The organism is Streptomyces sp. NPDC037389, from assembly GCF_040636475.1.
In the GTDB taxonomy this organism is placed as follows: Bacteria; Actinomycetota; Actinomycetes; order Streptomycetales; family Streptomycetaceae; genus Streptomyces; species Streptomyces hesseae.
Genome location: NZ_JBEZUS010000008.1, coordinates 291,486 through 345,945, shown reverse-complemented (window position 1 = coordinate 345,945; position 54,460 = coordinate 291,486). Strand labels below are relative to the sequence as shown.

Below are 54,460 nucleotides of genomic sequence, written 5' to 3'. Positions count from 1 at the left end.
CCGGAACGCCCGTGGGCGTACGTCCGTGCCCCCGCGGGCGGCCGGGCGGCGCGGGCCAGGCCGGGCCCGTACGTCCCGGCCGCCCGGGCGGGCCGCGTCAGCCCGCCCGGCCGCCGGCCGCCGGGGCAGGAGCCTCGACCACCGCCGCCGCGGCCCCGGCCGGAGCCGGGGACAGCCCGGCCCGCCGGGCCGCGCGCAGGGCGCGTCGGCGCCGCAGCCCCGTGAGGTGGTCGAGGTACAGCCCGCCGTCGAGGTGGTCGCACTCGTGCTGGAGGCACCGCGCGAAGAAGCCGGTGCCCCTTACCGTGACCGGGGAGCCGTCCAGGCGGACGCCCTCGACGACGGCCTCGTCGAAGCGCGGGGTGCCCGCCTCGATCCCCGGGACGGACAGACAGCCCTCGGGGCCGCGGATCACGGGGCCGTCGGTGGCGACGAGCCGGGGGTTGACGACATGGCCCAGGTGGCGGCGGTCCTCGTCGTCGGGGCAGTCGTAGACGAAGAGGCGCAGCGGCACGCCTATCTGGTTGGCGGCGAGGCCGACGCCGCCCGCCTCGTACATGGTGGCGAACATGTCCTCGACGAGCCGGGCGAGGTCGTCGTCAAACGCCGTGACCTCCTCGCAGGGTGCCGCGAGACCCCGGTCTCCGAGCAGCCTCATGGGCCGCACACGTCCTGAACTGCCGGGAATGGTGCCTCGTCGCATGGGCTCCAGCGTACGTTCCCCGGGCCGCGGGTTCGGGCCCGCGGCCGGATCTCGATAGGCTGATCCCCGACCGGAGTCTCCTGGCCGGCCCTCGGCACTGGAGGGGCGTTCCACCGGCTGACCAGGATTTACGGCCCGGCGCCGAACAAGGAGGATCTAGGACGATGGCAGGCAACTCGGGGCCGCTGTCGCCGCGGGCCAAGCTCGCCGTGACGGCGGGCAAGGCGGCTGCGGCGGTGTCGCGCGCAGCGGGCCGCGGCAGTGGGTCGGTGATCGGCGGCAAGGTCGCGCTCAAGCTCGACCCCGACCTGCTGGCCCGGCTGGCAACCCACCTGGACGTGGTCCTGGTGTCGGCCACCAACGGCAAGACGACCACGACCCGGCTGATCGCCGAGGCGCTGCGGGCCAGCGGTCCGGTGGTGTCCAACGCGCTGGGCGCGAACATGCCCGCGGGCATCACCTCCGCCCTGGCGGGCGGCTCGGACGCCCGCTACGGCGTGATCGAGGTGGACGAGAAGTACCTCGCGGGTGTCGCCCGCGACACCTCGCCCAAGGCCATAGCGCTGCTGAACCTCTCGCGCGACCAGCTGGACCGCGCCGCGGAGACCCGCATGCTGGCCGAGAAGTGGCGTGAGGGCCTGGCCGGCACCAAGGCCGTGGTGATCGCCAACGCGGACGACCCGCTGATCGTGTGGGCGGCGTCCTCGTCGCAGAACGTGGTGTGGGTCGCGGCCGGCCAGGAGTGGAAGGACGACGCCTGGTCGTGCCCCTCCTGCGGTGGTGTGATGCAGCGCCCGGGTGACGACTGGTTCTGCGGCGAGTGCGGCTTCAGGCGGCCGACGCCGAGCTGGGCACTGTCGGGGGACTACGTCCTCGACCCGCACGGCTCCGCGTGGCCCATCCACCTCCAGCTGCCGGGCCGGGCCAACAAGGCCAACGCCACCACCTCGGCCGCCGTGGCCGCGACCTTCGGCGTGCCGCCGCAGGTGGCGCTGGAGCGGATGTACCAGGTGCAGGCGGTGGCCGGCCGGTACGACGTGGTGAACTACCTCGACCGTGAGGTACGGCTGCTGCTGGCGAAGAACCCGGCCGGCTGGCTGGAGACGTTCTCGCTGATCGACGGCCCGCCGGCACCGGTGATCCTGTCGGTGAACGCCCGTGGCGCGGACGGCACCGACACCTCGTGGCTGTGGGACGTCGACTACACCCGGCTCGCCGGGCACCCGATCATGGTCATCGGCGACCGCAAGCTGGACCTGGCCGTGCGCCTGGAGGTCGCGGGCGTGGACTTCCGGGTCTGCGAGACGTTCGACGAGGCGGTGCAGATGGCCCCGCCCGGCAAGGTCGAGGTCATCGCGAACTACACCGCTTTCCAGGACATCCGCCGCGTCGTCGGCAACTGACCCACGGGCAGCACTCAAAGGATTGTGAGCATGAGCCAGAACAGTCTGCGTGTGGTGTGGGTCTACCCCGACCTGCTCAGCACCTACGGCGACCAGGGCAACGTCCTGGTCCTGGAGCGCCGCGCCCACCAGCGCCGCCTGGACGTCCAGCGTGTGGACGTCCGCTCCGACCAGCAGATCCCCACCTCCGGTGACATCTACCTGATCGGTGGCGGCGAGGACCGGCCGCAGCGGCTGGCCGCCGAGCGGCTGCGCCGCGACGGCGGTCTCAACCGGGCCGTCGCCAATGGCGCGATCGTCTTCTCGGTCTGCGCCGGCTACCAGATCCTGGGCCACGAGTTCGTCAACGACCTGGGCCGGCGCGAGCAGGGCCTCGGTCTGCTGGACGTCATCAGCACCCGGGGCGAGGGCGAGCGCTGCGTCGGCGACGTCCTCGGCGACATCGACCCCCAGCTCGGCCTGCCGCCGCTGACCGGGTTCGAGAACCACCAGGGCGTCACCCACCTGGGCCCGACGGCCCGCCCGTTCGCCCGGGTCCGTTTCGGCAAGGGCAACGGCACCGGCGACGGCACCGAGGGCGCGTTCAACGAGACCGTCTTCGGTACGTACATGCACGGCCCGGTCATGGCCCGCAACCCGCATATCGCGGACATGCTGATCAAGCTGGCGCTGGACGTCAACGCCCTGCCGCCGGTCGACGACCGCTGGTACGAGGCGCTGCGCGCCGAGCGGATCGCCGCGGCGACACAGCCCGCATAGCGGACGGTCGTGATCCCCGCCGCCCCGACGGTTTAGGGTGGCGGGGATTCCCACCGGACGACGGGGTCCGGTCCTTAAGCGGCCCCGCGGGGCCCCGATCCAAAAGGTCCCCCTGTCATGCGCATCGGTGTGCTCACCTCCGGCGGCGACTGCCCCGGGCTCAACGCCGTCATCCGTTCCGTCGTCCACCGCGCCGTCGTCGACCACGGCGACACGGTCATCGGTTTCCACGACGGCTGGCGCGGTCTGCTGGAGGGCGACCACCGGCCGCTGGACCTGGAGTCCGTGGCCGGCATCCTCGCCACCGGCGGCACCGTGCTCGGCTCCTCCCGGGTACGGCCCGAGGATCTGCGCGGCGGCGTGGAGCGCGCTCGCGACCACATGGCCGCGCTCGGCCTGGACGCCGTCATCCCCATCGGCGGCGAGGGCACCCTCAAGGCGGCCCGGCTGCTCTCGGACGCGGGGCTGCCGATCGTCGGCGTCCCCAAGACCATCGACAACGACATCGCCTCGACCGACGTCACCTTCGGCTTCGACACGGCCGTGGGCGTGGCCACGGAGGCCCTGGACCGGCTGAAGACGACCGCCGAGTCCCATCAGCGGGTACTGATCGTGGAGGTGATGGGCCGCCACACCGGCTGGATCGCCCTCCAGTCGGGCATGGCCGCCGGCGCCCACGCGATCGTGGTGCCGGAACGGCCCTTCGACATCGACGAGCTGACGGCCGTCGTCGGCAAGCGCTTCGAGGCGGGGAAACGATTCGCCATCGTGGTCGTCGCGGAGGGCGCCAAGCCGCGCCCCGGCTCGATGGACTTCGAGACCGGCGGTACGGACGTCTACGGGCACGAGCGATTCGCCGGTGTCGCCCGGCAGCTGGCCGGGGAGCTGGAGCGCCGCCTGGACAAGGAGGCCCGGCCCGTCATCCTCGGCCATGTGCAGCGCGGCGGCACCCCCACCGCGTACGACCGGGTGCTCGCCACCCGCTTCGGCTGGCACGCGGTGGAGGCCGTGCACCGGGGCGCGTTCGGGATGATGACGGCGCTGCGCGGCACGGACATCACGCTGGTGCCGCTGGCCGAGGCCACCGAACGGCTGAAGACGGTCCCGGCGGAGCGCTACTCCGAGGCCGAGAACGTGCTGTGATCCGCTGTGCCTCCCCGGGGGACGGCCCCAGGGGCCCTGGCCGGACCCGCGGGCCAGCCCGCTCCCCCGCCCCGGCGTCGTGCCGAGGACACCGACCGCACCGGTAGCGCCGCGCACGCGGGCGAGGCGCCCCGGCCGTGGGCCCGCCCCGGGTCGCCTCTACTCTGGTCCCGGCGCATCGGTGCGAAATGGGAGAGACTGGATGGATCACGGCGGACACGGCATGCACGGCATGATGCACATGGACATGCCGCCGTTCACGCTGGGCCGGGGTCTGCAATTCAGCGGCGAGCCGTTCTTTATGATCGGCTGCCTGCTGGGGCTGGGCCTCTACGGCTGGGGCGTGGTGCGGCTGCGGAGACGCGGCGACGCCTGGCCGTGGGGCCGGGTGGTGGCGTTCACGCTGGGCGTGCTGAGCGTGGCGCTGGTGATGTGCACCAAGCTCAACGACTACGGCATGGTCATGTTTAGCGTGCACATGGTGCAGCACATGGTGATCAGCATGCTCTCCCCGATCCTGCTCCTCCTGGGCGCCCCGGTGACGCTGACGCTGCGGGCGCTGCCCGCCGCGGGGCGCGGTCGCAAGGGGCCGCGCGAGTGGCTGGTGGCCCTGCTGCACAGCCGCTACATGCGGATCATCACCCACCCGGCGTTCACGATCCCGATGTTCATCGCGAGCCTGTACGCGCTGTACTTCACGCCGCTCTTCGACTTCCTCATGGAGACGAGGACCGGGCACATCGCGATGATGGTGCACTTCCTCGCGGTGGGCCTGGTGTTCTTCTGGCCGATCATGGGTGTGGACCCGGGCCCGCACCGGCCGGGCTATGTGATGCGGATGCTGGAGCTGTTCGCGGGCATGCCCTTCCACGCCTTCTTCGGCATCGCGCTGATGATGGCCTCGGAGCCGATGATCGGCACGTATATGCATCCGCCGGCCTCGCTGGGCATCGACGCGCTGGACGACCAGAAGGCGGGCGGCGGCATCGCCTGGGCGTTCAGCGAGATCCCGTCGGTCCTGGTGCTGCTGGCGCTGGTGTACCAGTGGTACCGCTCCGAGCAGCGGCAGGCCAAGCGGTCCGACCGCGCGGAGGAGCGCAGCGGCGACAAGGAGCTCCAGGCCTACAACGCCTATCTGGCCTCGCTCCACGCCAAGGGCCGGCAGGGCTAGGCCGGGCTGGGCCGGGCCGGTTCCGGACCGGGCCCGGCGGCGGTATGGCGGTACGGACCGCGGTGGGGAGACGATGGTCTCCTGACCGCGGTCCGCGCGTATGTACGGCCGTACGGCGGGACCGCCGTGGAGGAGGTGCGGGATGCCCGGATCGACGAAGGCCATGGCGGGGCTCACGGTCGCGGGGCTGGTCCTGGTGACCGCCTACTCGGTGACGATCGGCAGCGACGGCTGGCTGTGGTTCGCCTGGGTGGTGCTGGGCGTGGCGACGATCGGGGCGATGGCGACGCGCGGGGCCTGAGCGCCGCGCCCCGGGCGGGCGCTCGGAAGCGTCGGAAGGCGTCAGGAAGTCAGAAAGCGTCAGAAGCGGAAGACCGCTCCCGTGGCGGCCTCCAGGAGGCAGAGGTTGGGGTAGGTCCTCCGCCAGGCCACCGTGGTGCCGTGCCACGCCCCGTCGGCGGTGGCGGAGACCGGGTCGTCCTCCCGGGTGCACACCCGGCCGGTGTCGCCGGGGAGGGCGTCGGGCCGGCCGCCCGCCCGTTCCAGGTCCGCGCACGCCTCGGCCGCGTGGGGGTGGTGGCCGCCCGCGCCGGGACAGACGAGCCGGAGGCCGCGGATCCAGGTGTTCCGCGCGCCGGAGATCGTCAGGAGGAGCCGCCCCGTCTCCTTGGTGTCAGCGCTCGCCGGAGCGGGGGGTAGCGCGAACAGCGCGGTGACGGTCGCTGCCGCTGCCGCGGTGGTGCGTACGGACATGGGTGCCTCCCGGGCGCGGTCGTGCCGGTCAGGGCACCGTGTGGGGCCGCCGTACGGCAAGCGACCGCACCGGACCCTCACCTGTGTGGGGGATTGCGGCCACCCGGGCGGCCGCCGGGCCGGAGCGGAAATTCCCTCGCCGCGGACGGCCGTCGTCCGTACGCTCCCGTCCGTACCAGAGGCTTCTGACAAGGGGGAACGTAGTGAGCGCACGGCTGCGCGAGATCGCGCGGGTGACGGAGTCGATCGTCGCCGACGGGGGCTATACGACACCGGGCGGCCGGTGGGCGGACATCGCCGAGGCGGTCGGGGCGGCCCGCCGGGGGACGCGGCTGTACGGGCCGGAGCCGGTGGCGGTGCCCTCGGGGAAGCCGGTGGCGGCGACGGTCTTCGAGGTGACGGCCGAGGGCAGTCTGGGAGCATCGCGCCGGCTGGCGGCGGACGGCGGAGTGTCAGCGAACGGCGGGGTGTCAGCGGACGGCGGGGTGTCAGCGGACGGCGGGGTCGCGGTGCTCAACTTCGCCTCCGCCCGCAACCCCGGCGGCGGCTACCTCAACGGCGCCCAGGCGCAGGAGGAGGCGCTGTGCCGGGGCTCGGCCCTGTACACCTGCCTGCGCGAGGCCCCGGAGTACTACGCCGCCCATCGCGCGGACCCCAGCCCCTTCTACAGCGACCGGGTCGTCCACTCCCCCGGCGTCCCGGTCTTCCGCGACGACCGTGACGGGCTCCTGGAGACCCCGTACACGGTGGGCTTCCTGACCTCCCCGGCCCCCAACGCCGGGGTGATCGCCCAGCGCACCCCGGAGCTCACCGCCCGGGTCCCGGCGGCGCTGGCGGAGCGCGCGGACCGGGTGCTGGAGGTGGCGGCCGCGCACGGCTACCGCCGGCTGGTGCTCGGGGCGTGGGGGTGCGGGGTCTTCCGCAACGACCCGGGGCAGGTCGCGGCGGCGTTCGCCGGGCATCTGACGGGCACGGGGCGCTTCGCCGGCCGTTTCGAGCACGTCGTCTTCGCGATCCTCGACCGGCGGACGGACTCGCCGGTCCGGGCGGCCTTCGCGTCGGTGTTCGCGGCGGAGGCTCGCTGACGCGGAGGGGCGAGGCCCAGCGGAGGGGCGAGGCCCAGCGGTCAGGTCAGGCCCGCTCCCCCATCATCTCGGCGACGAGGAACGCCAGGTCGAGGGACTGGGCCCGGTCGAGCCGGGCGCCGCGGGCGGCCCCGCCGGCCCGGTCGCCGGTCAGCGCCACATGGATGCCTCCCGCGTGGGTGCCGCAGGCCCGGTGGACGTCGAAGAAGCCCCGGACCTCGTCGAGGAGGGCGTCGAAGTCATGGACCGCGTGACCGCCGGACGTCCGCACGGTGTTGCCGTGCACGGGGTCGCAGACCCAGGCGGGCGTGGCGCCCTCCCCCGCCGCCTTGCGCACCAGCGCGGGCAGCCGGTCGCGGACGGCTCCGGCGCCCATCCGGGCGATGAAGGTGAGCCTGCCGGGGATACGGTCCGGGTCGAGCCGGTCGACGCAGGCGAGGACGGTGTCCGGGTCGGCGTCGGGGCCCAGCTCCACGGCGACGGGGTTGTGGATCCGGGAGAGGTAGGCGAGATGCTCGCCGTCCGCCTCCCGGCCGGGCAGGGCGGTCCACAGCAGATGGGCGCTGGTCGCGTAGGGCAGCCCGGTGCGGGCGTCGGTGCGGGTGAGCGCCTCCTCGTAGTCGAGCCGCCGCCCCTCGTGGCCCGCGAAGAAGTCGACGGTGTGGACCTCCTTGGGGTCGACCCCGCACGCGTGCATAAAGCGCAGAGAACGCTCGATCCCGTCGGCGAGCTCCGTGTAGCGTCGGCGGGACGGGGAGTCGGTCACGAAACCGCGGTTCCACTCATGCACTTGGTGGAGGTCGGCATGCCCTCCGATGCCGAAGGCGCGTACGAGATTGAGCGTAGTCGCCGACGCGTCGTACATCCGGCGCAGCCGGTGGGCGCCGGGGTCGCCGGAGCCGGCGGGCCCGCCGAAGTCGACCCGGCCGACCTTCACCACCGGGACCGAGGCCGCGTAGGTGAGGACCACGGCCATCTGAAGGAGCGTACGGAGGATCCCGCCCACGGAATCGGCGGTCGTCCCGCCGAAACTCCGTGCGCTCTCGCCCCCTTGCAGCAGGAACGCCTCGCCCCGGGCGACGGCGGCGAGCCGGTCCCGCAGCCGGTCGCACTCCTCGGCGAAGACGAGCGGGGGCAGATCCTGGAGCGGCCCGGCCGTCACCGGCGGTCCGGCCTGCGGCAGTGGAGTCATGTCCCCGTCTCTCGGCTGGCCGGCCGCGCGCGGCGGCCGGCGGGATGTCCGGCCCAGGAATTCCAGCCCACCCGCCGGGCCCCGTCAAGGACGACCCACCCCCTTTTCCGGTGCGAAGGGGTTTGGCCGGGAGTGCACGCGGTACGCGCACTGGTGAGGTCCTTGAAGTCGACCCGGAAGTCTTGACCCAGAGGTCCTTATGACAGCCGAGTCCGAATCAGACAAGGCCGACGACGCGTCCGTCGGCATCCCGCGTCTGCGGGCGGCCCGCGACCAGTTCGCCGACCTGACGGACCGGCCCCCGGCGACGGCCTGTGGATCCGCCTGACGGGACCGTGGGCCCCCTGCATGCGGGCCGGCGTCGCCTGATCCCGGCAGGACGATCACCACGCCAGGACAACTGCGCCCCGGCCCATATCGGGTCGGGGCGCAGTCGCTACAGGTACCGCTACCGGGGATTACTTGGTGGCGGTGGCCTTCGGGGGCACCGGGGTGGCGTGCGGGGTGCACGTCACGTCGGAGCCGCCGGTGAGCTTGCCGGTCAGGAGGTAGGCGTCGACCTTGCTGTTGATGCAGGGGTTGACGAGACCGGTGACGCCGTGGGAGCCGGCGCCCTTCTCCGTGATCAGCTGCGAGCCGCGGAAGCGCTTGTGCAGCTCGACCGCGCCCTCGTACGGGGTGGCGGCGTCACGGTCGGACTGCACGATGAGGGTCTGCGGCAGACCCTTGTGCGTGGTGACCTCGATGGGGTTGTACTGCGGGCCCTTCCAGGTGGCGCAGGGCAGGTTCATCCAGGCGTTGGACCACGTCATGAACGGGGCCTGACGGTCGACGCGGGTGTTGTCGCGGTCCCACTTGTTCCAGCTGGTGGGCCACTTGGCGTCGGCGCACTCGACCGCGGTGTAGACGGCGTTGCCGTTCTCCGAGGCGATGTTGCCCGCCTTGTCGGCCATGTCCGGGCCGGCGGCCTGGACCAGCGGCTTCTCGTCACCGGCGACGTACTTGCTCCAGGTCTGGGCGACCGGCACCCACGAGGAGTCGTAGTACGCGGCCTTCTGGAACCAGCCGATCAGCTCGGCCGGGCCGACGAGCCCGGCGATGGGCTTGGCCTTGGCGGAGGCGCGGAGCTTCTCCCAGTTCTGGTGGACCTTGGCCTGGGTGGTGCCGAGGTGGAAGGCGTCGTCGTGCTGGGCGACCCACTTCTCCCAGTCCTTGAACCGGCCCTCGAAGGCGATGTCCTGCTCGAGGTTGGCCTTGTACCAGATGTTGTCCTGGGCCGGGTTGACGACGCTGTCGACGATCATGCGACGGACGTGCGTCGGGAAGAGCGTGCCGTAGACGGCGCCGAGGTAGGTGCCGTAGGAGACGCCGAGGTAGTTGAGCTTCTTCTCGCCGAGGGCGGCGCGGACGACGTCCACGTCACGGGCGGTGTTCGTCGTCGTCATGTACGGCAGGAGGTCGCCGCTGCGCTCGAAGCAGCCGTCCGCGTACTCCTTGGCCAGCTTGCGCTGGGCGCGCTTGTCGGCCTCGCTGGAGGGCACCGGGTCGGGCTTGGGGGCCTTGACGAACTCCTGGGGGTCGACGCAGGAGATCGGGGCCGAGTGGCCGACGCCGCGCGGGTCGAAGCCCACGAAGTCGTACGCCTTGGCGATGTTGACGTAGAGCGGGTTCTTGGTCGTGACCTTCGTGGGGAAACGCAGGCCGGAGCCGCCCGGGCCGCCCGGGTTGTAGACGAGCGAGCCCTGGCGCTCGCTCGCGGTGCCGGTGGACTTGGCCCGGTCCACGGCGATCTTGATGGTGCGGCCGTTGGGCTTGGCGTAGTCGACGGGAACCGTGACGAATCCGCACTGGATCGGCTTCTGGAACCCCCAGTCGGCAGGACAGTCCTGCCACTGCACACCCGTCTTCGCGGCGTGCTCGGCGGCGATCTTCACGCCCTTGGCCTCGGCGGCGCCTCCCGGCACGGCCTGCGCCGCGCCCGCCGCCGGTGCGGACAGGAAACCGGCGACGAGCGTGCCGGCCAGCACCGTGCCGGCCGCGCCGGCTATCGCGTTGGGTCTCAAGATAGGAATTCCCCCTGCTTCGAACGCCGCCCGGAGGGCAGCGATGATCACGCGGTCTGCGGGGAATCCTTTCGTCTCCCCTGCCACAAAGGACAGGGTGTGAGGGCGTTCTTTACTAATCCGTAAAGATGACGGAACAAGGAGCGGCACGGGTGGTGGCCTTCACCCCAACTGGCGCTAAAACGCCCGTATTACGTCGTTCAGCTCGCTTGTCCATGAATCCAGCACCTTGCGCACTCCCAGTGCGTCCCGCGCGACCGCGCTCACCACGACGGCCGGGCCGGCGAGGGGGGTGACGGCGGCGGTCGCGCCGAGCGGACGGGCCGTCATCGGCCGGTCCTCGAAGGCCGGGTGCACGACGACGAGCTGGCCGACCGCGCGGTGCCCGCCGAGCACCGCGCCGCCGTCCCAGCCGGGCACCCCCGGTCCGTAGCACAGCTCCTGGTCGAACAACGGCCGTCCGGCGAGGTGGACCGTCAGCCGTGAGCGCAGCCGTCCCGGAGGCTCGCCCGCCCGGCCCAGGACCTGCTCCTCGCGGAGCAGCAGCCGGGCCCCGGCGGCGAGCGCGACGCGGGTGGTCGTCCGGACGTCGCTGCCGTGCGCGGAGATCAGCGGCTCGGGCAGCCAGCGCAGGGCGGCGCCTTCGCCCACGTCGATACGGGTGTCGTAGGTGGCGGGCGCGCCCGTACGGCCCGGCAGGGCGATCGTGGCGGCCGTGGTGGAGAAGGACAGCGCGGCGCCGCGCTCGACACGGGCGCCGAGCGTCAGCCGGTCGCCGCCGAGCGGGGCGCTCATGGCGCCCACGAGCGCCACCCGGGCCTCGGCCCCGCGGCCGCCGATCCGGCGCAGGGCGAACGGCCCCCCACCCTCCAGGACGGGCAGGGCGGTGCCGCCCCTGCCGTCGGGGGCGGCGACGATCCGGGCCGCCGCCACCACGCCGGCGGGGTCGGGCGCGAGCGCCGTGGCCAGGGCAGCCGGTGGAGTCACACCGCCGTCCAGATCGCGAGCCGCTCCAGCACCCAGTCCCGTACGGGCGCGACGCCGCCCTCGGCGGCGAGCGAGGTGAAGGCCACCGGGAGCTCCCCGCGCTGGGCCTTGGCGTCGCGCGCCATGCCCTCCAGGTCGACGCCGACGTACGGGGCGAGGTCGGTCTTGTTGACGACCAGCAGATCGGCGGTGGTCAGGCCGGGCCCGCCCTTCCGGGGGATGTCGTCACCGCCGGCCACGTCGATGACGAAGATCTGCGCGTCGACGAGGCCCTTGGAGAAGGTGGCGGTGAGGTTGTCGCCGCCGGACTCCACGAGGACGAGGTCGAGCGGGCCGACCGCGTCCTCCAGGTCCTCGACGGCTTCGAGGTTGGCGGAGATGTCGTCGCGGATGGCGGTGTGGGGGCAGGCGCCCGTCTCCACGGCGGTGATGCGCTCGGGCGCCAGCACGGCGTTGCGCAGCAGGAACTCGGCGTCCTCGCGGGTGTAGATGTCGTTGGTGACGACGGCGATGGACAACTGCTCGCGCAGCGCGCGGCACAGGGCGGCGACCGTCGCCGTCTTGCCGGACCCGACGGGCCCGCCGAGCCCGATCCGCAGGGCGCGGCGGGTGCCGTCGGGGCGGGTGGGCGCGGCGGCGCTGTAGGTGTGGCGGTGGGGGTAGGTGGTGGGGTGGTCGAGGTGCACGGTTCCCTCCAGGGGTGTCGGAATCAGCCCCTCTGGCGTTCGAGGAGCGGGGGTCCGGGGGCGGAGCCCCCGGGAGACAGCGGCTACGTGGCGAACAGCCGCACCGGCCACGCCGCGTGCTGCTCCGCCGTGATGTCGAGCAGCGGCGCCGCCGGCGCGGGCAGGGCGTCGGTCCCCTCGTCGAGCGCCCGCAGCCCCGCCTCCGCCGCGCGCGCCGCGACGTCGTCCAGCTCCGGCGCCAGCCGCGCCAGCACCGCCGTCGCCTCGAACGGATCGAGGCTCAGCAGCCGCACCACCGCCGTCGCCGGCCCGCTCACCGCCTCGTACGCGGCGGCGTACGCGGCGGCCGGCGGCCCCAGCCCGGCGGAGCGCGCCACCAGCCCGAGGACGACGGGCTGGTGGGCGCCGCGCGGCAGGGCCGCCGCGAGGGCGTCGAGTCCGGGCGACGGCCAGGCCGCGCGCGCGGCGCGCATCAGCTGACGGCCGAGCCGGCGCGCGGCGGCGCGCAGGGCCGGCGAGGGAGTGCGGGCGTCGGCGGCCGCGTCGAGGTCGAGCGGGTCGATCCCCGCGGCCGCGGCCGCGGCGAGCCCCGCCGCGGTCAGCCCTGCGGTGTGCAGCCGTCCCCGGCAGAAGGCTTCCAGGGACGCGCCGTCCGTGACCCGGCCGGCCTTGACGGCCGCCTCGGCGCCGCCGGAGTGGGCGTGGCCCCCGGCGGGGAAGCGTCCGTCGGCCAGGACGAGGAGCGCGGCGGACATGGTGCCGCCCATCGGCCGCCTGTCGGACATGGTGCTCATCGGTGGCCCGTCAGAAGAGGAAGTACCGCTGGGCCATGGGCAGCTCCGTCGCCGGGCGCGGCTCGACCGGCTCCCCCTCGATGGTGACCGTGAAGGTGTCCGGGTCCACCTCCACCCGGGGGCGGGCGTCGTTCTCGCGCATGTCCGCCTTGGTGAGACGGCGGGTGTCGCGGATGGGAACGAAGCGTTTGCCCAGGCCCAGCCGTTCGGGCAGCCCGTCGTCCAGCGCCCACTGGGTGACGAAGTTGAGGGAGTTGGCGGCGGGCGCCCTGCCCCGGGCGCCGAACATGGGGCGCGGGAGGATGGGCTGGGGGGTGGGGATGGAGGCGTTGGCGTCGCCCATCTGCGCGTAGGCGATCTGTCCGCCCTTGAGGACGAGCAGGGGCCGGACGCCGAAGAACGCGGGCTCCCACAGCACCAGGTCGGCGAGCTTGCCGGTCTCGACGGAGCCGATCTCGTGGTCGAGGCCCTGGGCTACGGCGGGGTTGATCGTGTACTTGGCGACGTAGCGGCGGGCCCGCCGGTTGTCGGCGCGGCCGTCGCCGGGCAGGGCGCCGCGCCGCTCCTTCATCACGTGCGCGGTCTGCCAGGTGCGCAGGACCACCTCGCCGATGCGCCCCATGGCCTGGGAGTCGGAGGAGATGATCGAGATGGCGCCGAGGTCGTGGAGGACGTCCTCGGCGGCGATCGTGCCGGGCCGGATCCGGGACTCGGCGAAGGCGAGGTCCTCGGGGACGGCGGGGTTGAGGTGGTGGCAGACCATCAGCATGTCGAGGTGCTCCTCGACGGTGTTGACGGTGTGCGGCCGGGTGGGGTTGGTGGAGCTGGGCAGGACGTTGGCCTCGGAGACCACCGTGATGATGTCGGGCGCGTGCCCGCCGCCCGCGCCCTCGGTGTGGTACGCGTGGATGGAGCGTCCGGCGATGGCGGCGAGGGTGTCGCCGACGAAGCCCGCCTCGTTGAGCGTGTCGGTGTGGATGGCGAGCTGGGCGCCGCTCTCCTCGCACACGCTCAGACAGGCGTCGATGGCTGCGGGGGTGGCGCCCCAGTCCTCATGGATCTTGAATCCGACGGCTCCGGCGCGCAGTTGGGCGCGCATCGCGTCGTAGGAGACGGTGTTGCCCTTGCCGAGGAGGCCTATGTTGACCGGGTACCCCTCCATCGCCTCGAACATCCGGGCGAGGTGCCAGGAGCCGGGGGTGATGGTGGTGGCCTTGCTGCCCTCGGCGGGGCCGGTGCCGCCGCCCACGAGCGTGGTGACGCCGGAGGCCAGCGTCTCGTCGGCGAGCTGGGGGCAGATGAAGTGGACGTGGGCGTCGACGGCGCCGGCGGTGAGGATCCTGCCGTTGCCGGAGATGATCTCCGTCTCGGGGCCGATGACGAGGTCGGGGTGGACGCCGTCCATGGTGTCGGGGTTGCCGGCCTTGCCGATGCCGGTGATCCGGCCGTCGCGGATGCCCACGTCGGCCTTGACGATCCCCCAGTGGTCGAGGACGACGGCGCCGGTGATCACGGTGTCGGGGGCGCCCTCGGCGCGGGTGACGCGCGACTGGCCCATCGACTCGCGGATGACCTTGCCGCCGCCGAAGACCGCCTCGTCCCCGGCGTGGCCGGGGCCGCCGCAGCGGTCCTCCTCGATCTCTACCAGCAGGCTGGTGTCGGCGAGCCGGATCCGGTCGCCGGCCGTCGGCCCGTAGAGCGCGGCGTACTCGGCGCGGGTCAGCTCAGGCATCGAGCGGTCCCCCGCACTCGCCGCGCAGCCCCTCGACGACGCGCTTGCCGCCGATGGGCACGAGGTCGATCTCGACCGGGATGCCCGGCTCGAAGCGCACGGCGGTGCCGGCGGCGATGTCGAGGCGCAGGCCGTGGGCGGCCGCGCGGTCGAAGGCGAGGCCCGGGTTGGCCTCGGCGAAGTGGTAGTGGGAGCCGACCTGGACGGGCCGGTCGGCCGCGTTGAGGACGGTCAGCCGGACGCGGCGCGGCCCTTCGTTGAGCCGTACGGGCGCGTCGGCGTGCAGGATCTCTCCGGGAATCACGGTGCCCCCGTCACGCGATGGGTTCGTGGACGGTGACGAGCTTCGTCCCGTCCGGGAAGGTGGCCTCGACCTGGACGTCGTGGATCATCTCGGGGATGCCGTCCATGACCTCGTCACGGGTGAGGACCTTGCGCCCCGAGGACATCAGCTCGGCGACGGTGCGGCCGTCGCGGGCGCCTTCGAGGATGTGGGCGGTGATCAGGGCCACCGCTTCGGGGTGGTTGAGGCGCAGCCCGCGGGCCCTGCGCCGCTCCGCGACGTCGGCGGCCACATGGATGAGCAGTCGTTCCTGCTCGTGCGGGGAAAGTTGCATGTATCCCACCTCAACACAGTGTTGACCTGGGGTTCTTCTCCCCGCGGCCGCTGACCGCAGATTAGGGCGCAAGCTTTTCCAACGCGTTAACCGGGATGACCGATTTTTGGTGCGTCCATGACCAGCCCCCGCGCCTCCGGCGCTGTGGGGGCGTCAGCGCCGCGCGGTGCCGCCGGGATCGCGGTGCTCGGCCGCGATGCCGAAGCGGCCGCGTTCGCCCGGAGCGGACGACGACACCGGGCGGACCGCGGCGACCGTACTGATCACCGGCTCCTCCGGCGCGGCCGCCCCGGCCGGCTCCTCCTCGAGCCGTCGCAGGTCGTCGGCGGAGACCAGGGCCACCAGCGGCTTCCCGTGACGGGTGACGACGACCCGCTCGCCGCCGTAGACGACACGGTTGATGAGGTCCGCCAGCTCGGCTCGGGCTTGCGTCACAGGAATCTCGTAGGCCATGCCCCCATTCTAAGCTGCTGTACGTCCTGTACATTTTTTACAGAAGGCCGATCGCGACGGCCGATCGAACCGATCGAAAGGCGCAGCTCATGGACCGACCCCTCGCCCGGCACGTCCTGCCGGAGTTCACCGAACGCACCAGCAGTGGGACGCATACCTTCGACCCCTACTCCAAGCTGTTCTCCGAGCGCGTGATCTTCCTCGGGACGGCCCTCGACGACGCGGCGGCGAGCGATGTGATCGCCCAGCTGATGCACCTCGAACACGCGTCGCCCGGGCAGGACATCGCGCTCTACATCAACTCCCCCGGCGGCTCCTTCTCCGCGATGTGCGCCATCTACGACTCCATGCGCTATGTCGGCTGCGACGTCCAGACCTACTGCCTGGGCCAGGCCGCCTCGGCCGCCGCCGTGCTGCTGGCCGCCGGCACCCCCGGCAAGCGGATGGTGCTGCCGCACTCCAGGGTCCTCGTCCATGAGCCGGCCCTGCCCGAGCCCGTCCGGGGACAGCCCTCGGACCTGGAGATCCAGGCCGCCGAGATGCTGCGCGCCCGCGAGACCCTGGTGGAGATGCTGGCGCTGCACACCGGGCGGAGCCCGGAGCGCGTCCGGCGGGACATCGAGCGCGACACCGTCCTCGACGCGGCGGGGGCCGTGGCCCACGGCCTGGCCGACGCCGTGGTCACCGACCGCCGGGCGCAGGGCGCGCCGGCCCGGGAGAGGTGAGCCACGTGCCGCACGGCCCGTCCCACCGGTTCCCTCCGGAACTGCCGCCGCTGCCCGCGCTGACCCGGGCCGAGGGCGAACTGGTCGACCGTTACCTGGAAGTACTGGATCAGCTCGGACGGATCAACCCTGCCCGCACGCAGGACACGTACGGCGGGCTACGAGCCGCGCAGAGGCTCGTGGTCGCGGCCGCGGGACTGCGTGACGCGCTGGCGACGATGCACGAACGGGGCGAACGACAGGTGTACGCGGGAACGCTGGCGCGGGCGATGCGGGTCCTGGACGGCGAACGCCGGGCGCTACGGGTGACCTTGCCGCCTGCGGTTACGAACTGAGGAGCGGAAACATTCTTCCCTCGATCTCCTTCAGACAGCGGATGCGATCGTAGACAAGCCGTGGTGATCATGTCGGGCCGTACGCGCGGTTTGCGCTCGGGGTGATCGCCCGCGCCGCAGGTGACCGGCTCACCAGGGGGAATCCGTCGGAGTCAAACCGGCCTGCGTCCACCGGAATTGCCCAACGGTGACGAGGCTCACATATGCCGGGATCCCCTCGGCGTGCCCGGCGCGGCTGCGCCAAGATCCCTCCGACGACAAGACCCCGCCACCACGGCGGGGCGGTCCGGGCGGACGCCGAACCCCGCCGCCGCCCGGGCGCTGGTCGACATGAGTGCATCGGCGGGGATGGAGGACCCAGGCACGACGGGCGGGCCGGAACGATCCATGCGGTGAAATGGACCGGCTGGACCAGCCCTTGGGGTGAAGCCGCCTCGGCGGCCGGGCATCTTCGCCTGCCCGAACCCGACAGGTCATCCTTCACAGGCGGCTGACGAAGGGTTTGGCATGGGCGCGCACAAACGTCCCTCACGGCTGTCCAGGGCCGGGGTGGTACCCCTGTCCGTGAAATCCGCCCTGACTCTGGCGGCCGTCAGCGCAACGGTACTGGCACCCGGCGCCGTCAACGACGCCGAAGCCGCCACCATCTCCACCAAAGCCCTGTGGATCGCGGCCTCAAAGGCGGGCTCCCCCTATCTGTGGGGTGCTACGGGCCCGTACAGCTTCGACTGCTCGGGGCTGACGCAGTACTCGTTCAAACGGGCCGGCAAGCAGCTGCCCCGTACCGCCCAGGAGCAGTACAACCGCACCGAACACGTCCCCACCCCCTCCCGGGAACAGGGCGACCTGGTGTTCTTCCACGGCCGGGGCGGCGTCTACCACGTGGGGATATACGCCGGGAACAATCTGATCTGGCACGCCCCGAAGACCGGTTCGGTCGTCCGCCTCGAGCGCATCTGGACCAGAAGCGTCTCGTACGGCCGAGTGAACGACTGAACCACCGGCGCGGGTGACGACCGGCGCGGCTACCGCTTCCCGCCCCCGTCGTCCCGCAGAATCCAACGCGCGTACCCGTCGCGCCGGACTCCCCGCGCGCCGAGCGCGTCTTCCGTGGCAGCGGACCCGACTGCCGTGCGGTGCCCCATCGGCACCGGCTACACCTAAGAACCCACCGGTTCCTGTGCGCGGCTCCACAAGAGCGCCGGGCCGGGCGGACATTCCCGCCCGGCCCCTCCGCGCTGCCGGTCAGCGGACGGACACCGTCCAGGGCAGTGTGATCCACACCGTCTTGCCGCCGTCGGCGGTCGGGGTGACGACGACCCTGCCGCCGTACTCCGCGGTGAGCGCGCGGACGATCGCCATGCCGCGGCCGCTGTCCTGCTGGACGGCGGCGGGCAGCCGCCTGGGATGGCGCGGATGGCTGTCGGTGACCCCGACCCGCAGGCGCTCCTCCCGGTCCAGCCGGAGCTCCACGGTGAACGTGGGCGACTGGCCCCGGGTGTGCTGCACGGCGTTGGTGGCCAGCTCGGAGAGGATCAGCCGGATCGTGTCGGCCAGATCCGTCCCGTTCGGCAGGCCCCAGGTGACGAGCACGTCCATGACATGGCGGCGGGCGGCGGAGACCGAGGCGGGAGCACTCGGCAGGGTGACGGTTGCTTCCTGGTGATCTGCCATGGCGCTGTCCCTTTCCCACCGAGGCTCGGCCCGGCTCTTCAGCGCCAGCGTCCCACTGATAACGGCCGCGATGGGTGTGATCCACCGGATTGTGGATATATCTGTCGCTCAAAGCGGTGAACTCTACGACGAGCGACCGGATTTGGCCGCGGCCCTGGTTTATTGACTCTGACGCGGGGCGTGTGAACTACGCGTCGAGGGTTATCACGACGCTTCCATGTGAGCGGCGGGGAGGGAGAGCTGATGCGGAACGGACCCGCGGTGCGCCGCCGCAAACTCGGCGCGGAGCTGCGCCGCCAGCGCGAGCTGACCGGGATGACGAGCCGGGAGGCGGCCTGCGCGGTCGGCTGGCACCAGTCGAAGGTGAGCCGGATCGAGACGGGCAGCAGCGGGGTGAAACCCGCCGATGTGGCCCGGCTGCTGGATGTCTACCGGGTCTCGGACCCGGAGCTGCGGGCCCTGCTGGGGGCCCTGTGCGGGGCGGGGTCCAAGGACGCGGAGGGGTCGCGGCGCGGCTGGTGGTACGCCTATCGCGACCTGCTGCCTTCGGCGTATCTCGACTTCATCAACCTGGAGTCGGAGGCCTCCCACGCCCGCACCCTGGAGACCACGGTGGTGCCCGGGCTGTTGCAGACGCCCGACTACGCCCGGGCGGTGACCCGCGCGGCGCTCGGTGATCCACCGGCCCGGCAGGTCGAGGAGCTCGTCCGGGTGCGGCTGGCCCGGCAGGCGGTGCTCGGGGGACGCCGGCCGCTGGAACTGTGCGCGGTACTGGACGAGGCGGTGCTGCGGCACGAGGTGGGCAGCCCCGAGGTGATGACAGGACAGCTACGGCATTTGCTGGAAAGGGGCTCCCTGCCGCATGTGCGGCTGCACGTACTGCCGTTCACCAGCGGCAACCATATCGGCATCACGGGCCCTTTCGTTATCTTCTCATTTCCGCGCATCGCCGATCTGGACGTGGTTGTTCTCGACCACTTGACGAGTAGCCTCTATCTGGAGCGGAAAGAGGACCTCCGGGCGTACGCCTCCGCATTCACGACGCTCCGGGCGCACGCCCTGTCGCACGAGAAATCGTTGGAATACATCGCCGGGATCAGTGACGGCGCGTAGGGAGGCGACATGTCCGCAATGCCTCGGTACGTACCCTCTGCATCGGCCCAGCCCGCTCGGTGCCACGCGGTATGGCACCGCAGCAGCTACAGCACGGGAATGAACAACTGCGTCGAGACGGCGCTCCTGGGTACGGAACTGCTCGCCGTGCGTGACTCACGGCGCGGCACCGGCCCTGTCCTGCTCTTCCCCCGCACCACCTGGTCGGTCTTCGTCACGGACCTGGACGGCGGCCGCCCGGGCCGTTCCCCGGACGAGGACGCCCACGGGGCCTGAGACGGCGGAAACCGGAACCGTCAGGCGGCGGCCGGCGCGGTCCGTACGATCGTGTCGGCCGCCGCCGCGACCTCCCGGTCCGTCAGGTCCGCCCGGGCGGTCAGCCGCAATCGCGAGACGCCGTCGGGTACGGACGGCGGCCGGAAGCAGCCGACGGCGAGCCCGGCCGTCCGGCAGTCCGCCGCCCAGCGCACGGCGGCCTCGGGCGAGGGGGCCCGTACGGAGACCACCGCCGCGTCGGGGCGCACGGCCACGAGCCCCGCCCCGGTCACCCTGCGGTGGAGTTCGGCGGCCACGGCCCGCACCCGCCGGGCGCGCTCCGGTTCGCGGCGCAGCAGCGCGAGGCTCGCCAGGGCGGCGCCGACCGCCGCCGGGGCGAGGCCGGTGTCGAAGATAAAGGTCCGGGCGGTGCTGACGAGGTGCTCGATCACCCGGGCCGGACCGAGGACCGCGCCGCCCTGGGAGCCCAGCGACTTGGAGAGGGTGACGGTGGCGACGACGTCCGCGTCGCCCGCGAGCCCGGCCGCGTGGAGGGCGCCCCGGCCGCCGTCGCCGAGGACGCCGAGGCCATGGGCGTCGTCCACGAGCAGCGCCGCGCCGCTCTCCCGGCAGACCCCGGCGAGCGCGGCGAGCGGGGCGGCGTCGCCGTCGACGGAGAAGACGGAGTCGGTGACGGCGATGGCCCGGCCGTCGTGTGCGGCGAGGGCCTTGGCGAAGGCCTCCGGATCGGCGTGCGGGACGACGGTCTTCTCCGCGCGGGCGAGCCGGCAGCCGTCGATGAGGGAGGCGTGGTTGCTCTCGTCGCAGACCAGGAGGGTGCCGCTGCCTGCGGGGCCGGAGAGGGCGGTGACGGCGGCGAGGTTCGCGGTGTAGCCGGAGGAGAAGACGAGCGCGGCCTCGAAGCCGCAGAACGCGGCGAGTTCCTCCTCCAGCCGGGCGTGCAGCGCGGTGGTGCCGGTGACCAGCCGGGAACCGGTGGCGCCCGCGCCCCAGCGCCGGGCCGCCGCCGCGGCGGCCTCGGTGACCTCGGGATGGCGGGTCAGGCCCAGATAGTCGTTTCCGGCCAGGTCGACGAGATCGCTGTCGGCCGCGCGGGGCCGCAGGGTGCGGACGAGGCCGGCGGTGCGCAGCCGCGCCTGCCGCGCGTCGATCCAGTCGAACGGGTCGCGGTGCATGGCCGTCCCTCGCGTTTGGTGGGTTTGCATAAAACCTAGCCGTCCCGGGGCCGGGGCAGGATGTGGCGATACACACACCTCAAACCCCGCCTGTTGTGCGATCTCTCCTTGGCCGGGGGCGGTGGAGTACGCGAGGATCTGCGCCATGGACCTGCTGAACACGCTGGTGGACAAGGGGTTGCGGCGGGAGCTGCCGACCCGCGAAGAGGCGCTCGCCGTACTGGCGACCTCCGACGACGAGCTGCTCGACGTGGTGGCGGCGGCCGGAAAGGTACGCCGTAAGTGGTTCGGGCGACGGGTGAAGCTCAACTACCTCGTCAACCTCAAGTCGGGCCTCTGCCCGGAGGACTGCTCGTACTGCTCGCAGCGGCTCGGCTCCAAGGCCGAGATCCTCAAGTACACCTGGCTGAAGCCGGACGAGGCCTCGAAGGCCGCCGCCGCGGGTGTCGCCGGGGGTGCGAAGCGGGTCTGTCTGGTGGCCAGCGGGCGCGGCCCGACGGACCGTGACGTCGACCGGGTGTCGAAGACCATCGAGGCGATCAAGGAGCAGAACGAGGGCGTCGAGGTGTGCGCCTGCCTCGGTCTGCTCTCCGACGGCCAGGCCGAGCGGCTGCGCGCGGCGGGTGCCGACGCCTACAACCACAACCTCAACACCTCCGAGGCCACCTACGGCGCCATCACCACCACCCACACCTACGCCGACCGCGTCGAGACGGTGCGGCAGGCCCACGCGGCGGGCATGTCCGCCTGCTCCGGCCTGATCGCGGGCATGGGCGAGAGCGACGCCGACCTGGTGGACGTGGTCTTCTCGCTGCGGGAGCTGGACCCGGACTCGGTGCCGGTCAACTTCCTCATCCCCTTCGAGGGGACGCCGCTGGCCAAGGAGTGGCACCTCACCCCGCAGCGCTGCCTGCGGATCCTGGCGATGGCGCGGTTCGTCTGCCCGGACGTCGAGGTCCGGCTGGCGGGCGGCCGCGAGGTGCATCTGCGCACGATGCAGCCGCTGGCGCTGGAGATCGCCAACTCGATCTTCCTGGGCGACTATCTGACCAGTGAGGGCCAGGAGGGCAAGGCCGACCTGGCGATGATCGCGGACGCGGGCTTCGAGGTGGAGGGCGCGGACACGACGACGCTGCCCACGCACCGGGCCGACGTCGCCTCCGCCGCCTCCGCCGCCTCCGCCGCCTCCGCCGCCTCCGCCGGTGGTTGCGGCGGGCACTCGGGCGGCGGCTGCGGGCCGTGCGGCGACGGTGGCGGTCACGGTGGCGCGGAGGCCGCGGCTCCGGCTTCGGGTGGCTGTGGTTCCGCGAGTGTCTGCGGTACGGCTGTGGCCGAGGTGCCGGCCGAGACCGCCGCCGTCGCGGAGACCGCCTCCGCCGCGGGCCAGGCCGCGCCCGGTGAGGTCCGTCCGGACCTCGTGGCCGTGCGCCGCCGGGGCGCGGGGACGGACCTGCCGCCCAATGCCTGAGCCGCTCGACCCCGGCCGGCTGCTCGACCTCGACCGGCGGCACGTCTGGCACCCCTACGGCCCGATGCCGGGCCGCCAGGAGCCGCTGGTCGTCGAGTCCGCCTCCGGGGTGCGGCTGCGGCTGGCCGAACCGGCCCATGGTTCCGTTGAGTTGATCGACGGGATGTCCTCGTGGTGGTCGGCCGTCCACGGCTACAACCACCCCGTTCTCAACGCGGCCGCACAGGCACAGTTGGGACGGATGAGCCATGTGATGTTCGGCGGGCTCACCCATGAGCCCGCCGTCCGGCTGGCCGCCACTCTCGTGGACATCACGCCCGAGGGGCTGGAGCACGTCTTCCTCGCCGACTCCGGCTCGGTGTCGGTCGAGGTCGCGATCAAGATGTGCCTCCAGTACTGGCGTTCGCTGGGACGGCCGGAGAAGCGGCGCCTGATGACCTGGCGCGGCGGCTACCACGGCGACACCTGGCAGCCGATGGCCGTCTGCGATCCCGACGGCGGCATGCACGAGCTGTGGTCCGGGGCGCTGCCGAAGCACGTCTTCGCGGACGCCCCGCCCGGCGGCTTCACGGACGACGCCGACCCCGCCTACGTGGCACACCTGCGCGAACTGCTGGCGAGGCACGCCCATGAGCTGGCCGCCGTCATCGTGGAGCCGGTGGTACAGGGCGCGGGCGGCATGCGCTTCCACTCCCCCGCGTATCTGCGGGTGTTGCGGGAGCTGTGCGACGAGCACGACGTGCTGCTGGTGTTCGACGAGATCGCCACGGGCCTCGGCCGTACGGGCGCCCTCTTCGCCGCGGACCACGCGGGCGTCACCCCGGACGCGATGTGCGTCGGCAAGGCGCTGACCGGCGGCTATGTGACCCTCGCGGCGGCGCTGTGCACCTCCCGGGTGGCGCGGGGCATCAGCTCCGGCGAGGTCCCGGTGCTCGCGCACGGCCCGACGTTCATGGGCAACCCGCTGGCCTGCGCGATCGCCAACGCCTCGCTGGAGCTGCTGCTCTCCGGGGACTGGCGGACGGAGATCAAGCGGATCGAGGCGGGGCTGCGGAACGGCCTGGCCGGCGCCGCGGACCTGCCGGGCGTACGGGACGTACGGGTGCTCGGCGCCATCGGCGTCGTCGAGCTCGACCACGAGGTGGACATGGCGGCGGCCACCCGTGCGGTGGTCGGCTCCGGGGTGTGGCTGCGGCCGTTCCGGAACCTGATCTACACCATGCCGCCGTTCGTCACGGCCGACGATGACCTGGCGAGGATCTGCGCCGCGGCGACCGCCGCCGCGCGGGTGGCGTGACGGGAAGAGGGAGAGATTCATGTCGGTACTGGTCGTCACGGGCACGGGCACGGAGGTCGGCAAGACCGTCGTGACGGCCGCGGTCGCGGCGGCGGCCCTGGCCGCCGGCCGCTCGGTGGCCGTCCTCAAGCCCGCGCAGACCGGGGTCGCGGTGGACGAGCCGGGCGACGTCGCGGAGGTGCTGCGGCTCGCGGGGCCCGTGACCGGGGTCGAGCTCGGCCGCTTCCCCGAACCGTTGGCCCCGGCGACGGCCGCCCTCCGGGCGGGCCTGGACCCCGTGCGGCCCGCCGAGACCGTCCGGGCCGTGCGGGAACTGGAACGCACGCATGACCTGGTGCTCGTCGAGGGCGCGGGTGGGCTGCTGGTCCGGCTCGACGAGGACGGATCCACGCTCGCGGACGTGGCGGGCCCGCTGGACGCGCCCGTCCTGGTCGTCGCCCAGGCGGGACTCGGCACGCTCAACGTCACGTCGCTGACGGCGGAGGCGCTGGCCGCGCGGGGGTTGCGGCAGGCGGGTGTGGTCATCGGCAGTTGGCCCGCCACGCCTGATCTGGCGATGCGGTGCAATCTCGCGGATCTGCCGGGGGCGGCGGGGGCGCCGCTGCTGGGGGCGGTGCCGGAGGGGGCGGGCGGGTTGGCGCCCGCCGACTTCCGCCGGGCCGCGGGGGGCTGGCTGGCGCCGGAGCTTTCGGGCGGCTGGGATGCCGCGCGCTTCGTGGCGGCGCACGGGGGTTGATGCCCCGGTCCCGCCCTTTCTCCCCCAGCTACCGCCGGGAGGTGCCCCCAGTTTCCCGGGGACTCCGCCCCCGGGCCCCCGGTCCTCAAACGCCGGACGGGCTGTGAAGTACTCGGTCCGCCCCGGGGAACAATCGCGGTAGCCGCCGTATCCCCGGGAAGGGGTGTGCCATGCCGCTCCGTAGTACCAGAACCCCGCACGACGCCGTGCACCATCCGGTCTTCGCCCAGGTGTGGGCGAAGGTGAGCCCCGTGCTGGACGACCGCGCCGGGATGGCCGAGTACCGGCGGGAGCTGCTGGCCGGGCTCTCGGGCCGGGTCATCGAGATCGGTGCCGGGAACGGGCTGAACTTCGCTCACTACCCCGGCACCGTGTCGGAGGTCGTGGCGATCGAGCCGGAGTGCGGGCTGCGCCGGCTGGCGGTGGACGCCGCCGTACGGGCCGGGGTGCCCGTGGACGTGGTGCCGGGCGCCGCGGAGGCGCTGCCGGTCAAGAGCGAGGCGTTCGACGCGGCCGTGGTCTCCCTCGTGCTGTGCTCCGTCCGGGATGTGCGGCGCTCGCTGGGCGAGCTGCGGCGCGTCCTGAGACCGGGCGGTGAGCTGCGGTTCTTCGAGCACGGCATCGCCCAGGGCCGGGTGCTCGCGGATGTCCAGCGGGCGCTGGACCGGACGGTGTGGCCGTTGCTCTTCGGCGGCTGTCACACGGCCCGCGACCCGCTCGCCGCCCTGGACGGGGCGGGGTTCGAGCTCGGCGCGTACCGGCGGCTGCTGATGCCCCGCACCCGGGTACCGATGCCCTCCGCGACCTGTGTGCTGGGAGTGGCGCGCCGGCCCGCCGAACCCACGAATCGCTGACACGGATCACAGAACGGAGGAAGCCTCCGGTAAGTTGGTCGTCCACGACAAACCGAGGGGGCTCCATGTCACGTCCGTTCCGTTTCGCCGTCAACATGCTGAATGCCGGTACGTCCGCCGAGTGGCGGGAGAAGTGCCGCCGGGCGGAAACGCTCGGCTATGACGTCATCCTCGTGCCGGACCACCTCGGCATGCCCGCGCCCTTCCCCTCCCTGGTGGCGGCCGCCGAGGTCACGGAGCGGCCCAGGGTCGGCACGTTCGTGCTGAACGCGGGGTTCTGGAACCCCACACTGCTGGCCCGCGAGGTGGCCTCCACCGATCAGCTCACGGGCGGCCGTCTGGAGCTGGGGCTGGGCACCGGCTACGTACGCGCCGAGCACGAGCGGGCCGGGCTGCCGTTCGGCTCGCCGCGCGAGCGGGTCGACCACCTGGAGCGCACGATCACCGAGCTCGACCGGCTGCTCGCCGACCCGGAGCACCTCCCGGCGGCCGCCCAGTCGCCCCGGATCCCGCTGCTGCTGGGCGGCAACGGCAACCGCGTCCTGCGGCTGACCGCCCGGCACGCGGACATCGCGGCCTTCACGGGCGCGGCCCCGGACGCCACCGGGGAGCCCCACCTGATCACCCCCGACGCGCTCCTGGAGCGCGTCGCCACCTACCGGGGCTTCGCGGCCGGCCGGACCGAGCCCGCCGAGCTCAACTACCTGGTGCACATCGTGGCGCCCTGCGGCGACCGGCGCGCCAAGGTCCGCGAGCACCTGGCCAACGCGCCCGGTCTCACCGAGGACGACCTGCTGGCCCACCCCGCCCTCCTGACCGGCACGGTCAAGGACATGGCCGAGCAGCTGCGGGGCCACCGCGAGCGGTACGGGTTCACGTACTTCACCGTCCTGGAGCCCGCGCTGGAAGCCTTCGCTCCCGTGATCGAGGAACTGCGAGGCTGATCACAGCCAACCGCTTTGCTGGTCCTTTACTATTGATGGTCACCATCGTCAGTGATGGTGACCATCCTGTTTCCCAGGGATCCGACCCCGTCATGAGTGAAAGGTGTGAGCGTCCGCCCATGGGCGAGCCCCCCAGTAGTCCCCGGAGCCGACATCGCGCGGTCCTTCCTCCCCTGTCCGATCATGGGACGGAGGTGAACCGATGACCGAAGTCCTCCTCCTGGTGGTGGCGCTGCTGCTGACGCTCGCCTGCGCCGTCTTCGTCGCGGCGGAGTTCTCCCTCACCACCGTCGAGCGCGCCGAGCTGGAGCGGGCGGCCGACAGTGGAGAGCGCGGCGCCGAGGGTGCCCTCAAGGCCGTCCGGAGCCTCACCTTCCAGCTGTCCGGAGCGCAGCTGGGCATCACCGTCACCGGCCTGATCATCGGCATGATCTCCAAGCCGTCCATCGCCGCGCTGCTCACCGGCCCGGTGAAGGCGATCGGCCTGTCCGCCTCGGTGGCGTCCCAGATCGCCCTGGTCCTGGGCACGGTGATCTCCACCGTCGTACTGATGGTCGTCGGCGAGCTGGTGCCCAAGAACTGGGCGATCTCCCGGCCGCTGCCGATGGCCAAGCGGGTCGCGGGCCCGCAGCGCGCGTTCAGCGCCGCCTTCCGCCCGCTGATCCGCCACCTCAACAACACCGCCAACCACGTCGTGCGCCGACTGGGCCTGGAACCCGCCGAGGAACTCGCCACCGCGCGCGGTCCGCAGGAGCTGATCGCACTGGCCCGGCACTCCGCCAAGGAGGGCGCGCTGGAGGCGGACACCGCCGAGCTGTTCGTCCGCACCCTGAACCTCGCGGACCTGACGACGGAGAACGTGATGACCCCGCGCGTCCAGGTCATCGCGCTCGACACCCGGGCCACCGTCGAGGACGTAGCCAACGCGACGCTCGCCACCGGTCTGTCCCGCTTCCCCGTCTACCAGGGCAGCCTCGACACGGTCGTCGGCCTCGCCCACGTCAAGGACGTCCTGGCCATACCGGCCGACGAGCGCCCGCGCCGCCCGGTCACCGCGATCCTGCGCGAACCCCTGCTCGTCCCGGAGTCGCTGACCGTGGACCGGCTGCTGGACCGGCTCGCCGGCAAGCGCAGCATGGCCGTCGTCATCGACGAGTACGGCGGCACCGCCGGCGTCGTCACGCTGGAGGACATCATCGAGGAGGTCGTCGGCGAGGTGCGCGACGAGCACGACCCGCACGAGCTGCCCGACCTGGCCCCCGCGGGCCGGGACGCCGACGGCCGCAAGCTCTACGACGCCGACGGCGCGGCCCGCACCGACCAGCTGGAGCACATCGGGCTGCGCGCGCCGGAGGGCCCGTACGAGACCGTGGCCGGGCTGATCGCCACCGAGCTCGGCCGGATCCCGGACGAGGGCGACACGATCGAGGTCGTGGGCTGGCGGATCCGGGTCACCGACGCCGCCGGGCGGCGCGCGGCCCGGGTGCTGCTGACCGCCCCCCTGCCGGAGACGGACGGCGGCGCGGCCGCCAGGGGGGGTGCGGACCGATGACCGTGGTCCAGTTGCTGATCGGGCTGGCGACGCTGGTCGTCAACGCCTTCTTCGTGGGCGCGGAGTTCGCCCTGATCTCCGTGCGCCGCGGCCAGATCGAGCCCTACGCGGACGCCGGCGACCGCCGGGCCCGTAGCGTCCTGTGGGGCCTGAAGCACATCTCGGCGCTGATGGCGGCGGCCCAGCTGGGCATCACGCTGTGCACGCTGGTCCTCGGCGTGGTGGCCGAGCCCGCCATCGCGCACCTGACGACGCCGCTCTTCGAGGCGGTGGGGCTGCCGGTCGGGATGATCCACCCGCTGTCCTTCATGATCGCCCTGGCCCTGGCCACCTATCTCCATATGCTCTTCGGCGAGATGGTGCCGAAGAACATCGCGCTCGCCGAGCCGGTGCGCACCGCGCTGCTGCTCGGCCCGCCGCTGGTGACGCTGGCGCGGGCCCTGCGGCCTTTCGTCTTCGCCATCAACGGGCTGGCGAACGGGGTGCTGAAGCTGCTGCGCGTCGAACCGAAGGACGAGGTCACGGCCGTCTTCTCGGACGACCAGCTCGCCCGGATGGTCGCCGACTCCAGCGCGGCGGAGCTGCTGGACCAGCGGGCCACCGCGCGGCTGCGCAACGCCCTGGAGCTGGGCAAGCGCCCGGTCCAGGACGTGGTGATGCCGCTGGAGCGCGTGGTCAGCGCCCATTTCGGGGTGACCCCGGAGGAGCTGGAGCGGCTCTCCGCCACCTCCGGCTACTCGCGCTTCCCCGTGGTCGACGACGGGAGCCGCATCCTGGGCTATCTGCACGTCAAGGACGCCCTGGACGCCAAGCCGCGCGACATGCCCTTCCCGTTGCGGCGGATGCGCCCGATCGCCCGGGTCCGGGCGGACACCCCGCTGGACGACGTGATCACGGCCATGAGCGGCACCGGCGCCCACCTCGCCGCGGTCATCGGCGAGGACAACCGGCTGGCCGGGCTGGTCACCCTGGAGGACGTGCTGCGCGAGCTGGTCGGCTCCCGGCCCTGACTCCGGCCCCGACCGGCGGTCCCCCGGCGGCGGGGGCGATAGGATCGCCCCCGCCATGCCGATGAATGCCGCGTACACGCACCCCGAGCCGTACACCAGCTTCGTCGCCGTCGGCGACTCCTTCACCGAGGGCATGTCCGACGGCCTGCCGGACGGTTCCTACCGCGGCTGGGCGGATCTTCTCGCCGCCCGGCTCGCGGCCCGGACCACCGGCTTCCGCTACGCCAATCTGGCGGTACGCGGCAAGCTGATCGCCCAGATCGCCGACGAGCAGGCGGGCCCGGCCGCCGCCATGAGCGCGGACCTGGTGACGCTGGTGGGCGGGCTCAACGACGTCCTGCGCCCCAAGTGCGACGTGGACCTGGTCTGCGCCCGCCTCGCCGAGGCGGCGGACAGGCTGGCCCCGAGCTGCCGGCAGCTGGTGCTGATGCGCAGTCCGGGGCGCCGGGGCCCGGTGGCGGAACGGTTCCGGCCGCGCATGGAGCACCTCTTCGGCTTCGTCGACGAGCTGGCCGGGCGGCACGGCGCGGTGGTCGTGGACCTCTTCGGCGCCGACGTCCTGGGCGATTCCCGGCTGTGGGCCGAGGACCGGCTGCACCTCGACGGCGAGGGGCACCGGCGGGTGGCCGAGGCGGTCTGGCAGGCGCTGGGCCACCCGGCGGAGTTCGACTGGCGGGCGCCCCTGCCCTCGGCCGTGCGCCCCGGCTGGGCCGCCCGCCGCACGGCCGACGCGCGCTTCGCCCGGGAGCACCTGGCCCCGTGGATCGGCCGCCGGCTGACCGGCCGCTCCTCGGGCGACGGCCGGCCGCCCAAGCGCGCCGAGCTGCTGCCGTACGACGCCCCGGCCTCCTGAGCCCGGCGCTTATCCTGGCGCTTCCGTGATCCCGGCGCTCTCGTGGCAAGCCGCGCCCCTCTTGTAGCAAGCGACAAACCGGGGCGGGGCGTCCGTCTGCGCGAACCGCCAGTAGACTTCGGTCACGTGACTGCAAAGCCCCGCATCCCCAACGTCCTCGCCGGCCGCTACGCCTCCCCCGAGCTGGCCGTGCTGTGGTCCCCCGAACACAAGGTGAAGCTGGAGCGCCGGCTGTGGCTGGCCGTGCTCCGCGCGCAGAAGGACCTGGGGATCGAGGTGCCCGACACCGCCCTCGCCGACTACGAGCGCGTCCTCGACCAGGTCGACCTGGTCTCGATCGCCGAGCGCGAGAAGGTCACGCGGCACGACGTGAAGGCCCGCATCGAGGAGTTCAACGCCCTCGCCGGCCATGAGCACGTCCACAAGGGCATGACCTCCCGCGACCTCACGGAGAACGTCGAGCAGCTCCAGATCCGGCTCTCCCTGGAGCTGGTCCGCGACCGCGTCGTGGCCGTCCTGACCCGGATCGGCAAGCTGGCCGCCGACCACGCCGAGCTGGTCGTCGCGGGCCGCTCGCACAACGTCGCCGCGCAGGCCACCACGCTGGGCAAGCGCTTCGCGACCACCGCCGACGAGCTGCTGGTGGCCTTCGCCCGCACCGAGGAGCTCCTCGCCCGCTACCCGCTGCGCGGCGTCAAGGGCCCGGTCGGCACCGCCCAGGACATGCTCGACCTGCTCGGCGGCGACACCACGAAGCTCGCGGAGCTGGAGCGCCGGACCGCCGAGCACCTCGGCTTCGCCCACGCCTTCACCTCCGTCGGCCAGGTCTACCCGCGCTCCCTCGACTACGACGTCGTCACCGCGCTGGTCCAGCTGGCCGCCGCGCCGTCCTCGCTCGCCAAGACGATCCGGCTGATGGCCGGCCACGAGCTGGTCACCGAGGGCTTCAAGCCCGGCCAGGTCGGCTCGTCCGCGATGCCGCACAAGATGAACACCCGCTCCTGCGAGCGCGTCAACGGCCTGATGGTGATCCTGCGCGGCTACGCCTCGATGACCGGCGAGCTGGCGGGCGACCAGTGGAACGAGGGCGACGTCTCCTGCTCGGTGGTCCGCCGCGTGGCCCTGCCGGACGCGTTCTTCGCGCTCGACGGCCTGCTGGAGACCTTCCTGACCGTCCTCGACGAGTTCGGCGCCTTCCCGGCCGTCGTCGCCCGTGAGCTGGACCGCTACCTCCCCTTCCTCGCCACCACCAAGGTGCTGATGGGCGCGGTGCGGGCCGGGGTCGGCCGCGAGGTCGCACACGAGGTCATCAAGGAGCACGCGGTGTCCTCCGCGCTGGCGATGCGCGAGCGGGGCGCCGAGCGCAACGAGCTGCTGGACAAGCTCGCCACCGACGGGCGCATCCCGCTGGACCGCGCCGCGCTCGACGCGCTGATGGCCGACAAGCTGTCCTTCACCGGCGCTGCGGGCGACCAGGTCGCCACGGTGGTCTCCCGTATCGAGGAGATCGCCAAGCGGTACCCGGAGGCGGCCGCGTACAAGCCGGGGTCCATCCTTTAAGGATGACTCCTGAAGAGCTGGAGGCCGCCCGCGACCGTCTCGTCCCCGACGTGGTCGCGGACGGCCTCGACGTCCTGTTCTGCGGCATCAACCCCGGGCTGCTGACCGCCGCCACGGGCCATCACTTCGCCCGCCCCGGCAACCGCTTCTGGCCCGTCCTCCACGCCTCCGGCTTCACGCCCCGCCGGCTGGCGCCGGCGGAGCAGGGCGAGCTGCTCGCGTACGGGCTCGGGATCACCAATGTGGTGGCCCGGGCCTCCGCGCGGGCCGACGAGCTGACGGACGAGGAGTACCGGGAGGGCGGGCGCGTTCTCGTGGAGAAGGTCCTCCTGCTGCGGCCGAAGTGGCTGGCGATAGCCGGCGTGACCGCCTATCGCGTCGCCTTCGGCGACAAGAAGGCGAAGATCGGGCCGCAGGAGCGGACGATCGGGGAGACGCGGATCTGGGCCTTGCCCAATCCAAGCGGGTTGAACGCGCACTGGACGCTGCCGCGGATGGCCGAGGAGTACGGGCGGCTGCGGGCCGCCGTGGGCGACGGGTAAGCCCTGGCGCTCGCCCCCTCGACTCCCACCGGCTACGATCCGTCGGCAAAAGGAGCGCAAAGCGAGGAGGCGGGCACGTGGGGCGGCTCACCGGCGGGGATCCGTCGCTGCTGCGGCGGATCAATTCGGCCGTGGTGCTGCACGCGCTGCGCGCCGCCGAGGCCCCCACGCTCACGGACCTGGTCACGGTGACGGGCCTGTCCCGGCCGACCGTCGAAGGCGTGGTCGAGGGGCTGATCGACACCGGTCTGGTGGTGGAGGCGGCCGTCGACGAGGGCGCGACGCGCCGTCAGGGCCGCCCCGCCCGGAGATTCCGCTTCCGGGTCGAGGCCGGGCATCTGCTGGGCGTCGAGATCGGCCCGCACCGCGTCGCCGCGCTGATGGCGGACCTGGGCGGGCGGGTCATGGGCGCCGCGCAGGTGGAGGTCTCCGCGACCGCGTCGGCCGACGAGCGCCTGGAACAGGTGCGGGTGGCCGTCGCCGATCTGCTCAAACGCTCGGGTGTGGCCCGCAGTTCGCTGCGGGCGGTGGGCGTGGCCACTCCCGGCATCGTGGAGGCGGACGGCACCGTACGGCTGGGCACGGCGCTGCCCGGCTGGACGGGGCTGCCGCTCGGGGAGCGGCTGCGCCGCTCGTTCCGCTGCCCGGTGCTGGTGGAGAACGACGCCAACGCGGCCGCCGTGGCCGAGCACTGGAAGGGCGCGGCCCGGCAGTCCGACGACGTCGTGTTCGTGCTGGCCGGGCTGAGCCCGGGCGCCGGCGCGCTGATCGGCGGGCGGCTCCACCGGGGCTTCGGGGGCGCGGCCGGGGAGATCGGCGCGCTGCATCTGCTGGGGCGCGAGGCCACCCCCGAGGAGGTCCTCTCCACCACCGGGGAACCACTGCATCCGCTGGACGAGGCCCAGGTGGCCGAGGTGTTCGCGCTCGCGGCGCGGGGGGACGAACGGGCCCGGGCCGCCGTGGAGCGCTATCTGCGCAGGCTCGTGCACGACGTGGCGGCGCTGGTACTGGCGCTGGACCCGGAACTGGTCGTGGTCGGCGGCTGGGCCGCCGGCCTGGACGGGATCCTGGAGCCGCTGCGCACCCAGCTCGCCCGCTACTGTCTGCGGCCGCCGCTGGTGGCCCAGTCGCTGCTGGGCGAGGCGGCGGTGGCCACGGGGGCGCTGCGCCTGGCCCTCGACCACGTCGAGAAGCAGCTCTTCGCGGTCGAGAGCACGGTCACCGCCCGGCGGTGACCGGCGGCGGCCGGCGCGTCAGCCCGCCAGGAGCTGTACGGCGGGGGCCGTGGCGTCCCCGAAGGTCAGCCGACAGGTGTCGGCCCGGTACGTGGCCACGGCGACGGCGGCGGTGCGCCCGCCCGAGAAGTAGCGCGTGGTGACGACGAGGACGGGAGAACCGGGCAGCCTGTCGAGCTGCTTGGCGTCGTCGGCGCGGGCCGAGCCGAGCTCCACGGCCTGGTCCTGCCCCTCCAGCCGCAGCCGCTGGAGCTCGCGCAGCACGGCGTGGGCGCGGGCCGGCCCGGTGGGCGGCTCGTCGCCGGCGAGGCCGGGCACGCTCGCGGCGGGCACGTACAGCACCTCGGTGGCGACCGGCTGGCCGCGCGTCTTGCGGGTGCGTCGGACGGTGTGCAGCGATGTGGCCGGATCCATGTCGAGGAGCCGGGCCACGGCGGCCGGCGGGACCTGTTCGGCACCGTCGACGGGCTGCCAGGCGTCGCCCGGGGCGCCGGGCCAGGAGTGCTCGGGGTCGGTGACCGCGACCCCCATCCGGGGCGGGGCGACGGTGGTGCCGACGCCGCGCCGGCGCTGCAACCGGCCCTCGAGCTCCAGTTGCTCCAGCGCCTGCCGGAGCGTGGCCCGGGCGACGCCGAAACGGGCCGCGAGCTCACGCTCGTTGGGCAGGATCTCACCCACCGCGAACTCGGAGTCGAGTGCGTCGCTGAGGACGGTCTTCAGGTGCCAGTACTTGGGCTCCGGCACCGATTCCAGCTGCGTGCTCCCCACCCTGACCCTCCGCAAAGGCTTTTCGCGCGCTTATTTATTAAAGGTTGTTGCAGTATGCCTGCGACCATAGGGCGGTGCGCCTACTTGGTCAAGACCAATGGCGTCGCGAACCGGCCACTGTCAGTGCCCTCCGATACCGTCGGATACGGTTATTGATCACCAGTACGAGTCGGTGGGAAATCGACGGAACGTCAAGGGGGCGCACGATTATGCGACAGGTCCCGGACCAGGTCACGGTGGTCACCGGAGCGAGCAGGGGCATCGGCGCCGCGGTCGCGCTGCGGCTGGCACGGGCGGGCCACGCGGTGGCCATCGGCTACGAGCGCTCGGCGGACGCCGCGGAGAGGACGGCCGAGGCGGTGCGCGCGGAGGGCGTGGCGGCGGTCGCCCTCCAGGTCGACACCAGCGTCGAGAGCGAGGTCGACGCCTTCTTCGAGGCGGTGAAGGAGCGGCTGGGCGCGATCACCGGCCTCGTCAACAACGCCGGGATCACGGGCCTGTTGGGCCGGTTCACGGAGACCCCCGTGGAGCAGATGCGCCGCGTGGTCGACGTCAATGTCACCGGCGCGCTGATCTGCGCCCGGCGGGCGACGCTGGAGATGTCGACGAGCCGCGGCGGGCGGGGTGGCGCGATAGTCAACATCTCCTCGGCCGCCTCCACCCTGGGCAGCCCGGGCGAGTACGTGCACTACGCGGCGAGCAAGGCCGCCGTGGACGCCATGACGACGGGCCTGTCCAAGGAGCTGGCCGCCGAGGGCATCCGGGTCAACTCCGTCCAGCCCGGCATGATCGTCACGGACATCCACGCCGCGATGGGCGACCCCGAGCGCCCCTGGCGCAAGGCCGGCGGCATCCCGATGGGCCGCCCCGGCGAGCCCGAGGAGGTCGCCGGGGCGGTGGCGTGGCTGCTGTCGCCGGAGGCGTCGTACACCACGGGCGCGGTGCTGCGCGTGGCCGGCGGGCTGTAGCCGTACCCCGGCCCGCCCTGACGCCCCGGCCCCGTTCCGGTCCCGGCCGGGAGCGTCAGGGCAGCACCCCCGTCAGCTTGTCGGGGTTGCGCATGACGTGGATCTCCGTGATGAACCCGTCGGTGGTCTCGACGCTGACGACGGTGTCGGGCAGCCCCCGGGACAGCACCAGCACCGCCGGGGCGCCGTTGACCTCGACGATCCGGACCTCCGGGTCGGTGATCGGCTTGGCGGCGATGGCCAGCAGGAAACGGGCGACCTTGTCGGCGCTCTCCAGCACGCGCAGCGGGCCCTTGGCCTTGCCGCCGCTGTCGCCCACGAGGCGGACGCCGGGGGCGAGGAGGGCGAGCAGGTCCTCGACGCTGCCGCCGGTGGCGGCGGCGAGGAACCGCTCGGTGAGCTCCCGGCGGCCCGCGGCGTCGACGTCGAAGCGCGGTCTGCGCTCCGCCACATGACGGCGGGCCCGCCCGGCGAGCTGCCGCACGGCCGCCTCCGAGCGGTCTAGGGCCTCGGCGATGTCCGCGTAGGGGAAGCCGAAGGCCTCGCGGAGGACGAAGACCGCGCGCTCCAGCGGGGAGAGCGATTCGAGGACGACGAGCAGGGCGAGGGAGACGGTGTCGGCGAGCACGGCCCGTTCGGCGGTGTCGGGGACGGTCGTGCCGAAGTCGGTGGCGACGGGCTCGGGCAGCCACGGCCCCACATAGGTCTCGCGCCGCGTCTGCGCCAGGCGCAGCCGGTCGAGGGCCAGCCGGGTGGTGACGCGCACGAGATAGCCGCGCGGGTCGCGGACGTCCTCGCGGTCCGCCGCCGACCAGCGCAGCCACGCCTCCTGGACGACGTCCTCCGCGTCGGCGAACCGGCCGAGCATGCGGTAGGCCACCCCGTTGAGAGTGGTGCGGTGTTCTTCGAAGGCGTCGAGCAGGGAATCACTTGCGTTCACCTCCTCATCCCAGCGGAGGGGGTGGTGATTGTCCACGTGATCGCGCCCACGCTCTACCAAGCGGTAACCGTTGCTGACATCCTGTCTCGGTACGTCGCCCCACGGATGACGAGGAGCACCGCCCATGGCCGAGAAGATCTCCTTTCCCGTCGACACGCCCTCCGGACCGCGCACGGCCACGGTGGTGTACGAACGCCTCGGCGGCGGGGAGCCCATGGTTCTGCTGCACGGGATCGGCCACCATCTCCAGGTCTGGGACCCGGTGGTGGGCCTGCTCGCCGCCGAGCACGACGTCGTCGCCGTCGACCTGCCGGGCTTCGGGCTCTCCCCCGGGCTGCCCGGCGGGATCTCCTACGACCTCAAGGGCGTCATCCCCGTGCTCGGCGCGCTCTTCGACGCCCTCGGCCTGGACCGGCCGCACGTCGTGGGCAACTCCCTCGGCGGCCTGATCGCCCTGGAGCTGGGGCACCGCAGGCTCGTCCGGTCCGTCACGGCGCTCTCGCCCGCCGGTTTCTGGACCGAGAGCGAGCGCCGGTGGGCGTACGCGCTGCTGCGGGGCATGCGGACGGGCGCGCAGCGGCTGCCCGAGCCGACCGTGGCCCGGCTGGCCCGGACGACCGCGGGCCGCGCCGCGCTGGCCGGCTCCATCTACGCCCGGCCGGGCCGCCGTTCGCCCGACGCCCTGATCGCCGAGACACGGGCGCTGCGCGAGGCGACCGGCTTCGAGGCCACCCTGGCCGCCGGGCGCTCGCTGCTCTACACCCACGACGTGCCGGACGTGCCGGTCACCGTCGCCTGGGGCACCCAGGACCGGCTGCTCCTGCGGCGCCAGGGGGTGCGGGCGAAGAAGGTGATCCCCGGGGCCCGGCTGGTCCGCCTGCCCGGCTGTGGTCACGTGCCCATGAACGACGACCCCGCGCTCGTCGCCCGCGTGGCGCTGGACACCTCGCGCTGAGCGCTGTTCATGGGGAGTTCGGCTGCCGGGCACATGGCCCCGGTAGGAAATGGACGACCAGTGGAGGAAGAAGCGGCCGGGCTCCGTGGGGCCGCCGGGCACAGGAGGACGGTCCGATGGTGAAGGCGTACGGCCCGGGGGTCGGCCGGCGATCGGTGCTGCGAGGTTCTCTGGCGGCCGCCGGAGCGGCCGCGCTGCCGCCGCTCGCGGGGGCGACGCCCGCACAAGCGCTGTCCGCACGGGCGCCGTCCGCGCCGGCACAGCTCCTGTCGGGCCGGCCGAGCGCCGACTGGGGTGTGCAGGCCGGCGATGTGACGGCCTCGTCGGGGCTGGTGTGGGTGCGCTCGGACCGCCCGGCCCGGATGATCGTGGAGACCTCGGCGACCGAGTCGTTCCGCGATGTCCGCCGCTGGACCGGGCCGGTGGTCGGCCCCGGCACGGACTTCACCGGCCGGACGGCCCTGCGCGGCCTGCCCGCCGGGGAGCGCGTCCACTACCGGGTGGTCCTCGCCGACCCCGACGACCCGCGGCGCACGAGCCGCCCGGTGTACGGCTCGTTCCGCACCGCCGCCACGCGCCGCGAGGACGTCCGGTTCCTCTGGTCGGGCGACCTCGCGGGGCAGGGCTGGGGCATCAACCCCGACCGGGGCGGCTACCGGATCTACGAGCACATGCGCCGGCTGGACCCCGACTTCTTCCTGTGCAGCGGCGACAACATCTACGCCGACAACCCCATCCCCGCGACCGTGGCCCTGCCCGGCGGCGGCACCTGGCGGAACATCACCACCGAGGAGAAGTCGAAGGTCGCCGAGACCCTGGCGGAGTTCCGGGGCGCGTTCCGCTACAACCTGCTCGACGAGAACCTGCGCCGCTTCAACGCCCAGGTGCCCACCGTCGTGCAGTGGGACGACCACGAGGTGCACAACAACTGGTACCCCGGCCAGCTCCTGGACGACGCGCGCTACACGGAGAAGCGGGCCGACGTCCTCTCCGCGCGCTCGCTGAAGGCGTTCTCCGAGTACTTCCCCCTGTCCACCCTCACCCCCGACGCCGACGGGCGCGTCTACCGGGTGCTGCGCCACAGCCCGCTGCTGGACGTCTTCGTCCTGGACATGCGCACCTACCGGAACGCCAACTCTCCCAACCGGCGGCCCGACGACACCCAGGGCATCCTGGGCGAGCGCCAGCTGCGCTGGCTCAAGCGGGAGCTGTCGCGGTCCCGCGCGGTGTGGAAGGTGATCGCCTCCGACATGCCACTCGGGCTGGTGGTCACGGACGGTCCGGAGAACTTCGAGGCGGTCGCCCAGGGCGACCCGGGCGCGCCGCTCGGCCGTGAGCTCCAGATCGCCGAGCTGCTGCGGCACATCAAGCACCGGCGGATCACGGGCACGGTCTGGCTGACGGCGGACGTCCACTACACCTCGGCGCAGCACTACGCCCCGGAGCGGGCGGCGTTCAAGGACTTCGCGCCGTTCTGGGAGTTCGTCTCGGGCCCGCTGAACGCGGGTGGTTTCCCGGCCGTGAAGCTGGACGGCACCTTCGGGCCCGAGCAGCCCTTCGTCAAGGCGCCCGCGACGGCGAACGTCCCGCCGGGGCAGGACAGCCAGTTCTTCGGCGAGGTGGCCATCGACGGGGACAGCGGCGAGCTGGCCGTGCGGCTGCGGAGCGAAACCGGCGGCGTTCTGTTCACCAAGGTGCTCCAACCGGGGCGCGTCGGACAGTGACGCCCTCGCGGCACGGTGGGATGGTGGCGGTCTCACCCGTCGCGAGGAAGGTGCGGTGCCGTGACCGAGCAGGTGGATGTCGTCGTCATCGGGATGGGCCCCGGCGGCGAGCACGTCGCGGGCGGTCTGGCGGAGGCCGGGCTGGACGTGGTGGGCGTCGAGGCCGAGCTGGTCGGGGGCGAGTGCCCGTACTGGGCCTGTGTGCCCAGCAAGATGATGATCCGCGCCGGGAATCTGCTGGCCGAGGCCCGCCGGATTCCCGGTATGGCGGGCTCGGCGCGGGTCGACACCGACTGGGCCCCGGTCGCCGCCCGCATCCGGGACGAGGCCACCGACGACTGGGACGACCGGGTCGCCGCCGACCGGTTCACGGGCAAGGGCGGGCGGCTGGTGCGCGGCCGGGGGCGGCTCGCCGGGCCGGGGAAGGTGGCGGTCGGCGACGAGGTCTTCGAGGCCCGGCGCGGCATCGTCGTCGCCACGGGCAGCAAGCCGCAGATCCCGCCGGTGCCGGGCCTCGACTCCGTGCCGTACTGGACCAACCGGGACGCGATCGCCGCGAAGGAGCCGCCGCGCTCGCTGCTGGTGCTGGGCGGCGGGGCGATCGGCGTGGAGCTCTCCCAGGTCTACGCCCGGTTCGGTACGCGCGTCACCGTCATCGAGGCGATGGACGGCCTGATCCCCGCGGAGGAGCCGGAGGCGGGCGAGCTGCTGGCCGGGGTGCTGCGCACCGAGGGGCTGACGCTGCGCACGGGCACCCGGGCGGCGCGGGTGCGGCACGACGGCGACGCGTTCGTGCTGGAGCTGGCGGACGGCTCGGAGCTGACGGGTGATCAGCTGCTGGTGGCGACCGGCCGGAGCGCGGACTTCTCCGGGCTCGGGCTGGACACCGTCGGCCTCGACCCGTCGGTCCGGACGCTGCCCACGGACGGCCGGATGCGGGTGGCACCGGGGCTGTGGGCGCTGGGCGATGTGACCGGGCACGGGGCCTTCACCCATGTGGCGATGTACGAGGCGGACATCGTGCTCCGCGAGATCCTCGGCCGGGGCGGCCCGGACGCCGACTACCGCGCCCTGCCCCGGGTGACCTTCACCGACCCGGAGGTCGGCGCGGTGGGCCTGACCGAGAAGCAGGCCCGCGACAAGGGGCTGCGGGTGCGCACGGGGTGCTCGAAGGTGCCGGACTCGGCGCGCGGCTGGATCCACAAGGCGGGCAACGAGGGCCTGGTCAAACTGGTCGAGGACGCCGACCGCGGGGTGCTGGTCGGCGCGACGGCGGTGGGGCCCATGGGCGGCGAGGTGATGTACGGCCTGGCGGTGGCGGTCCGGGCGGAGGTGCCCGTGGCCACGCTCCGGCACATGATCTACGCCTATCCGACCTTCCACCGGGGGGTGGAGGACGCTCTCCATTCCCTGTGGTCGGGCGAGGTACGCCCTTGATCATCGGGCACACGTCGGGCACATGGAGACCGGCAGGCGCGTGGGGGTGAACACGTCGCATCGCTCGCCTCCTTGGCCGTCGCTTCTGCCGCGGCTGCTCGGGATCGCGGGTCGGCAGCCCGTACGCGATGCCGCCGACAGTCAGGGCGAGGGCTGGGCCGATGCCGCCGGTCTCCAGTGCGGCGAGGATGGCGCCGCGGTTCGCAGAGGTCCTGCGCGGTCTGCGCGATGGCGCCATGACACCACTCATCACGCGTGGACAAGTAGCGAGCCGGTCGCTACCCCTCCAGCGTCACCCACTTCTGCGGCCCTCCGTCCGGCACCGCCTGGCCGCCATCCGACTCGACCCACACCACCCCGCCGAAGCCATCCTGGCCTGCGGACTCTGGATGCCGCCCACCAGACACGGGCCACACCGTCAGCCACTGCCGGCGCCGCAAAGACCCCTTTGCCACCCCGACTGCGCACCGGGGCACACGACAAGCCGATCTCACCGATCATCGGCCCTCAAGATCTCCGGCTGTAGTGCTGGCGGGTGATCTCCATCCGGCAGGACTCGCTGTGGCCTTCGACCTGGTACATGGCGTACGTTTCGGCGTGATCAACATTTCAGGAGCAAATGATGTCCCTCTTCATCCCTGACTTCGATGAAACCGTCGTCGTACGCGCTGCTGACGCCGAATTGACAGGCGCGGGCGGTCCGGTGACCAACCAGCTGCTCGTCGACAGCCCCGCCACCGGTGGAGCGCTCTCCAGCATGCGTGTCACCCTCGGCAAAGGTGCGAACGGCGCCCGTCCGCACCACCACGGCAAGTCCGCCGAGATGTTCTACATCCTCGACGGCACCGCCCAGCTGCTGTCCGGCGACCAAGTGGTCACGGCGGAGCGCGGGGACGTGGTCGTCGTACCGCCCGGCACACAGCACGCCTTCGCCGCCGCGCCCGGCGAGATCGCGGACATGCTCGTCATCATCACGCCCGGGGTGGAGCGCTTCGAGTACTTCCGCCATCTTGAGCGCATCCGCTACGGCAAAGTGCCGCCGGAGAGCCTCCTCGAAGTCCAGGAACTGTACGACTCCTACTTCGGGACCAGCGAGATCTGGGACGCCACACGGCGCTGACGGCTGACGGGTCCCTCGAGTGTCACCCGGAGCGGCGTCAAGGGGCCGTACCGCTACCACAGGGCAGCCGTCCGGCTCGGCTCCGTCGGCGAGTTCGGCGGCGCCGTACCCCTGCACCGACGGTGGGCGCCGGCCCGACGCGGCATCGGCAAGCCCGACGAGATCGCCTACGAGCCGCCGCGGGCCGGTGGGGCTGGTCGCTCAGTTCCCCGCGCCCCTTACGGGGCGCGGTACCGCACCGGGCTTCGACAAGACCGCTCAGCGGGCCTTCTGGTTGGCGTCGCGGAGGCGGCGCAGGATCGCGGTCATCGCGGCCACGTCGTCGGGTGCCAGTACGTCCTGGATGTGGCGCTGACTCGCGGTCAGCGCCAGGGCGCCGCGCCGTCGTCCCTCCGCGAGCCCGTCGTCGGTGAGTGACACGAGGGTGACGCGCCGGTCGGTCGGATGGGCGCCGCGGGTGACGAGGCCGCGCTGCTCCATCGTGTCGAGCAGCCGGGTGGTGCGGGTTGTGCTCGTGGCGAGGGCCCGGGTGACGTCCACGGTGCGCAGCGCGTGGCCGGGGGTGCGGGCCAGGCGGAACAGTACGTCCGAGATCGATGCGTCCGTGTCGCCCTGCGGGCTGACCTCGGCGTCGATATACGTGGTCACGGCCAGGTACGCCTCGCGGAGCATCCCGTAGGCCTCCCAGCGCGGGTCGTCGAACAGCTCGTCCATCACATCACTCGCTTGCGGGATAGTCCCGATCGGTAGTAAATTCGGGACAGTCCCGAACGGGACAATCTTGCCACGCCGAAGGGGCGAGTCCCGCGATCCCGCGGCCGCCCGCCGGGGGTACGGCGCCCCCGAGTGCCGGCATCTCAAGGTGCTGCGGCAGTCCGGCTCGAAGGCCGGCGCGGTGCTGTCCGAGACCGGCCCCTCCGGCCTTTCTGGCGGCCTGGCCGGGCAGGGCGATGCGCAGCCGCTCGCATTGATCATCCGATGAAAGGGAGGGCGCTCGTGATCCTCGTGACAGGAGCCACCGGAAACATAGGAAGCGTCCTGCTGGCGGAGCTGCACGCATGCGGTGCCGGTCCGCTGCGAGGGCTCACCCGCGACGCCTCGCGGGCGGCGTTCCCCGCCGGGGTCGAGGCGGTCGAAGGCGACTTCGCCGACACGGCTTCGCTGAAGCCCGCGCTGGAGGGCGTGCGGTCACTGTTCCTCGTGTCGCGTCTGGGCTCGGACGCCGAGATCCTCGACGCGGCCCGGCAGGCGGGTGTGGAGCACGTGGTGCTCGTGTCGTCCATCACCGTCCAGACGCATCCGCATCTCGGCCCCGCAGGCGAGAACCTCGCCGTCGAGCGGCTGCTCAAGGACAGCGGCATGGCCTGGACGATCCTGCGGCCGACGCAGTTCGCCTCGAACGCCATGATGTGGGCGGCGTCGATCCGCGACGGGCAGGCGGTCCGCATGCCGTACGCGGACGTCGGCCTGCCCACGATCCACCCCGCGGACATCGCGTCGGTGGCGCGCGTGGCGCTGACCGGGCCCGGCCATCAGGGCCGGACGTACGCCCTGACCGGCCCGGAACGGGTGACAGCCCGTCAGCAGGTGGCCTCCATCGCCGAAGCGCTGGGGCGGGACGTGCCCTTCGCCGAGATCAGCCGAGAAGAGGCCCACGCCCAGATGGCCGCGATCTTCGGGGACGAGGCCGCGGACGCGGTACTCGATGTGACCGGCGGCGACGTCAACGACGCCCTGCTTCAGGTGCGCGACACGGTCTCGCAGGTCACCGGCTCCACGGCCAGGCCCTTCCGGCAGTGGGCGGCGGAGCACGCCGCCGCCTTCCGCTGAGCCGCGGCGGCTGCGGCTGCGGCTGCGGTCGGCACCACGACGCTCCGGAAAGCACCTTCGCCCCAGTCTCTTCGTCTCGATGACCGTGCGGGATGCGGCTTGCCGGGAAGAAGCCCACGCACAGATGCCGTGGAGCTCTGGCGGCGCCAGGCCCGGAGGACTCGCGTCCGGGGTGGAGCAGGGCTACTGCTCGATTCCTCTTTGGCGGGGTAGAAGCAGGGGTGTGGGGTGCTGGCTCGGGCTTCCCGGGGGCGAGTTACCGTGCCAAAGTTGCTGTTGGCCAGTCCAGCCGCTGACGCGGTCGAGGAAGGGCAGATCCGCAGGCTGGCCGGTGCCCGGCAGGCACCGGCCGACTGGATCCTGCGGGTGAGGATCATCGTGCTGAGCTGGGACGGGCTGCGGGCGCCGGTGGTTGCCCGACGGCTGGGCTGTCACCAGAAGACGGTGCGGGGGCCAGGGGCGGCAAGCTCGTCCTGCGCGGGCTCCGGCGAGGAACGCCGCGACGGGACGGTTGCGGATGCGCCGGTCAAGCGGCCCCGGCGGCAACTGCGGGGGGCGGGCGGTCATCACGGGTCGCCGCGAGAAGGGCCCGGATCGTGACGCCGCCGTTGGCCGCGGAGTCGACAAGGCGCACCTCGCCGTCGGCCGACTGACATCCGGGCGCCTTGATCAGGTCCCGGATAAGGGCCACGTAGCCGGGGATGATGGTCGCGTTGACGGTGAGGTCGAGATCGACGCCGAGCCCGGTGTCAATGATCGGCGGCGGCCTCGCCCTATCTCACTTCTGGGCCACTCGTGGCCCCCAGCCTGCGGCCACTGGTGGGTGGCCTCGTTCGGCGATGTCGCGAGCGTGGGCCCCGCCGCGACCGGCACCCTTGAGAACGCGGGCACAGAAGCGAACAGAAGCGGCCTTTACTCATCGGACACAGGGCGTTCGTGATCACGCAACACCGCTCCGCCAGGGTGGGCGGCATGACCGACGAGACCATCGCGAAGAGCTCCCACCGGCACCACTGGCGCCGGGACCTGGTGGAACTGGCCGCACTGTTCACCGCGGTCGCCATCGCCGACTCCGTCGCCAACACCGTCGTCCACGGCCCCGACGGCCCCGTCCTGCTGGGTGCCTCCGCCGCGGCGCTGCTGGCCACGGCCGCGTTCCACACCTGGTGGTCGCGGCGCCGCGGCCCGGCGCCCCCGGCACCCGCCCCCGGCACCGTGCCCGCCCCGCCCGCCGCTGCCGAGGCCACCACGCCCACCGCCCGGCGCGGCGGCGCCACGGCGCTGTGGCGGATGCGGACGACCGTACGCGATGAGCCCGGCAGCCTGGCCGCCCTCGGCCTGGCCCTCGCGGGCCTCGGCGTCGACATACTGTCCCTCCAGACCCACCCGCTGGGCGACGGCACCGCCGACGAACTGCTGCTGCGCGCCCCCGCCGCCCAGGGCCCCGCCGAGCTCACCCGCGCCGCCGCCGAGGGCGGCGGCCGGGACACCTGGCTGGAGCGGGCCGACGCCCACGACCTGGTGGACGTCCCCACCCGGGTCCTCCACCTCGCCACCCGCACCGCCCTGGACGCCGCCGAACTGCCGCTCGCCCTGCGTCGGCTGCTGGGCCGCTGCACCATCCGCTCGATACCGGCCGCCCGTTCCGGCACGGCCGGCGAGTCCGTACCGGACGACGGGATGTGGGAGGGGACGGTGATGCGGCTGCGCGACCCCTCCGGCGGCACCATCACCATCGACCGCCCGTATCTGCCCTTCACCCCGACCGAGTTCGCCCGCGCCCGCGCGCTGGTCGAGCTCGACGCCCGCCTGGGCCCGCGCGCGGCGCACCCGGGCGACGTGCTGACACTGCCCGAGGGCGGCGAGATCACCGTCCGGCGCGCCGGCACCGGCGACCTGGCCGCCGCCCGGGAGATGCACGAGCGCTGCTCCCCGGCGACCCTCTCCCAGCGCTACCACGGCCCCGTCGGCGACACCGACCGCTATCTCCACCACCTGCTGAGCCCCCGCTTCGGCCGCACCCTGGCCGCGTACACCGCCGCCGGACGGCTGGTGGCGCTCGGGCATCTGCTGTGGGACGGCGACGAGACCGAGGTGGCGCTGCTCGTCGAGGACGCCTGGCAGCGGCGCGGGGTCGGCGGCGAACTGCTGGGCCGGCTGGTGGCCATGGCCGCCGAGGCGGGCTGCGAACGCGTCTACGCCGTCACCACCGCCTCCAACACCGGGGTCGTCGCCGCCATGCGCGCCCTGGAGCTGCCCCTGGACTACCAGATCGAGGAGGGCACGCTCGTCATCACCGCCCGTATCGCCGACCGGCCCCCGGCCGCCCCGGAGCGTTCCGTGGCCGTACGCCGCGCCACGGGCGGCTGACCGGCGGCCCACCGGAGGGGAAAAAAACCGGTGACGCGGCGGTACCGCGCGTACGAGGATGGGCGCATGCCGAACACCACCAGCGCAGAACTGCCCCGCCAGGTCGCCGACGCCTACGTCACCGCTTTCACCGAGCTCGATCCGATCACAGGAACCTTTCTGGGCATCGCGGAGAGCTCCCGGCGGCTGCCGGACTTCTCCCCGGCGGGGCAGCGGGCCATCGCCGACCTGGCGCGCGCCACCCTGGAGGCGCTGGCCGAGGCCGAGGCGCGGCCGGGCGGGGACAGCGACGGCGAGCGGCGTTGCGCCCGGCTGCTGCGCGAGCGGCTGACCGCCGAACTCGCCGTGCACGACGCCGGCGAGCACCTGCGCACGGTCAGCAATATGCACTCGCCGCTGCACATGGTGCGCGAGGTGTTCACGCTCATGCCGCTCGACGGCAAGGACGACTGGTCGGCCGTCGCCGAGCGGCTGCGCGCCGTGCCGGCGGCCCTGGAGGGCTATCGCGCCGCCCTCGCCGAGGGGCTGTCGCGGGGCCTGCTCGGCGGCCCCCGCCAGGTGACCACGGTGCTGGGGCAGTTGACGGACTGGATCGGCACGGGCGCGGGCTGGTTCGGCGACCTCGTCGCCGACGGGCCCGAGGAACTGAGCGCCGAGCTGGCGGAGTCGGCGCTCGTCGCCACGGGCGGCCTCGTCGCGCTGCGCGACTGGCTGCGGGACGTCTACGCCCCGGCCGTCGAGGGCGCGCCGGACGTCGTGGGCCGTGAGCGGTACGCCCGCTGGTCCCGCTACTGGAACGGCACCGACCTGGACCTCGACGAGGCGTACGCCTACGGCTGGTCCGAATTCCACCGCATACTCGGCGAGATGCGCGTGGAGGCGGAGAAGATCCTGCCGGGCGCGAAGACCCCGTGGGAGGCGCTGGCCCACCTCGACGCGCACGGCACCCACATCGAGGGCGTCGAGGAAGTGCGGGTCTGGCTCCAGGAGCTGATGGACGAGGCGATCGAGGCGCTGGACGGCACCCACTTCGAACTGGCCGAGCGCGTCAAGCGCGTCGAGTCCCGCATCGCCCCGCCGGGCGGCGCGGCGGCGCCGTACTACAGCCAGCCGTCCGAGGACTTCTCCCGCCCGGGCCGCACCTGGCTGCCCACCATGGGCGAGACCCGCTTCCCGGTGTACGACCTGGTGTCGACCTGGTACCACGAGGGCGTGCCCGGTCACCACCTCCAGCTGGCGCAGTGGGTGCACGTCGCGGACCGGCTCTCCCGCTACCAGGCCACGGTCGGTCTCGTCAGCGCCAACTGCGAGGGGTGGGCGCTCTACGCGGAGCGGCTCATGGACGAGCTGGGCTTCCTCACCGACCCAGAGCGCCGCCTGGGCTATCTGGACGCCCAGATGATGCGCGCCACGCGGGTGATCATCGACATCGGCATGCACCTGGAGCTGGAGATCCCCGAGCACTCCCCCTTCCACCCCGGTGAGCGCTGGACGCCGGAGCTGGCGCGGGAGTTCTTCGGCATGCACAGCGGCCGCCCCGCGGACTTCGTCGACAGCGAGCTGGTGCGCTATCAGGGGATGGCTGGGCAGGCGATCGGCTACAAGCTCGGCGAGCGCGCCTGGCTCACCGGCCGGGAGGCGGCGCGCGCGGCCCACGGCGCGGCGTTCGACGCCAAGGCCTGGCACATGGCGGCGCTGTCCCTGGGCTCGCTGGGCCTGGACGACCTGGTGACGGAGCTGTCGGCGCTCTGACACGCGCGTACGGCTGCCGCGCCCCCGCCGGGTGCGGCAGCCGTCGGGTGCGGCAGTCGACGGGTGCGGCAGCCGTCGGCGGCTCGGGGCGGGCGCGGCCGTCAGCAGCCGCAGTCGGCGGCGCCGACCGGGGCGGTCAGCGGGTCGGGCTCCCGGACGCTCCTGCCCTCCCACGTCTCCACCTCGTAGCCCTCGCGGATCCAGTACTCGATGCCGCCCAGCATCTCCTTGACGCGGTAGCCGAGGCGGGCGAGGGCGAGCGCGGCCCGGGTGGCGCCGTCGCAGCCGGGCCCCCAGCAGTACACGACGACGGGCGCGGCGGGGTCCAGGACTCCGGCGGCCAGCCGTGGGACGTCGGCGGTCGGCAGGTGGACCGCGCCGGGAATGTGCCCCTGGTCCCAGGCGGCGGTGGAGCGGGAGTCGACCACTGTGAAGTCCGCGCGGCCGGTGGCCAGTGAGGCGTGGACGTCGGCGACGTCGGTGTGGAAGGCGAGCCGGGCGGCGAAGTAGGCCGCGGCTGCGGTGGGGTCGGCGGGCGGAACGGCGAGGACGGGGCTGACGGCCCGGGCGGCGGTTGCGGTCATGCCCGGAAATCTACGGTCCGTGACCGGCCGCCGGAACCGGTGATCCCCGGCGAAACCATTGCCCTACCGGGGAATCCCCTGCTAGACATCGCACATGACCGGCTATTCCCCCGACGCCACCGACTGGCGCATACTCGACGCCCTCCAGAGCAACGGCCGGGCCGGCTACGCCGAGTTGGCCCGCGCGGTGAACATGTCCGCCAGCGCCGTGACCGAGCGGGTCCGCCGGCTGGAGGAGGCGGGCGTCATCGAGGGCTACACCGCGGTGGTGGACCCCGAGCGGCTCGGTCTGCCGGTGCTGGCCTTCGTCCGGCTCCGCTACCCGAACGGCAACTACAAGCCCTTCCACGATCTGCTGGACTCGACCCCCGAGATCCTGGAGGCGCACCACGTCACCGGCGACGACTGCTTCGTGCTGAAGGTCACCGCCCGTTCCATGCGCCACCTGGAGGAGGTGGCGGGCCGGATCGGCGGACTCGGCGCGGTGACCACGAGCGTGGTCTACTCCTCGCCGCTGCCCCGCCGCCCGTTCAGCCGGCGGACGCCGCCCGGTGCCGGACGGACGAGCCCGACCGCTCCTTGACGATGTGCAGTTGCGCGGGGACGCGCTGTCTGAGGTCGGCGACGTGGCTGACGATGCCGACGGTGCGGTCGCGTTCGCGCAGCGAGTCCAGGACGTCGAGGACCTCGTCCAGGGCCTGCTCGTCGAGGCTGCCGAAGCCCTCGTCGATGAAGAGGGTGTCCAGGCGGACGCCGCCCGCCTCCTCCGTGACCACGTCGGCGAGGCCCAGGGCCAGGGCGAGCGAGGCGAAGAAGGTCTCCCCGCCGGAGAGCGTGGCGGTGTCGCGCTCGCTGCCGGTCCAGGCGTCGACGACGTGGAGGCCCAGGCCGGAGCGGCCGCGCCCGGAGGTCCGGGCGTCGGAGTGGACGAGCGTGTAGCGCCCGCCCGACATCCGTCGCAGCCGGACCGTCGCGGCGGCGGCGACCTGCTCCAGCCGGGCGGCCAGGACGTACGACTCCAGGCGCATCTTGCGCTCGTTGCGGGCGGAGGTGCCGGCGGCGAGCGAGGCGAGCTCGGCCACCCGGTGGTACTCCGCGCGCAACGGTGCCAGGCGGCGGGCGTCGGTGACGGCCTCGGCGGAGAGCCGGTCCAGTTCGTCGCAGCGGGTCCGGGCGGCGGCCTCCTCGGCGGAGGCGTGCCGCAGCAGCCGGGTCGCGGCGTCGGCGGCCGTACGGGCCGCCTCCGGGGCGGCGGGCGGCAGCGCGGCGGCCTCCGCCGGGCCGGGGTCGGCCAGTTCGGCCGCGACGGCCGCCTCCTCGCGCCGCCACGCCTCCTCCCGTTCGTCGAGCTCCCGTCGCGCGGGGGCGCTCAGCAGCGCCTCCGCGGCCTGGGCGGGGGTGCCGAAACCGGCGCGGTAGGCGGCGTCGGCGAGCCGGTCGTCGGCCTCCTTGAGCCGGTCCGCCGTGCGGGCCGTCTCCCGCGCGGCCTCGGCGGCGCCCGCGACGAGGCCCAGCCGGCGCTCCAGCAGCGCGGCGCGGTGGGCGACGCTCTCGGCGCCGTCCCGGGCGCGGTCCAGCTCCCGGGTCAGGGCGCGGAGTTCCTCGTCGAGGCTGTCCCGGCGCGTGGCGTGGGCGGCGAGGCGCAGCCGGGCCTCCTCCTGCCCGGTGCGGCGCCGCTCGTGCTCGCGCTCGGCGCTCTCCTGGGCCTGGCGGGCGCGGTGGAGGTCCTCGGCGGCGGCGCGGGCCCCGGCGTGGGCGCGGGCCAGGTCGTCGACGAGGGCGGTGAGGCCGGCGACGGTGGCCTCGCCCGCGTCGGCGGTGGCCACGGCCAGCTCCTCGCGCAGCGGCCGCAGCGCCAGGTCCGCCGCGTCCCGGGCCCCGTCGGCGCGCCGGCTCGCGGCCAGCGCGGCCTCCTCGGCCGCGCGGTCCACCTGTCCGGCGTCGGCGCGGGCCGGGCCGGGGTGCTCGGTGGCGCCGCACACGGCGCAGGGGGCGCCGGGCGCGAGCCCGGCGGCGAGCTCGGCGGCGATGCCGAGCAGCCTGCGTTCCTTGAGGTCGAGCCAGTGCTCGTGGGCGGCGACGGCCTCCTCGCGGGCGCGCAGCAGCCGGGCCTCGGCGGCGGACGCCTCGTGGGCGAGCCCGTCGCGGCGGCGGGCGGCGGCGAGCCGCTGCCGTTCGGTCTCCAGGCGGGCGGCGAGGCGTTCGGCCTGCCCGGCGGCCTCCTGTGCCTCGTCGACGCGCCGTTGGTGGTCCCGGCGGGTGGCGTCCCAGCCGGCCAGCCAGTCGGCGGCCTCGGCGAGGACGGCCTCGGCGGCGTCGGCGGCCCGCTCCAGCCCCTTGGTCTCGGTGGTGATCGCGGCGGCGCGGTCCTCGGCCCGGCGGGCGGCGGCGAGCGAGCCGAGTTCCGCGCGGAGGGCGTGCTCCAGGGCGCCGAGCTCCTCGGCGCCGGCCTCGCGCCGTTCGGGGGGGAGCGGCGTCCTGGCCCGGTGCTCGGCCCCGGCCGCGGCCCGGTGCCCGGACTCGGCCCGCTCGCGCGCCTCCAGCGCGGGCGCGACGACTTCGGCCGCCCGCCCCCGCGCCAGCCGCTCGCGCAGCGCGTCCCGTTCCTCCCGCCCCTCCGCGAGGGCGGCGGCACGCCGCAGTGCGTCGGCGTACCGCCGCTGCGACCGCTCCAGATCCCGCGCCTCGTCGGCGCGCTGCCGCGCGAGGTGATGCCCGCGCTCGGCGGCGCGGGCCGCCGTGACGGCGATGTCCCGCCGCTCCCGCGCGTGGGTACGGGCGAGAGCCGCCCACTCCAGCACGGCCTCGGCGAGCCCGGCGGCGCCGGGCACGAGCGGCGCGGAGGGCGCTGCCGCGCCCCGGCCGGCGCGCGGCGCGGGCACGCGCCCGGCGGCCGGGCGCGGCACGGCAGCACCCTCCGCGTCCGGAGCCGTCGCGGCCGGCAGGCTCGCGGAGGCGGGCGTGCGTGTGCCCGGGCGGGTCCGGGGTTCTCCTCCGCCCGCCACCGTCGCCGGGTGCGGCGTCCCCACCTCGGGCAGGGACGGGTCCGCGGCCGCCTGCCGCATCCGGTGGCCGAGGGCGAGCAGACGTTCGTCGCCCGTGCGCACCCGCGCCTCCGCCGCGCGGCGGAGCTCCGCGAGGTGTTCCTCCACCGCGGCGAAGCGGCCGGTGTCGAAGAGGCGGCCGAGGAGCCGGGCGCGGGCGCCGTCCTCGGCGCGCAGGAAGCGGGCGAAGTCGCCCTGCGGCAGCAGGACGACCTGGCAGAACTGCTCGCGGTTCATGCCGAGCAGCCGGGTGATCTCCTCGCCGATCTCGTCGTGGGAGCGGCTGAGCGCCTTCCACTCCGTGGCCCCGGCGGGCAGTTCGCGCAGCGCGCTGTACGCCTTCTCCCGTGTGAAACCGGTGCCGCGCTTCTTGGGGCGGGGCTGCTCGGGGCGCCGGGTGAGCTCCAGGCGCCGTTCGCCGACGGTGAGTTCGAGGACGACCTCGGTGGCGGTGCCGGGGTCGGCGTGGTCGCTGCGCAGGGTGAGGCCGGTGCCCTGTCGGGCGCCGGGCACGCCGCCGTAGAGCGCGTAGCAGACCGCGTCGAGGACGGAGGTCTTGCCCGCGCCGGTGGGCCCGTGGAGCAGGAACAGCCCCGCGCCGGCGAGCTCGTCGAAGTCGATGTGCTGGGTGCCGCCGAAGGGCCCGAAGGCGGTCAGGGTGAGCCGGTGGAGCCTCATGGGGTCACCTCGCGGGCGGCCTCGTCCAGGCGGACGGAGTCGAGCGCGACGGTGAGCACGGCGCGCTCGGCCGCGTCGGGTCCGTCGCCGCCGCGTACGTGTGCCACGAAGTCCTCGGCGATCTGCTGGTCGGTGCGGCCGCGCAGCCGCGAGGCGTAGGAGGCGAGGGGGTCCTCGGGGGCCCGGTCGGGTTCGAAGACCAGGCTGAGGGTGTGGGGGAAGCGGTGGGTGAGCCGGGCCATGGGCTCGTGGGGGCGTTCCGGGTCGGTGAGGGTGGCCTCGACCCAGGCGTCCTCGTGCCGCTCCAGGCCCGGTTCGGCGAGGAGCTCCTCCAGCCGGCCGCGGATCCGGGCGAGGCGGCGCGGCACGGGGCAGTCGAGGCGCTCGGCGGTGACGGTGCCGTCCCCGTCGAGGTCGACCAGCCACATGGTCTTGCGGTGGTTCGCCTCGGAGAAGGAGTAGGCGAGCGGGGAGCCGGAGTAGCGGACTCGGTCGGTGATGGCCTGGCTGCCGTGGAGATGGCCGAGGGCGGTGTAGTGGACGCCGTCGAAGACCTCGGCGGGGACGGCGGCGACGCCGCCGACGGTGATGTCGCGCTCGCTGTCGCTGGTGGTTCCCCCGGCGACGAAGGCGTGGGCGAGGACGACGGCGCGGGTGCCGTCGGGCCGCCCGGCGAGGTCGGCCCGTACCCGGTCCATGGCGGCCTGGAGCACGGCCGTGTGCCCGGCCTTGGCAGCGCCCAGCCGTTCGCGGACGAGGGCGGGCTCGAGGTAGGGCAGGCCGTAAAAGGCGACGTCGCCGTGGTCGTCGGCGAGGAGGACGGGGGTGCCGCAGCCGTCGGGGTCGGTGCGCAGGTGTATTCCGGCGCGCTCGATGAGTCCGGCGCCGACGCCGAGGCGGCGGGGCGAGTCGTGGTTGCCGGAGATCATCACGGTGGGGACGGCGAGCTCGGCGAGCCGGTGGAGGGCTTCGTCGAAGAGCTCGACGGCGGCGAGCGGGGGCACGGCCCGGTCGTAGACGTCGCCGGCGACGAGCACGGCGTCGACGCGGTGCTCGCGGACGGTCCGGACGAGGTGGTCGACGAAGGCGCGCTGGGCCTCCAGGAGGTTCACGCGGTGGAAGGACCGTCCGAGGTGCCAGTCCGAGGTGTGCAGCAGTCTCACAGGACGGCTCCGGCCCGCATCGTCTCGTCCCCTCCGCTGTTTGTCTCCCGCATCGGTGTGCGCTTGTGTCGCACCCGTTCCGGACGGCACTCTGTCCAGTTCCGTCCCCCAGTTTCGCATCCGGGCGGGGGCCGGGCGGCACGATCGGCCGGAAAGCGGGCAGTGGCCCGCCGGGCGTCAGACGTCGCCGTAGGCCTCCCCGCCCAGTTCCAGCCGGGCCGAGCCCGCCGTGGCATCGGCGAGCCAGGAGCGGAAGGACTCGATGTCCGCCTCGGGCAGCCCGATCTCGATGCTCACGCCCGTGCCGTAGGTCACGTTCCGCACCTCGCGGCCGGTGGCGCGCAGTTCGTTCTCCAGCTTTCCGGCGCGCTGGTGGTCGACGGTGACGGTCGCCAGCCGGAAGCGGCGCCGGGTGATGGTGCCCAGGGTGTCGAGGGCCTCGCCGACCACGCCTCCATAGGCGCGGATGAGCCCGCCGGCGCCGAGCTTGATGCCGCCGAAGTAGCGGGTGACGACCGCGACGACGTAGCGGGTCTCGCGCCGGACGAGCATCTGGAGCATGGGCACGCCCGCGGTGCCCCCGGGCTCGCCGTCGTCGCTGGCCTTCTGGACGGAGCCGTCGGCGCCGATGACGTAGGCCCAGCAGTTGTGGCGCGCGGTGGGGTGCTCCTTGCGGATCCGGGCGATGAAGGCCTGGGCCTCCTCCTCGGTCGCGGCGGGCGCGAGCGCGCAGATGAAGCGCGACTTGTTGATCTCGATCTCGTGCACGCCCTCGCGCGCGACCGTCCGGTATTCGTCGTGCATCCCGTAAGCCTAAATCGTCCCCCGATCCCGTCCGGATCTTGGCCGGATCTTGCGGGTGATCCCGGGAATGGTCGGATGGGGAAGCTCGTTGGAGCGGGCATGTACGCAGAACCGGGGATCATCCGGAAGATCATCGAGGGGACCGGGCCCACCTGGGCGGTGGTCGGTCTGTCAGCAAATGAGCAGCGCGCGGCGTTCGGCGTTGCCGAGTTCCTCCAGCGCCACGGCAAGCGCGTCGTGCCCGTGCACCCCAAGGCCGAGACGGTGCACGGCGAGCGGGGGTACGCCTCGCTCTCGGACATCCCCTTCGACGTCGACGTCGTGGACGTCTTCGTCCGCTCGGAGTTCGCGGGCGCGGTCGCGGACGAGGCGGTCGCGGTGGGCGCGAAGGCCGTCTGGTTCCAGCTGGGCGTGATCGACGAGGACGCGTACGAGCGGACGCGCACGGCCGGACTGCCGATGGTCATGGACCGCTGCCCCGCGATCGAGATCCCCCGGCTGCGCTGAGGTCCCGTCCCTCCCTCTAACCCCCATGTCCCCACGGCGGGCGTGCGCTAGCGTCAGTTCATGATCGTTCCGCGTATGGCCCGCCCCGAGGACGCCGCCGAGATCGTCCGGCTGCGTCGAGTGATGTTCGCCGCGATGAGCGGCCATGACTCCCCCGGCCCCTGGGAGGCCGCGGCCGAGGAGACAGCACGCCGGCAGCTCGCGGAGACGGGGCGGCCGGGGCTCGTCGGCTTCGTCGTGGACGGCGAACCGGGCGTCGACGGCGCCGGCCCGGAGGGCGCGCCGCGTCTGGCCGCGTGCGCGGTCGGCCGGATCGAGGAGCGGCTGCCCGCCCCGGGGCACCCGACGGGCCTGTTCGGCTTCGTCTTCAACGTGTGCACCGATGTCCGCCACCGGGGGCGGGGTTTGGCCCGTGCGACGACGGAGGCGCTGCTCGACTGGTTCGCCGGGCAGGGCGTCACGCGCGTCGACCTCCATGCCACGGACGACTCCGAGCGTCTTTACCGCGGCCTCGGTTTCGCCGAGCACTCGCTGGCGCTGTCGCTCGACGTCTCGCGGCGGCCGGACGGTATCGGCCGGCCGAACGGTGTCAGCCGGCCAGCCCGTCCAGGACAGTGACACCCGGCAGCGATGCGATGGCCTTGCCGGGCACGATGAGCTTGCCCCGGCGGCTGCCGCTGCCGATGAGCACGTACGGGCTGTCGGCGACGGCCGCGTCCACCAGCACCGGCCAGCCGACGGGCAGCCCGATCGGGGTGACGCCGCCGTACTCCATGCCCGTCCCGGTGAGCGCGGTGTCCATGGCCGCGAACGAGACCTTGCGCGCGCCGAGCTGGCGGCGTACGACGCCGTTGACGTCGGCGCGGGTGTGGCCGAGGACGACACAGGCGGCGAGGGTGGTCTCCCCACCGCGCTTCGCCGCGACG

At 73.4% G+C, this 54,460-nt stretch carries 55 protein-coding genes and 1 riboswitch (1 of these 56 running past the window's edge); of the genes, 34 read left to right on the top strand and 21 right to left on the bottom strand.

What is annotated here, in order from left to right; genetic code table 11:
* Nucleotides 1-97 precede the first annotated feature (97 nt).
* A complete protein-coding gene (def, locus tag AB0E98_RS20335; protein ID WP_361704378.1) occupies nt 98-703 on the bottom strand; it encodes a peptide deformylase in 606 nt (201 codons plus the stop codon).
* Between the two features lie 164 nt (nt 704-867).
* Between def and AB0E98_RS20330 the strand changes: the two genes are divergently transcribed.
* The 5 genes from AB0E98_RS20330 (at nt 868) to AB0E98_RS20310 (ending at nt 5,480) form a co-directional block, all read left to right on the top strand.
* Nucleotides 868-2,106, top strand: coding sequence for a MurT ligase domain-containing protein (locus tag AB0E98_RS20330; protein WP_361704376.1), 1,239 nt, complete (start codon nt 868-870; stop codon nt 2,104-2,106).
* Between the two features lie 30 nt (nt 2,107-2,136).
* Nucleotides 2,137-2,865 carry a glutamine amidotransferase gene (locus AB0E98_RS20325; protein ID WP_361704375.1) on the top strand — a complete coding sequence of 243 codons (729 nt, stop codon included), beginning with the start codon at nt 2,137-2,139 and terminating at the stop codon, nt 2,863-2,865.
* 117 nt (nt 2,866-2,982) lie between these two features.
* Nucleotides 2,983-4,008: a 6-phosphofructokinase gene (locus tag AB0E98_RS20320; protein ID WP_361704373.1), complete on the top strand. Its 1,026-nt coding sequence runs from the start codon at nt 2,983-2,985 to the stop codon at nt 4,006-4,008.
* 202 nt (nt 4,009-4,210) lie between these two features.
* Entirely contained in the window at nt 4,211-5,179 is a 969-nt protein-coding gene (locus tag AB0E98_RS20315) for a cytochrome c oxidase assembly protein (protein ID WP_361704371.1), read from the top strand.
* Between the two features lie 142 nt (nt 5,180-5,321).
* Complete coding sequence (locus tag AB0E98_RS20310) at nt 5,322-5,480, top strand: hypothetical protein (protein ID WP_311612388.1); 159 nt, start codon at nt 5,322-5,324, stop codon at nt 5,478-5,480.
* A 59-nt stretch (nt 5,481-5,539) separates the two neighbouring features.
* Here AB0E98_RS20310 and AB0E98_RS20305 read toward each other — a convergent pair whose 3' ends face one another.
* The gene (locus tag AB0E98_RS20305) at nt 5,540-5,932 is read right to left on the bottom strand and encodes an SSI family serine proteinase inhibitor (RefSeq protein WP_361704368.1); all 393 of its coding nucleotides are present in this window, start codon (nt 5,930-5,932) and stop codon (nt 5,540-5,542) included.
* A 203-nt stretch (nt 5,933-6,135) separates the two neighbouring features.
* Between AB0E98_RS20305 and AB0E98_RS20300 the strand changes: the two genes are divergently transcribed.
* Nucleotides 6,136-7,017 (top strand): TIGR02452 family protein, encoded by an 882-nt coding sequence (locus AB0E98_RS20300; protein ID WP_361704365.1) that lies wholly within the window; start codon nt 6,136-6,138, stop codon nt 7,015-7,017.
* Nucleotides 7,018-7,063: 46 nt separating this feature from the next.
* Here the strand turns inward: AB0E98_RS20300 and AB0E98_RS20295 are convergent, their stop codons facing one another.
* Nucleotides 7,064-8,209 (bottom strand): 3-deoxy-7-phosphoheptulonate synthase, encoded by a 1,146-nt coding sequence (locus AB0E98_RS20295; protein WP_361704363.1) that lies wholly within the window; start codon nt 8,207-8,209, stop codon nt 7,064-7,066.
* A 199-nt stretch (nt 8,210-8,408) separates the two neighbouring features.
* On the opposite strand from AB0E98_RS20295, the gene AB0E98_RS20290 reads away from it, so the two are divergent.
* Complete coding sequence (locus AB0E98_RS20290) at nt 8,409-8,537, top strand: hypothetical protein (RefSeq protein WP_361704361.1); 129 nt, start codon at nt 8,409-8,411, stop codon at nt 8,535-8,537.
* A 130-nt stretch (nt 8,538-8,667) separates the two neighbouring features.
* Here the strand turns inward: AB0E98_RS20290 and AB0E98_RS20285 are convergent, their stop codons facing one another.
* The 8 genes from AB0E98_RS20285 to AB0E98_RS20250 form a co-directional block, all read right to left on the bottom strand.
* Nucleotides 8,668-10,272 (bottom strand): alpha/beta hydrolase, encoded by a 1,605-nt coding sequence (locus AB0E98_RS20285; RefSeq protein WP_361704359.1) that lies wholly within the window; start codon nt 10,270-10,272, stop codon nt 8,668-8,670.
* 177 nt (nt 10,273-10,449) lie between these two features.
* Nucleotides 10,450-11,259: an urease accessory protein UreD gene (locus AB0E98_RS20280; protein WP_361704358.1), complete on the bottom strand. Its 810-nt coding sequence runs from the start codon at nt 11,257-11,259 to the stop codon at nt 10,450-10,452.
* Nucleotides 11,256-11,945 (bottom strand): urease accessory protein UreG, encoded by a 690-nt coding sequence (gene ureG, locus AB0E98_RS20275; protein WP_361704355.1) that lies wholly within the window; start codon nt 11,943-11,945, stop codon nt 11,256-11,258. The genes AB0E98_RS20280 and ureG overlap by 4 nt, the downstream gene beginning before the upstream one ends.
* A gap of 83 nt (nt 11,946-12,028) precedes the next feature.
* Nucleotides 12,029-12,700: an urease accessory UreF family protein gene (locus AB0E98_RS20270; RefSeq protein WP_361704525.1), complete on the bottom strand. Its 672-nt coding sequence runs from the start codon at nt 12,698-12,700 to the stop codon at nt 12,029-12,031.
* A gap of 49 nt (nt 12,701-12,749) precedes the next feature.
* Nucleotides 12,750-14,471, bottom strand: a complete 1,722-nt coding sequence (locus AB0E98_RS20265) for an urease subunit alpha (protein ID WP_361704353.1) — start codon at nt 14,469-14,471, stop codon at nt 12,750-12,752.
* Nucleotides 14,464-14,775, bottom strand: coding sequence for an urease subunit beta (locus AB0E98_RS20260; protein WP_311612359.1), 312 nt, complete (start codon nt 14,773-14,775; stop codon nt 14,464-14,466). The genes AB0E98_RS20265 and AB0E98_RS20260 overlap by 8 nt, the downstream gene beginning before the upstream one ends.
* Nucleotides 14,776-14,785: 10 nt before the next feature.
* A complete protein-coding gene (locus tag AB0E98_RS20255; protein WP_229356557.1) occupies nt 14,786-15,088 on the bottom strand; it encodes an urease subunit gamma in 303 nt (100 codons plus the stop codon).
* A gap of 153 nt (nt 15,089-15,241) precedes the next feature.
* Nucleotides 15,242-15,541, bottom strand: a complete 300-nt coding sequence (locus tag AB0E98_RS20250; protein ID WP_361704350.1) for a type II toxin-antitoxin system Phd/YefM family antitoxin — start codon at nt 15,539-15,541, stop codon at nt 15,242-15,244.
* 89 nt (nt 15,542-15,630) lie between these two features.
* Here AB0E98_RS20250 and AB0E98_RS20245 point away from each other — a divergent pair, with 89 nt between their 5' ends.
* The 3 genes from AB0E98_RS20245 to AB0E98_RS20235 all read left to right on the top strand — a co-directional run bounded on the left by AB0E98_RS20245 (nt 15,631) and on the right by AB0E98_RS20235 (nt 17,597).
* On the top strand, nt 15,631-16,266 hold the full coding sequence (locus tag AB0E98_RS20245) for an ATP-dependent Clp protease proteolytic subunit (protein WP_361704347.1): 636 nt from the start codon (nt 15,631-15,633) through the stop codon (nt 16,264-16,266).
* 5 nt (nt 16,267-16,271) lie between these two features.
* Entirely contained in the window at nt 16,272-16,601 is a 330-nt protein-coding gene (locus AB0E98_RS20240) for a hypothetical protein (RefSeq protein ID WP_361704345.1), read from the top strand.
* 285 nt (nt 16,602-16,886) lie between these two features.
* Nucleotides 16,887-17,105: riboswitch (cyclic di-AMP (ydaO/yuaA leader) on the top strand.
* Between the two features lie 3 nt (nt 17,106-17,108).
* Nucleotides 17,109-17,597, top strand: coding sequence for a C40 family peptidase (locus AB0E98_RS20235; RefSeq protein ID WP_361704344.1), 489 nt, complete (start codon nt 17,109-17,111; stop codon nt 17,595-17,597).
* Between the two features lie 249 nt (nt 17,598-17,846).
* Here AB0E98_RS20235 and AB0E98_RS20230 read toward each other — a convergent pair whose 3' ends face one another.
* Nucleotides 17,847-18,275 (bottom strand): ATP-binding protein, encoded by a 429-nt coding sequence (locus AB0E98_RS20230; protein WP_361704342.1) that lies wholly within the window; start codon nt 18,273-18,275, stop codon nt 17,847-17,849.
* A 243-nt stretch (nt 18,276-18,518) separates the two neighbouring features.
* Here AB0E98_RS20230 and AB0E98_RS20225 point away from each other — a divergent pair, with 243 nt between their 5' ends.
* Entirely contained in the window at nt 18,519-19,388 is an 870-nt protein-coding gene (locus AB0E98_RS20225) for a helix-turn-helix transcriptional regulator (RefSeq protein WP_361704339.1), read from the top strand.
* A 9-nt stretch (nt 19,389-19,397) separates the two neighbouring features.
* On the top strand, nt 19,398-19,664 hold the full coding sequence (locus AB0E98_RS20220; protein WP_361704336.1) for a DUF397 domain-containing protein: 267 nt from the start codon (nt 19,398-19,400) through the stop codon (nt 19,662-19,664).
* A 20-nt stretch (nt 19,665-19,684) separates the two neighbouring features.
* On the opposite strand, the gene AB0E98_RS20215 is transcribed toward AB0E98_RS20220, so the two are convergent.
* The gene (locus AB0E98_RS20215; RefSeq protein ID WP_361704334.1) at nt 19,685-20,839 is read right to left on the bottom strand and encodes an 8-amino-7-oxononanoate synthase; all 1,155 of its coding nucleotides are present in this window, start codon (nt 20,837-20,839) and stop codon (nt 19,685-19,687) included.
* A gap of 145 nt (nt 20,840-20,984) precedes the next feature.
* On the opposite strand from AB0E98_RS20215, the gene bioB reads away from it, so the two are divergent.
* The 11 genes from bioB to AB0E98_RS20160 all read left to right on the top strand — a co-directional run bounded on the left by bioB (nt 20,985) and on the right by AB0E98_RS20160 (nt 32,890).
* Nucleotides 20,985-22,307: a biotin synthase BioB gene (bioB, locus tag AB0E98_RS20210; RefSeq protein ID WP_361704331.1), complete on the top strand. Its 1,323-nt coding sequence runs from the start codon at nt 20,985-20,987 to the stop codon at nt 22,305-22,307.
* Nucleotides 22,300-23,604 (top strand): adenosylmethionine--8-amino-7-oxononanoate transaminase, encoded by a 1,305-nt coding sequence (locus tag AB0E98_RS20205; RefSeq protein ID WP_361704328.1) that lies wholly within the window; start codon nt 22,300-22,302, stop codon nt 23,602-23,604. The genes bioB and AB0E98_RS20205 overlap by 8 nt, the downstream gene beginning before the upstream one ends.
* A gap of 19 nt (nt 23,605-23,623) precedes the next feature.
* Nucleotides 23,624-24,340 (top strand): dethiobiotin synthase, encoded by a 717-nt coding sequence (bioD, locus tag AB0E98_RS20200; RefSeq protein ID WP_361704326.1) that lies wholly within the window; start codon nt 23,624-23,626, stop codon nt 24,338-24,340.
* Nucleotides 24,341-24,510: 170 nt separating this feature from the next.
* Nucleotides 24,511-25,194 (top strand): class I SAM-dependent methyltransferase, encoded by a 684-nt coding sequence (locus AB0E98_RS20195; RefSeq protein WP_361704324.1) that lies wholly within the window; start codon nt 24,511-24,513, stop codon nt 25,192-25,194.
* Nucleotides 25,195-25,259: 65 nt separating this feature from the next.
* A complete protein-coding gene (locus AB0E98_RS20190; RefSeq protein ID WP_361704322.1) occupies nt 25,260-26,138 on the top strand; it encodes an LLM class F420-dependent oxidoreductase in 879 nt (292 codons plus the stop codon).
* Nucleotides 26,139-26,340: 202 nt separating this feature from the next.
* Nucleotides 26,341-27,690: a hemolysin family protein gene (locus AB0E98_RS20185; protein WP_361704319.1), complete on the top strand. Its 1,350-nt coding sequence runs from the start codon at nt 26,341-26,343 to the stop codon at nt 27,688-27,690.
* On the top strand, nt 27,687-28,700 hold the full coding sequence (locus AB0E98_RS20180; RefSeq protein WP_361704318.1) for a hemolysin family protein: 1,014 nt from the start codon (nt 27,687-27,689) through the stop codon (nt 28,698-28,700). The genes AB0E98_RS20185 and AB0E98_RS20180 overlap by 4 nt, the downstream gene beginning before the upstream one ends.
* Before the next feature lie 55 nt (nt 28,701-28,755).
* Nucleotides 28,756-29,553 carry an SGNH/GDSL hydrolase family protein gene (locus AB0E98_RS20175; protein ID WP_361704315.1) on the top strand — a complete coding sequence of 266 codons (798 nt, stop codon included), beginning with the start codon at nt 28,756-28,758 and terminating at the stop codon, nt 29,551-29,553.
* Between the two features lie 126 nt (nt 29,554-29,679).
* Nucleotides 29,680-31,113, top strand: a complete 1,434-nt coding sequence (purB, locus tag AB0E98_RS20170) for an adenylosuccinate lyase (RefSeq protein ID WP_361704312.1) — start codon at nt 29,680-29,682, stop codon at nt 31,111-31,113.
* Between the two features lie 2 nt (nt 31,114-31,115).
* On the top strand, nt 31,116-31,655 hold the full coding sequence (gene mug, locus AB0E98_RS20165; RefSeq protein ID WP_361704310.1) for a G/U mismatch-specific DNA glycosylase: 540 nt from the start codon (nt 31,116-31,118) through the stop codon (nt 31,653-31,655).
* Nucleotides 31,656-31,732: 77 nt separating this feature from the next.
* On the top strand, nt 31,733-32,890 hold the full coding sequence (locus tag AB0E98_RS20160; protein WP_361704307.1) for an ROK family protein: 1,158 nt from the start codon (nt 31,733-31,735) through the stop codon (nt 32,888-32,890).
* A gap of 18 nt (nt 32,891-32,908) precedes the next feature.
* Here the strand turns inward: AB0E98_RS20160 and AB0E98_RS20155 are convergent, their stop codons facing one another.
* Nucleotides 32,909-33,658, bottom strand: a complete 750-nt coding sequence (locus AB0E98_RS20155; protein WP_361704304.1) for a GntR family transcriptional regulator — start codon at nt 33,656-33,658, stop codon at nt 32,909-32,911.
* 209 nt (nt 33,659-33,867) lie between these two features.
* Between AB0E98_RS20155 and AB0E98_RS20150 the strand changes: the two genes are divergently transcribed.
* On the top strand, nt 33,868-34,626 hold the full coding sequence (locus tag AB0E98_RS20150) for an SDR family oxidoreductase (protein ID WP_361704301.1): 759 nt from the start codon (nt 33,868-33,870) through the stop codon (nt 34,624-34,626).
* 55 nt (nt 34,627-34,681) lie between these two features.
* On the opposite strand, the gene AB0E98_RS20145 is transcribed toward AB0E98_RS20150, so the two are convergent.
* Nucleotides 34,682-35,566, bottom strand: a complete 885-nt coding sequence (locus AB0E98_RS20145; RefSeq protein ID WP_361704300.1) for an RNA polymerase sigma-70 factor — start codon at nt 35,564-35,566, stop codon at nt 34,682-34,684.
* 124 nt (nt 35,567-35,690) lie between these two features.
* On the opposite strand from AB0E98_RS20145, the gene AB0E98_RS20140 reads away from it, so the two are divergent.
* From AB0E98_RS20140 to AB0E98_RS20125, 4 genes are all read left to right on the top strand, one after another.
* Complete coding sequence (locus AB0E98_RS20140) at nt 35,691-36,521, top strand: alpha/beta hydrolase (RefSeq protein WP_361704297.1); 831 nt, start codon at nt 35,691-35,693, stop codon at nt 36,519-36,521.
* 116 nt (nt 36,522-36,637) lie between these two features.
* Complete coding sequence (locus tag AB0E98_RS20135; protein WP_361704294.1) at nt 36,638-38,245, top strand: alkaline phosphatase D family protein; 1,608 nt, start codon at nt 36,638-36,640, stop codon at nt 38,243-38,245.
* Nucleotides 38,246-38,305: 60 nt separating this feature from the next.
* On the top strand, nt 38,306-39,682 hold the full coding sequence (locus AB0E98_RS20130; protein ID WP_361704291.1) for an NAD(P)/FAD-dependent oxidoreductase: 1,377 nt from the start codon (nt 38,306-38,308) through the stop codon (nt 39,680-39,682).
* A gap of 622 nt (nt 39,683-40,304) precedes the next feature.
* Nucleotides 40,305-40,802 (top strand): cupin domain-containing protein, encoded by a 498-nt coding sequence (locus AB0E98_RS20125; protein ID WP_361704288.1) that lies wholly within the window; start codon nt 40,305-40,307, stop codon nt 40,800-40,802.
* A gap of 258 nt (nt 40,803-41,060) precedes the next feature.
* Here the strand turns inward: AB0E98_RS20125 and AB0E98_RS20120 are convergent, their stop codons facing one another.
* On the bottom strand, nt 41,061-41,516 hold the full coding sequence (locus AB0E98_RS20120) for a MarR family transcriptional regulator (RefSeq protein WP_361704285.1): 456 nt from the start codon (nt 41,514-41,516) through the stop codon (nt 41,061-41,063).
* A gap of 282 nt (nt 41,517-41,798) precedes the next feature.
* Here AB0E98_RS20120 and AB0E98_RS20115 point away from each other — a divergent pair, with 282 nt between their 5' ends.
* The 3 genes from AB0E98_RS20115 (at nt 41,799) to AB0E98_RS20105 (ending at nt 46,754) form a co-directional block, all read left to right on the top strand.
* Nucleotides 41,799-42,632 carry an NAD(P)H-binding protein gene (locus AB0E98_RS20115; protein ID WP_361704282.1) on the top strand — a complete coding sequence of 278 codons (834 nt, stop codon included), beginning with the start codon at nt 41,799-41,801 and terminating at the stop codon, nt 42,630-42,632.
* 972 nt (nt 42,633-43,604) lie between these two features.
* Entirely contained in the window at nt 43,605-45,002 is a 1,398-nt protein-coding gene (locus AB0E98_RS20110) for a GNAT family N-acetyltransferase (protein WP_361704279.1), read from the top strand.
* 66 nt (nt 45,003-45,068) lie between these two features.
* Nucleotides 45,069-46,754, top strand: coding sequence for a DUF885 domain-containing protein (locus AB0E98_RS20105; protein WP_361704277.1), 1,686 nt, complete (start codon nt 45,069-45,071; stop codon nt 46,752-46,754).
* Between the two features lie 101 nt (nt 46,755-46,855).
* Here AB0E98_RS20105 and AB0E98_RS20100 read toward each other — a convergent pair whose 3' ends face one another.
* Nucleotides 46,856-47,338, bottom strand: a complete 483-nt coding sequence (locus tag AB0E98_RS20100) for a rhodanese-like domain-containing protein (RefSeq protein ID WP_361704274.1) — start codon at nt 47,336-47,338, stop codon at nt 46,856-46,858.
* A 94-nt stretch (nt 47,339-47,432) separates the two neighbouring features.
* Here AB0E98_RS20100 and AB0E98_RS20095 point away from each other — a divergent pair, with 94 nt between their 5' ends.
* Complete coding sequence (locus AB0E98_RS20095) at nt 47,433-47,921, top strand: Lrp/AsnC family transcriptional regulator (RefSeq protein WP_361704271.1); 489 nt, start codon at nt 47,433-47,435, stop codon at nt 47,919-47,921.
* Here the strand turns inward: AB0E98_RS20095 and AB0E98_RS20090 are convergent.
* The 3 genes from AB0E98_RS20090 to AB0E98_RS20080 form a co-directional block, all read right to left on the bottom strand.
* Nucleotides 47,869-51,060, bottom strand: coding sequence for an SMC family ATPase (locus tag AB0E98_RS20090; protein WP_361704268.1), 3,192 nt, complete (start codon nt 51,058-51,060; stop codon nt 47,869-47,871). The genes AB0E98_RS20095 and AB0E98_RS20090 overlap by 53 nt on opposite strands.
* Nucleotides 51,057-52,223, bottom strand: a complete 1,167-nt coding sequence (locus AB0E98_RS20085) for an exonuclease SbcCD subunit D (protein WP_361704265.1) — start codon at nt 52,221-52,223, stop codon at nt 51,057-51,059. The genes AB0E98_RS20090 and AB0E98_RS20085 overlap by 4 nt, the downstream gene beginning before the upstream one ends.
* 177 nt (nt 52,224-52,400) lie before the next feature.
* Nucleotides 52,401-53,027, bottom strand: coding sequence for a YigZ family protein (locus tag AB0E98_RS20080; protein WP_361704262.1), 627 nt, complete (start codon nt 53,025-53,027; stop codon nt 52,401-52,403).
* 99 nt (nt 53,028-53,126) lie between these two features.
* Here AB0E98_RS20080 and AB0E98_RS20075 point away from each other — a divergent pair, with 99 nt between their 5' ends.
* Both AB0E98_RS20075 and AB0E98_RS20070 read left to right on the top strand, forming a co-directional pair.
* Nucleotides 53,127-53,534, top strand: a complete 408-nt coding sequence (locus tag AB0E98_RS20075; protein WP_361704260.1) for a CoA-binding protein — start codon at nt 53,127-53,129, stop codon at nt 53,532-53,534.
* A gap of 60 nt (nt 53,535-53,594) precedes the next feature.
* On the top strand, nt 53,595-54,152 hold the full coding sequence (locus AB0E98_RS20070) for a GNAT family N-acetyltransferase (protein WP_361704257.1): 558 nt from the start codon (nt 53,595-53,597) through the stop codon (nt 54,150-54,152).
* Here the strand turns inward: AB0E98_RS20070 and AB0E98_RS20065 are convergent.
* Nucleotides 54,124-54,460: the 3' portion of a YbaK/EbsC family protein gene (locus AB0E98_RS20065; RefSeq protein ID WP_361704523.1), read on the bottom strand. The gene runs 206 nt beyond the window's last position; only the last 337 of its 543 coding nucleotides appear in the window; the start codon falls outside the window, past its right edge; the stop codon is at nt 54,124-54,126. The two genes, AB0E98_RS20070 and AB0E98_RS20065, sit on opposite strands and share 29 nt — an antisense overlap.

What these genes read in the sequence shown, in the direction of transcription:
- AB0E98_RS20220 (WP_361704336.1), top strand. Translation starts at nt 19,398, where the DNA reads ATGTCCGCAATGCCTCGGTACGTACCCTCTGCATCGGCCCAGCCCGCT.
- AB0E98_RS20185 (WP_361704319.1), top strand. Translation starts at nt 26,341, where the DNA reads ATGACCGAAGTCCTCCTCCTGGTGGTGGCGCTGCTGCTGACGCTCGCC.
- AB0E98_RS20315 (WP_361704371.1), top strand. Translation starts at nt 4,211, where the DNA reads ATGGATCACGGCGGACACGGCATGCACGGCATGATGCACATGGACATG.
- AB0E98_RS20180 (WP_361704318.1), top strand. Translation starts at nt 27,687, where the DNA reads ATGACCGTGGTCCAGTTGCTGATCGGGCTGGCGACGCTGGTCGTCAAC.
- AB0E98_RS20105 (WP_361704277.1), top strand. Translation starts at nt 45,069, where the DNA reads ATGCCGAACACCACCAGCGCAGAACTGCCCCGCCAGGTCGCCGACGCC.
- AB0E98_RS20265 (WP_361704353.1), bottom strand. Translation starts at nt 14,471, where the DNA reads ATGCCTGAGCTGACCCGCGCCGAGTACGCCGCGCTCTACGGGCCGACG.
- AB0E98_RS20270 (WP_361704525.1), bottom strand. Translation starts at nt 12,700, where the DNA reads ATGTCCGCCGCGCTCCTCGTCCTGGCCGACGGACGCTTCCCCGCCGGG.
- AB0E98_RS20330 (WP_361704376.1), top strand. Translation starts at nt 868, where the DNA reads ATGGCAGGCAACTCGGGGCCGCTGTCGCCGCGGGCCAAGCTCGCCGTG.
- AB0E98_RS20320 (WP_361704373.1), top strand. Translation starts at nt 2,983, where the DNA reads ATGCGCATCGGTGTGCTCACCTCCGGCGGCGACTGCCCCGGGCTCAAC.
- AB0E98_RS20245 (WP_361704347.1), top strand. Translation starts at nt 15,631, where the DNA reads ATGGACCGACCCCTCGCCCGGCACGTCCTGCCGGAGTTCACCGAACGC.
- AB0E98_RS20150 (WP_361704301.1), top strand. Translation starts at nt 33,868, where the DNA reads ATGCGACAGGTCCCGGACCAGGTCACGGTGGTCACCGGAGCGAGCAGG.
- AB0E98_RS20305 (WP_361704368.1), bottom strand. Translation starts at nt 5,932, where the DNA reads ATGTCCGTACGCACCACCGCGGCAGCGGCAGCGACCGTCACCGCGCTG.
- bioD (WP_361704326.1), top strand. Translation starts at nt 23,624, where the DNA reads ATGTCGGTACTGGTCGTCACGGGCACGGGCACGGAGGTCGGCAAGACC.
- AB0E98_RS20100 (WP_361704274.1), bottom strand. Translation starts at nt 47,338, where the DNA reads ATGACCGCAACCGCCGCCCGGGCCGTCAGCCCCGTCCTCGCCGTTCCG.
- AB0E98_RS20195 (WP_361704324.1), top strand. Translation starts at nt 24,511, where the DNA reads ATGCCGCTCCGTAGTACCAGAACCCCGCACGACGCCGTGCACCATCCG.
- AB0E98_RS20080 (WP_361704262.1), bottom strand. Translation starts at nt 53,027, where the DNA reads ATGCACGACGAATACCGGACGGTCGCGCGCGAGGGCGTGCACGAGATC.
- AB0E98_RS20310 (WP_311612388.1), top strand. Translation starts at nt 5,322, where the DNA reads ATGCCCGGATCGACGAAGGCCATGGCGGGGCTCACGGTCGCGGGGCTG.
- AB0E98_RS20135 (WP_361704294.1), top strand. Translation starts at nt 36,638, where the DNA reads ATGGTGAAGGCGTACGGCCCGGGGGTCGGCCGGCGATCGGTGCTGCGA.
- mug (WP_361704310.1), top strand. Translation starts at nt 31,116, where the DNA reads ATGACTCCTGAAGAGCTGGAGGCCGCCCGCGACCGTCTCGTCCCCGAC.
- AB0E98_RS20095 (WP_361704271.1), top strand. Translation starts at nt 47,433, where the DNA reads ATGACCGGCTATTCCCCCGACGCCACCGACTGGCGCATACTCGACGCC.
- AB0E98_RS20090 (WP_361704268.1), bottom strand. Translation starts at nt 51,060, where the DNA reads ATGAGGCTCCACCGGCTCACCCTGACCGCCTTCGGGCCCTTCGGCGGC.
- AB0E98_RS20290 (WP_361704361.1), top strand. Translation starts at nt 8,409, where the DNA reads ATGACAGCCGAGTCCGAATCAGACAAGGCCGACGACGCGTCCGTCGGC.
- AB0E98_RS20235 (WP_361704344.1), top strand. Translation starts at nt 17,109, where the DNA reads ATGGGCGCGCACAAACGTCCCTCACGGCTGTCCAGGGCCGGGGTGGTA.
- AB0E98_RS20250 (WP_361704350.1), bottom strand. Translation starts at nt 15,541, where the DNA reads ATGGCCTACGAGATTCCTGTGACGCAAGCCCGAGCCGAGCTGGCGGAC.
- bioB (WP_361704331.1), top strand. Translation starts at nt 20,985, where the DNA reads ATGGACCTGCTGAACACGCTGGTGGACAAGGGGTTGCGGCGGGAGCTG.
- AB0E98_RS20225 (WP_361704339.1), top strand. Translation starts at nt 18,519, where the DNA reads ATGCGGAACGGACCCGCGGTGCGCCGCCGCAAACTCGGCGCGGAGCTG.
- AB0E98_RS20175 (WP_361704315.1), top strand. Translation starts at nt 28,756, where the DNA reads ATGCCGATGAATGCCGCGTACACGCACCCCGAGCCGTACACCAGCTTC.
- AB0E98_RS20190 (WP_361704322.1), top strand. Translation starts at nt 25,260, where the DNA reads ATGTCACGTCCGTTCCGTTTCGCCGTCAACATGCTGAATGCCGGTACG.
- AB0E98_RS20120 (WP_361704285.1), bottom strand. Translation starts at nt 41,516, where the DNA reads ATGGACGAGCTGTTCGACGACCCGCGCTGGGAGGCCTACGGGATGCTC.
- AB0E98_RS20230 (WP_361704342.1), bottom strand. Translation starts at nt 18,275, where the DNA reads ATGGCAGATCACCAGGAAGCAACCGTCACCCTGCCGAGTGCTCCCGCC.
- AB0E98_RS20140 (WP_361704297.1), top strand. Translation starts at nt 35,691, where the DNA reads ATGGCCGAGAAGATCTCCTTTCCCGTCGACACGCCCTCCGGACCGCGC.
- AB0E98_RS20295 (WP_361704363.1), bottom strand. Translation starts at nt 8,209, where the DNA reads ATGACTCCACTGCCGCAGGCCGGACCGCCGGTGACGGCCGGGCCGCTC.
- AB0E98_RS20070 (WP_361704257.1), top strand. Translation starts at nt 53,595, where the DNA reads ATGATCGTTCCGCGTATGGCCCGCCCCGAGGACGCCGCCGAGATCGTC.
- AB0E98_RS20255 (WP_229356557.1), bottom strand. Translation starts at nt 15,088, where the DNA reads ATGCAACTTTCCCCGCACGAGCAGGAACGACTGCTCATCCATGTGGCC.
- AB0E98_RS20215 (WP_361704334.1), bottom strand. Translation starts at nt 20,839, where the DNA reads ATGCACCGCGACCCGTTCGACTGGATCGACGCGCGGCAGGCGCGGCTG.
- AB0E98_RS20075 (WP_361704260.1), top strand. Translation starts at nt 53,127, where the DNA reads ATGTACGCAGAACCGGGGATCATCCGGAAGATCATCGAGGGGACCGGG.
- AB0E98_RS20125 (WP_361704288.1), top strand. Translation starts at nt 40,305, where the DNA reads ATGTCCCTCTTCATCCCTGACTTCGATGAAACCGTCGTCGTACGCGCT.
- AB0E98_RS20205 (WP_361704328.1), top strand. Translation starts at nt 22,300, where the DNA reads ATGCCTGAGCCGCTCGACCCCGGCCGGCTGCTCGACCTCGACCGGCGG.
- AB0E98_RS20325 (WP_361704375.1), top strand. Translation starts at nt 2,137, where the DNA reads ATGAGCCAGAACAGTCTGCGTGTGGTGTGGGTCTACCCCGACCTGCTC.
- def (WP_361704378.1), bottom strand. Translation starts at nt 703, where the DNA reads ATGCGACGAGGCACCATTCCCGGCAGTTCAGGACGTGTGCGGCCCATG.
- AB0E98_RS20110 (WP_361704279.1), top strand. Translation starts at nt 43,605, where the DNA reads ATGACCGACGAGACCATCGCGAAGAGCTCCCACCGGCACCACTGGCGC.